This window comes from Algoriphagus sp. 10J20-15 (assembly GCF_055809615.1).
The window spans coordinates 1-57,671 of record NZ_JBVVUG010000026.1; the positions used below are offsets into that span (position 1 = coordinate 1).

General features: G+C 37.5%; 67 protein-coding genes and 1 pseudogene (1 of these 68 running past the window's edge). 59 read left to right on the forward strand and 9 right to left on the reverse strand.

Going from position 1 to position 57,671, the window contains the following annotated elements; genetic code table 11:
- Window positions 1-317 precede the first annotated feature (317 nt).
- The 14 genes and pseudogenes from AC0L6R_RS10350 (at window position 318) to AC0L6R_RS10415 (ending at window position 11,315) form a co-directional block, all read left to right on the forward strand.
- Entirely contained in the window at window positions 318-791 is a 474-nt protein-coding gene (locus AC0L6R_RS10350; RefSeq protein ID WP_473271136.1) for an MraY family glycosyltransferase, read from the forward strand.
- A gap of 50 nt (window positions 792-841) precedes the next feature.
- Complete coding sequence (locus AC0L6R_RS10355) at window positions 842-1,255, forward strand: hypothetical protein (RefSeq protein WP_473271138.1); 414 nt, start codon at window positions 842-844, stop codon at window positions 1,253-1,255.
- 832 nt (window positions 1,256-2,087) lie between these two features.
- Window positions 2,088-2,561: pseudogene (locus AC0L6R_RS10360) on the forward strand (nucleoid-structuring protein H-NS).
- A 26-nt stretch (window positions 2,562-2,587) separates the two neighbouring features.
- Entirely contained in the window at window positions 2,588-3,166 is a 579-nt protein-coding gene (locus AC0L6R_RS10365; RefSeq protein ID WP_091691238.1) for a hypothetical protein, read from the forward strand.
- Window positions 3,163-4,005, forward strand: coding sequence for a hypothetical protein (locus AC0L6R_RS10370; protein WP_473271139.1), 843 nt, complete (start codon window positions 3,163-3,165; stop codon window positions 4,003-4,005). Before AC0L6R_RS10365 ends, AC0L6R_RS10370 begins: the two co-directional genes overlap by 4 nt.
- On the forward strand, window positions 3,992-4,747 hold the full coding sequence (locus AC0L6R_RS10375) for a hypothetical protein (RefSeq protein ID WP_473271140.1): 756 nt from the start codon (window positions 3,992-3,994) through the stop codon (window positions 4,745-4,747). Before AC0L6R_RS10370 ends, AC0L6R_RS10375 begins: the two co-directional genes overlap by 14 nt.
- Window positions 4,748-4,914: 167 nt before the next feature.
- Window positions 4,915-5,394 carry a leucine-rich repeat domain-containing protein gene (locus AC0L6R_RS10380; RefSeq protein ID WP_473271141.1) on the forward strand — a complete coding sequence of 160 codons (480 nt, stop codon included), beginning with the start codon at window positions 4,915-4,917 and terminating at the stop codon, window positions 5,392-5,394.
- Window positions 5,395-5,411: 17 nt separating this feature from the next.
- Window positions 5,412-5,849, forward strand: coding sequence for a hypothetical protein (locus AC0L6R_RS10385; RefSeq protein ID WP_473271142.1), 438 nt, complete (start codon window positions 5,412-5,414; stop codon window positions 5,847-5,849).
- A gap of 65 nt (window positions 5,850-5,914) precedes the next feature.
- A complete protein-coding gene (locus tag AC0L6R_RS10390; RefSeq protein WP_473271143.1) occupies window positions 5,915-6,082 on the forward strand; it encodes a hypothetical protein in 168 nt (55 codons plus the stop codon).
- Window positions 6,083-6,101: 19 nt separating this feature from the next.
- Complete coding sequence (locus AC0L6R_RS10395) at window positions 6,102-6,365, forward strand: leucine-rich repeat domain-containing protein (protein WP_473271144.1); 264 nt, start codon at window positions 6,102-6,104, stop codon at window positions 6,363-6,365.
- Window positions 6,366-7,569: 1,204 nt separating this feature from the next.
- Window positions 7,570-8,673 carry a hypothetical protein gene (locus AC0L6R_RS10400; protein ID WP_473271145.1) on the forward strand — a complete coding sequence of 368 codons (1,104 nt, stop codon included), beginning with the start codon at window positions 7,570-7,572 and terminating at the stop codon, window positions 8,671-8,673.
- Window positions 8,661-9,413: a hypothetical protein gene (locus tag AC0L6R_RS10405; protein ID WP_473271146.1), complete on the forward strand. Its 753-nt coding sequence runs from the start codon at window positions 8,661-8,663 to the stop codon at window positions 9,411-9,413. Before AC0L6R_RS10400 ends, AC0L6R_RS10405 begins: the two co-directional genes overlap by 13 nt.
- Window positions 9,394-10,149 carry a hypothetical protein gene (locus AC0L6R_RS10410; protein ID WP_473271147.1) on the forward strand — a complete coding sequence of 252 codons (756 nt, stop codon included), beginning with the start codon at window positions 9,394-9,396 and terminating at the stop codon, window positions 10,147-10,149. Before AC0L6R_RS10405 ends, AC0L6R_RS10410 begins: the two co-directional genes overlap by 20 nt.
- Window positions 10,146-11,315, forward strand: a complete 1,170-nt coding sequence (locus AC0L6R_RS10415) for a hypothetical protein (protein WP_473271149.1) — start codon at window positions 10,146-10,148, stop codon at window positions 11,313-11,315. The genes AC0L6R_RS10410 and AC0L6R_RS10415 overlap by 4 nt, the downstream gene beginning before the upstream one ends.
- An 84-nt stretch (window positions 11,316-11,399) precedes the next feature.
- On the opposite strand, the gene AC0L6R_RS10420 is transcribed toward AC0L6R_RS10415, so the two are convergent.
- Window positions 11,400-11,924 (reverse strand): hypothetical protein, encoded by a 525-nt coding sequence (locus tag AC0L6R_RS10420; protein WP_473271150.1) that lies wholly within the window; start codon window positions 11,922-11,924, stop codon window positions 11,400-11,402.
- 34 nt (window positions 11,925-11,958) lie between these two features.
- Window positions 11,959-12,456 carry a hypothetical protein gene (locus tag AC0L6R_RS10425; protein WP_473271151.1) on the reverse strand — a complete coding sequence of 166 codons (498 nt, stop codon included), beginning with the start codon at window positions 12,454-12,456 and terminating at the stop codon, window positions 11,959-11,961.
- A 606-nt stretch (window positions 12,457-13,062) separates the two neighbouring features.
- On the opposite strand from AC0L6R_RS10425, the gene AC0L6R_RS10430 reads away from it, so the two are divergent.
- The 12 genes from AC0L6R_RS10430 (at window position 13,063) to rffA (ending at window position 22,129) form a co-directional block, all read left to right on the forward strand.
- Window positions 13,063-13,320 carry a four helix bundle protein gene (locus AC0L6R_RS10430; RefSeq protein WP_473271152.1) on the forward strand — a complete coding sequence of 86 codons (258 nt, stop codon included), beginning with the start codon at window positions 13,063-13,065 and terminating at the stop codon, window positions 13,318-13,320.
- Window positions 13,321-13,555: 235 nt separating this feature from the next.
- Window positions 13,556-14,062 carry an ArsR family transcriptional regulator gene (locus AC0L6R_RS10435; protein ID WP_473271153.1) on the forward strand — a complete coding sequence of 169 codons (507 nt, stop codon included), beginning with the start codon at window positions 13,556-13,558 and terminating at the stop codon, window positions 14,060-14,062.
- A 124-nt stretch (window positions 14,063-14,186) separates the two neighbouring features.
- On the forward strand, window positions 14,187-14,330 hold the full coding sequence (locus AC0L6R_RS10440; protein ID WP_473271155.1) for a hypothetical protein: 144 nt from the start codon (window positions 14,187-14,189) through the stop codon (window positions 14,328-14,330).
- Window positions 14,331-14,412: 82 nt separating this feature from the next.
- On the forward strand, window positions 14,413-14,913 hold the full coding sequence (locus AC0L6R_RS10445) for a class I SAM-dependent methyltransferase (RefSeq protein WP_473271156.1): 501 nt from the start codon (window positions 14,413-14,415) through the stop codon (window positions 14,911-14,913).
- Window positions 14,914-14,973: 60 nt separating this feature from the next.
- Entirely contained in the window at window positions 14,974-15,813 is an 840-nt protein-coding gene (locus AC0L6R_RS10450) for a glycosyltransferase family 2 protein (RefSeq protein ID WP_283412584.1), read from the forward strand.
- A gap of 254 nt (window positions 15,814-16,067) precedes the next feature.
- On the forward strand, window positions 16,068-16,889 hold the full coding sequence (locus AC0L6R_RS10455) for an ABC transporter permease (RefSeq protein ID WP_473271157.1): 822 nt from the start codon (window positions 16,068-16,070) through the stop codon (window positions 16,887-16,889).
- 174 nt (window positions 16,890-17,063) lie between these two features.
- A complete protein-coding gene (locus tag AC0L6R_RS10460; protein ID WP_283412582.1) occupies window positions 17,064-17,453 on the forward strand; it encodes an endonuclease domain-containing protein in 390 nt (129 codons plus the stop codon).
- Window positions 17,454-17,997: 544 nt separating this feature from the next.
- Window positions 17,998-18,594, forward strand: coding sequence for a GNAT family protein (locus tag AC0L6R_RS10465; protein WP_473271158.1), 597 nt, complete (start codon window positions 17,998-18,000; stop codon window positions 18,592-18,594).
- Window positions 18,595-18,801: 207 nt separating this feature from the next.
- Window positions 18,802-19,731 (forward strand): glycosyltransferase family 2 protein, encoded by a 930-nt coding sequence (locus AC0L6R_RS10470; RefSeq protein WP_473271159.1) that lies wholly within the window; start codon window positions 18,802-18,804, stop codon window positions 19,729-19,731.
- Window positions 19,732-20,024: 293 nt separating this feature from the next.
- On the forward strand, window positions 20,025-20,186 hold the full coding sequence (locus AC0L6R_RS10475) for a hypothetical protein (RefSeq protein ID WP_283412579.1): 162 nt from the start codon (window positions 20,025-20,027) through the stop codon (window positions 20,184-20,186).
- Window positions 20,179-20,781 carry a zeta toxin family protein gene (locus AC0L6R_RS10480; RefSeq protein WP_473271160.1) on the forward strand — a complete coding sequence of 201 codons (603 nt, stop codon included), beginning with the start codon at window positions 20,179-20,181 and terminating at the stop codon, window positions 20,779-20,781. Before AC0L6R_RS10475 ends, AC0L6R_RS10480 begins: the two co-directional genes overlap by 8 nt.
- A gap of 196 nt (window positions 20,782-20,977) precedes the next feature.
- Complete coding sequence (rffA, locus tag AC0L6R_RS10485; protein ID WP_473271201.1) at window positions 20,978-22,129, forward strand: dTDP-4-amino-4,6-dideoxygalactose transaminase; 1,152 nt, start codon at window positions 20,978-20,980, stop codon at window positions 22,127-22,129.
- Window positions 22,130-22,190: 61 nt separating this feature from the next.
- Here the strand turns inward: rffA and AC0L6R_RS10490 are convergent, their stop codons facing one another.
- Together AC0L6R_RS10490 and AC0L6R_RS10495 are read right to left on the reverse strand one after the other, a co-directional pair.
- Window positions 22,191-23,690 carry a hypothetical protein gene (locus AC0L6R_RS10490; protein WP_473271161.1) on the reverse strand — a complete coding sequence of 500 codons (1,500 nt, stop codon included), beginning with the start codon at window positions 23,688-23,690 and terminating at the stop codon, window positions 22,191-22,193.
- Window positions 23,691-23,717: 27 nt separating this feature from the next.
- The gene (locus AC0L6R_RS10495) at window positions 23,718-25,568 is read right to left on the reverse strand and encodes a hypothetical protein (protein WP_473271162.1); all 1,851 of its coding nucleotides are present in this window, start codon (window positions 25,566-25,568) and stop codon (window positions 23,718-23,720) included.
- Window positions 25,569-26,030: 462 nt separating this feature from the next.
- Here AC0L6R_RS10495 and AC0L6R_RS10500 point away from each other — a divergent pair, with 462 nt between their 5' ends.
- Window positions 26,031-26,213 carry an IS1/IS1595 family N-terminal zinc-binding domain-containing protein gene (locus AC0L6R_RS10500; RefSeq protein WP_473270116.1) on the forward strand — a complete coding sequence of 61 codons (183 nt, stop codon included), beginning with the start codon at window positions 26,031-26,033 and terminating at the stop codon, window positions 26,211-26,213.
- Window positions 26,147-26,989, forward strand: a complete 843-nt coding sequence (locus AC0L6R_RS10505) for an IS256 family transposase, variant Zn-binding type (RefSeq protein ID WP_473270101.1) — start codon at window positions 26,147-26,149, stop codon at window positions 26,987-26,989. Before AC0L6R_RS10500 ends, AC0L6R_RS10505 begins: the two co-directional genes overlap by 67 nt.
- 260 nt (window positions 26,990-27,249) lie before the next feature.
- Here the strand turns inward: AC0L6R_RS10505 and AC0L6R_RS10510 are convergent, their stop codons facing one another.
- The gene (locus tag AC0L6R_RS10510; RefSeq protein WP_473271163.1) at window positions 27,250-28,857 is read right to left on the reverse strand and encodes a hypothetical protein; all 1,608 of its coding nucleotides are present in this window, start codon (window positions 28,855-28,857) and stop codon (window positions 27,250-27,252) included.
- Window positions 28,858-29,398: 541 nt separating this feature from the next.
- Between AC0L6R_RS10510 and AC0L6R_RS10515 the strand changes: the two genes are divergently transcribed.
- The 29 genes from AC0L6R_RS10515 (at window position 29,399) to AC0L6R_RS10655 (ending at window position 53,252) form a co-directional block, all read left to right on the forward strand.
- On the forward strand, window positions 29,399-30,514 hold the full coding sequence (locus AC0L6R_RS10515; protein ID WP_473271164.1) for an MBOAT family O-acyltransferase: 1,116 nt from the start codon (window positions 29,399-29,401) through the stop codon (window positions 30,512-30,514).
- Window positions 30,515-30,582: 68 nt separating this feature from the next.
- Window positions 30,583-30,900 (forward strand): hypothetical protein, encoded by a 318-nt coding sequence (locus AC0L6R_RS10520; RefSeq protein ID WP_473271165.1) that lies wholly within the window; start codon window positions 30,583-30,585, stop codon window positions 30,898-30,900.
- On the forward strand, window positions 30,900-31,883 hold the full coding sequence (locus AC0L6R_RS10525) for a hypothetical protein (RefSeq protein ID WP_473271166.1): 984 nt from the start codon (window positions 30,900-30,902) through the stop codon (window positions 31,881-31,883). The genes AC0L6R_RS10520 and AC0L6R_RS10525 overlap by 1 nt, the downstream gene beginning before the upstream one ends.
- A gap of 338 nt (window positions 31,884-32,221) precedes the next feature.
- The gene (locus tag AC0L6R_RS10530) at window positions 32,222-33,112 is read left to right on the forward strand and encodes a glycosyltransferase family 2 protein (RefSeq protein ID WP_473271168.1); all 891 of its coding nucleotides are present in this window, start codon (window positions 32,222-32,224) and stop codon (window positions 33,110-33,112) included.
- Window positions 33,109-33,837, forward strand: a complete 729-nt coding sequence (locus AC0L6R_RS10535; protein WP_473271169.1) for a class I SAM-dependent methyltransferase — start codon at window positions 33,109-33,111, stop codon at window positions 33,835-33,837. Before AC0L6R_RS10530 ends, AC0L6R_RS10535 begins: the two co-directional genes overlap by 4 nt.
- A gap of 432 nt (window positions 33,838-34,269) precedes the next feature.
- Entirely contained in the window at window positions 34,270-34,998 is a 729-nt protein-coding gene (locus AC0L6R_RS10540) for an FkbM family methyltransferase (RefSeq protein ID WP_473271170.1), read from the forward strand.
- A gap of 10 nt (window positions 34,999-35,008) precedes the next feature.
- A complete protein-coding gene (locus tag AC0L6R_RS10545) occupies window positions 35,009-36,253 on the forward strand; it encodes an ABC transporter ATP-binding protein (protein WP_473271171.1) in 1,245 nt (414 codons plus the stop codon).
- Window positions 36,254-36,327: 74 nt separating this feature from the next.
- Window positions 36,328-36,930, forward strand: a complete 603-nt coding sequence (locus tag AC0L6R_RS10550) for a class I SAM-dependent methyltransferase (RefSeq protein WP_473271172.1) — start codon at window positions 36,328-36,330, stop codon at window positions 36,928-36,930.
- A gap of 57 nt (window positions 36,931-36,987) precedes the next feature.
- Complete coding sequence (locus AC0L6R_RS10555; RefSeq protein ID WP_473271173.1) at window positions 36,988-37,794, forward strand: FkbM family methyltransferase; 807 nt, start codon at window positions 36,988-36,990, stop codon at window positions 37,792-37,794.
- Between the two features lie 7 nt (window positions 37,795-37,801).
- Complete coding sequence (locus AC0L6R_RS10560; RefSeq protein WP_473271174.1) at window positions 37,802-37,942, forward strand: glycosyltransferase; 141 nt, start codon at window positions 37,802-37,804, stop codon at window positions 37,940-37,942.
- A gap of 170 nt (window positions 37,943-38,112) precedes the next feature.
- Window positions 38,113-38,958: a glycosyltransferase family 2 protein gene (locus AC0L6R_RS10565; RefSeq protein ID WP_473271175.1), complete on the forward strand. Its 846-nt coding sequence runs from the start codon at window positions 38,113-38,115 to the stop codon at window positions 38,956-38,958.
- Window position 38,959: 1 nt separating this feature from the next.
- A complete protein-coding gene (locus tag AC0L6R_RS10570) occupies window positions 38,960-40,093 on the forward strand; it encodes a glycosyltransferase family 4 protein (RefSeq protein WP_473271177.1) in 1,134 nt (377 codons plus the stop codon).
- 39 nt (window positions 40,094-40,132) lie between these two features.
- Complete coding sequence (locus AC0L6R_RS10575) at window positions 40,133-41,119, forward strand: glycosyltransferase family 10 domain-containing protein (protein ID WP_473271178.1); 987 nt, start codon at window positions 40,133-40,135, stop codon at window positions 41,117-41,119.
- 23 nt (window positions 41,120-41,142) lie between these two features.
- On the forward strand, window positions 41,143-41,937 hold the full coding sequence (locus AC0L6R_RS10580; protein ID WP_473271179.1) for a glycosyl transferase: 795 nt from the start codon (window positions 41,143-41,145) through the stop codon (window positions 41,935-41,937).
- Between the two features lie 148 nt (window positions 41,938-42,085).
- Entirely contained in the window at window positions 42,086-43,069 is a 984-nt protein-coding gene (locus AC0L6R_RS10585; protein WP_473271180.1) for a glycosyltransferase family 2 protein, read from the forward strand.
- On the forward strand, window positions 43,062-43,916 hold the full coding sequence (locus tag AC0L6R_RS10590) for a glycosyltransferase family 2 protein (RefSeq protein ID WP_473271181.1): 855 nt from the start codon (window positions 43,062-43,064) through the stop codon (window positions 43,914-43,916). The genes AC0L6R_RS10585 and AC0L6R_RS10590 overlap by 8 nt, the downstream gene beginning before the upstream one ends.
- Window positions 43,913-44,359 (forward strand): glycosyltransferase family 2 protein, encoded by a 447-nt coding sequence (locus AC0L6R_RS10595; RefSeq protein ID WP_473271182.1) that lies wholly within the window; start codon window positions 43,913-43,915, stop codon window positions 44,357-44,359. Before AC0L6R_RS10590 ends, AC0L6R_RS10595 begins: the two co-directional genes overlap by 4 nt.
- Window positions 44,360-44,811: 452 nt before the next feature.
- Entirely contained in the window at window positions 44,812-45,252 is a 441-nt protein-coding gene (locus AC0L6R_RS10600; RefSeq protein WP_473271183.1) for a glycosyltransferase family 2 protein, read from the forward strand.
- Between the two features lie 617 nt (window positions 45,253-45,869).
- Window positions 45,870-46,505 (forward strand): class I SAM-dependent methyltransferase, encoded by a 636-nt coding sequence (locus AC0L6R_RS10605; RefSeq protein ID WP_473271184.1) that lies wholly within the window; start codon window positions 45,870-45,872, stop codon window positions 46,503-46,505.
- Complete coding sequence (locus tag AC0L6R_RS10610) at window positions 46,502-46,762, forward strand: hypothetical protein (protein ID WP_473271185.1); 261 nt, start codon at window positions 46,502-46,504, stop codon at window positions 46,760-46,762. The genes AC0L6R_RS10605 and AC0L6R_RS10610 overlap by 4 nt, the downstream gene beginning before the upstream one ends.
- 37 nt (window positions 46,763-46,799) lie before the next feature.
- On the forward strand, window positions 46,800-47,258 hold the full coding sequence (locus AC0L6R_RS10615) for a glycosyltransferase (RefSeq protein WP_473271186.1): 459 nt from the start codon (window positions 46,800-46,802) through the stop codon (window positions 47,256-47,258).
- Window positions 47,259-47,406: 148 nt separating this feature from the next.
- Window positions 47,407-47,748: a glycosyltransferase gene (locus tag AC0L6R_RS10620; RefSeq protein WP_473271202.1), complete on the forward strand. Its 342-nt coding sequence runs from the start codon at window positions 47,407-47,409 to the stop codon at window positions 47,746-47,748.
- Window positions 47,738-48,850 (forward strand): formyl transferase, encoded by a 1,113-nt coding sequence (locus AC0L6R_RS10625; RefSeq protein WP_473271187.1) that lies wholly within the window; start codon window positions 47,738-47,740, stop codon window positions 48,848-48,850. Before AC0L6R_RS10620 ends, AC0L6R_RS10625 begins: the two co-directional genes overlap by 11 nt.
- Window positions 48,851-48,863: 13 nt before the next feature.
- Entirely contained in the window at window positions 48,864-49,049 is a 186-nt protein-coding gene (locus tag AC0L6R_RS10630; RefSeq protein WP_473271204.1) for a glucosamine inositolphosphorylceramide transferase family protein, read from the forward strand.
- Window positions 49,045-49,374: a glucosamine inositolphosphorylceramide transferase family protein gene (locus tag AC0L6R_RS10635; RefSeq protein ID WP_473271205.1), complete on the forward strand. Its 330-nt coding sequence runs from the start codon at window positions 49,045-49,047 to the stop codon at window positions 49,372-49,374. The genes AC0L6R_RS10630 and AC0L6R_RS10635 overlap by 5 nt, the downstream gene beginning before the upstream one ends.
- 363 nt (window positions 49,375-49,737) lie before the next feature.
- On the forward strand, window positions 49,738-50,460 hold the full coding sequence (locus AC0L6R_RS10640) for a glycosyltransferase family 4 protein (protein WP_473271188.1): 723 nt from the start codon (window positions 49,738-49,740) through the stop codon (window positions 50,458-50,460).
- Window positions 50,461-50,655: 195 nt separating this feature from the next.
- Entirely contained in the window at window positions 50,656-51,006 is a 351-nt protein-coding gene (locus AC0L6R_RS10645; RefSeq protein WP_473271189.1) for a glycosyltransferase, read from the forward strand.
- A gap of 43 nt (window positions 51,007-51,049) precedes the next feature.
- Entirely contained in the window at window positions 51,050-51,844 is a 795-nt protein-coding gene (locus tag AC0L6R_RS10650) for a glycosyltransferase (RefSeq protein WP_473271190.1), read from the forward strand.
- Between the two features lie 748 nt (window positions 51,845-52,592).
- The gene (locus AC0L6R_RS10655) at window positions 52,593-53,252 is read left to right on the forward strand and encodes a hypothetical protein (protein ID WP_473271191.1); all 660 of its coding nucleotides are present in this window, start codon (window positions 52,593-52,595) and stop codon (window positions 53,250-53,252) included.
- A 171-nt stretch (window positions 53,253-53,423) separates the two neighbouring features.
- On the opposite strand, the gene AC0L6R_RS10660 is transcribed toward AC0L6R_RS10655, so the two are convergent.
- Entirely contained in the window at window positions 53,424-53,792 is a 369-nt protein-coding gene (locus tag AC0L6R_RS10660) for a four helix bundle protein (RefSeq protein ID WP_473271192.1), read from the reverse strand.
- 266 nt (window positions 53,793-54,058) lie between these two features.
- Here AC0L6R_RS10660 and AC0L6R_RS10665 point away from each other — a divergent pair, with 266 nt between their 5' ends.
- Complete coding sequence (locus AC0L6R_RS10665; RefSeq protein ID WP_473271193.1) at window positions 54,059-54,910, forward strand: polysaccharide deacetylase family protein; 852 nt, start codon at window positions 54,059-54,061, stop codon at window positions 54,908-54,910.
- Between the two features lie 540 nt (window positions 54,911-55,450).
- Here AC0L6R_RS10665 and AC0L6R_RS10670 read toward each other — a convergent pair.
- The 3 genes from AC0L6R_RS10670 to AC0L6R_RS10680 all read right to left on the reverse strand — a co-directional run bounded on the left by AC0L6R_RS10670 (window position 55,451) and on the right by AC0L6R_RS10680 (window position 56,789).
- Window positions 55,451-55,627, reverse strand: a complete 177-nt coding sequence (locus AC0L6R_RS10670; protein ID WP_283412552.1) for a hypothetical protein — start codon at window positions 55,625-55,627, stop codon at window positions 55,451-55,453.
- 110 nt (window positions 55,628-55,737) lie between these two features.
- Entirely contained in the window at window positions 55,738-56,334 is a 597-nt protein-coding gene (locus tag AC0L6R_RS10675) for a hypothetical protein (RefSeq protein WP_473271194.1), read from the reverse strand.
- 53 nt (window positions 56,335-56,387) lie between these two features.
- Entirely contained in the window at window positions 56,388-56,789 is a 402-nt protein-coding gene (locus AC0L6R_RS10680) for a helix-turn-helix domain-containing protein (RefSeq protein ID WP_283412550.1), read from the reverse strand.
- An 867-nt stretch (window positions 56,790-57,656) separates the two neighbouring features.
- Between AC0L6R_RS10680 and AC0L6R_RS10685 the strand changes: the two genes are divergently transcribed.
- Window positions 57,657-57,671, forward strand: partial view of a hypothetical protein gene (locus AC0L6R_RS10685; protein WP_473271195.1) — the 5' portion only. 417 nt of this gene lie beyond the right edge of the window; the window shows 15 of its 432 coding nt (coding positions 1-15); its start codon is at window positions 57,657-57,659; its stop codon lies off the right edge, out of view.

A 57,671-nucleotide genomic window follows, 5' to 3' on the forward strand; every position in this document is an offset into this window, starting at 1 on the left:
TATTCCCTTTTAGAAAGGGAGAATTGATGATTTTGTAGTAGTATTACTAGTTCATTTAAATCCAGTAAAGCGATTTAAATATTCGAATTTGGTATCGGGACATTTAGGACCAATTGGAGCCCCCGTATTCCTACTTAGCAATTGGTGATTTAAAAAACAAGTTGGTAATCGCGTAAAGTCAAATTGGCTTAATTGATTGCATACTGTTTAAGCATTTTTTAGCTTTAAATTTCTCGTATTTAATTTAGCTTTAGATAAAAAGATTAGCCGTTTTAATGATTCTTTCACACCTCATTGTTTTTTTGATATTGCTTCTTATGGCTCTTGTTTATCATAAGATGGCCTTGAAGTTCAATATTGTAGATAAACCGAACCATCGTAGTTCTCACATTCATACTACTGTAAGAGGAGGAGGTATTTTATTTCCATTTGCCGTGATTTTTTGGTGGATGGCTTTTGATTTTCAACATCCCTGGATGATTATAGGTATTGCGTGGGTGGCCACGATTAGTTTGCTGGATGATATCTATACAATTTCCAGCAAGATTCGCTTCGCTGTGCAATTTTTAGCATTGAGTATGGCATTCTTTGATTTGGGAGTCTTTACGCAAATCAATTGGATTGCCTTACCAATTCTGTATTTTATTTCCTTGGCCGTCATCAATGGGATTAATTTCATGGATGGAATTAATGGAATCACAGGCCTGTATGGCTTGGTCTTTCTGGGAAGTCTTTTGGCCGTCAATACTTACTTAGCTGTTTTCGATCAGTTTTTGATTCGGTACGATTGATCCTTGCGATATGCGTGTTTTTGATTTTTAATCTGCGGAAAAAAGCATTGATGTTCGCTGGAGACATTGGAAGTATTTCCCTTGCTTATTTGATGATTTACCTACTGACTCAATGGTATCTAAACTCAGGATCATGGACTGTAATATTATTCCTTCTTATTTACGGGCTGGATTCAGCAATTACCATTTTTGATAGAATCCGTAAAGGTGAGAAAATTTCCGAGCCTCATAGGTCTCATTTGTATCAGATACTTGCTAATCAGGGAGGCATATCACATGTCAACATTGCATTGATTTACGCGCTGCTTCAACTTGCAATTAACTTTGGGTTTTTCATCTACCCCAAAACAACCCCTGGGCCTTTCGAAGGCTTGGCTATCCTAGTGGTAACTGGTTTAGGCTATATAGCGATCAAGGTATTTCTGCTGAAAAAATATTCAACTTTAGCTAAAGAGAAAGGTTAAGATATAGGGTTTTCTGTATTTCAGCTTTTTACCAATCACTAGTACAGAGCTTAGCCCAAGTGTCAAGTACCCAGTACCCAGTCACCCGACATCGGACACCGGTCACCCAACACCGGCCATCTGACACCGGACATCGGTCATCCAACCCCAGTCATCTCTTCGGTCTCCGTCTTCGGTCATCTAATATTGGGTGCACCCCCCCCCGTCTCCCGTCTTCGGTCTTCCGTCTTTCAAACATCGACCAATCTTCACCCAACTCCCAACACCGGTCATCTGACACCCAACACCGGTCACCCCTCATCCCTCATCCCCAAGTAAAAAGGCCCAGAGAAACTCTGAGCCTTTTCAAATCGGCTTACGCCTAATTAAAACTTAACGCTAATTCAAATTTCCGAGCTAATAGGCAAAAAAAAATACCCAATATTGGGTATTTTTTGGCTGTTTTAACCTGATTTAAGCCTGCTTGGGCTAGCCTATATATTTTTCAAAAATCATTGGATCACTTATTGATATGTAATTCCAAGAAATTTGGGTGATTTAAAAGACTAAGGAGTAACCGCTCTACAGACTCATATACCGCTCAGAGGACATATTAAAATATTAATAAAAAGCATTTTGATTTGGAATAACATTTGCGAGTAAATCGTATGAAATCGAGCACACCTAAAAGCCTCATTCTCTGAAATGATGAAAATGCCAGCAAGATTCCATATGAGCTTTAAAAATCGAATTAAAATCATATGAATTTATTTACTTTGTACCCAAATTAAAAGTAGGGGTAGTCCCTGTTTAACATTAAAAAAAACCTCATCATCTTAATCAAATCCCCAAAATGAAACAAAATTTGTTCTCTATTTCGGTTAACCGCTCACTTATGATTGCCTTGGTCGCTATGCTGGCTATGGGTGCGTGTAAGAGTAAAAAGAAAGCTGCAGAACCTGCACCCCCTGCACCTGTTGAGCAAGTACAACAACCAGCTCCTCCTCCAGCTCCAGTCGCTTCTGCAGAAGAAGTAGCAGCAGGTAAGTTGGAAAATTATTTCAATAGCGGTTAGCTGCAGCGCAGGGAATGCATCTATTGCAAACCAGACCATCCAAGAGGCTCTTGGAATGTTTTCTAATCAGGAAACTCCAGTTTTGATCGTGATTCATGAAGAAAATGGAATCAAAGATTACGATGAGCCTACTACAATCAAGAAGTATTTGAAGAATACTTGAAAGACACCGAGAAGAATCTTAACTACATCAGCGATATCCGTATGGATGCTAATGGTAAGGTCTCTGAATTGGAGCTTAGAAGAAAATAATTGCCCATCTGAAAAATAATTAAAAAATGAAAAATATAATGATCCTTTTCCTGGGCTTATTCCTTGCTTCTTCAGTAAGTGCATTAGCTCAGTCTGAAACAATTAGCCCTGCAAGAAAGCAAGCAATTGACTCTTTAGCGCTTGAAAAAGTAAAAGATTTAAGTAAATATATCAGCATCATCGGAAGCAAAGAGACTCAATTCTCTGAAGCAAATCGAGTGATGGATCGTGCAGAAGAATTATTCTCTCCTGGCGCTGAGATGGGTGTATCCAGCATTAATACCAACGAAATCGCATACTACAAGGTAAGACGTTATTTTGAGCGTTTGATGGCTTTGAACTACGATAGAGTAAACATCACCTGGTACGATATCCAGTACATCTCAGATCTTGAAAGACAGCCTGATGGTAGATATGTAGGTGTTGTTACTGTATTCCAACGTTTCGAAGGCACATCTATCGAGACAGGGATGAACTACAAAGACACTACTAAGAAAGACATCACTATCTACGTTGAGAAAAAGCAAACCCAAATTGCTGGTAGAACTATTGAATTTTGGGACGTCATGCTAGGTGACGTGAGAGTGACTGAAACCTCCGCATGAGAATAGTAACCTTTATCTTTGCGATTTTCATCGCAAGCATCTCAATTGTCTCGGGGCAGGGCATAGGCAGCCCCGGGACAATTAAAGATGATGGCAAATTCGCTGCCTCTACCAAACAACTAAACCAATTCTTCAGAAGATTTAATGCCGAAGAATCCCCAACTGACGGAAATATACGCTATTCTCCTGGTGACTCAGCCTATCACAGCACATCCCTGAGAAAAGGCTTTCTTCAGATACTTTTTGATAATCAAACTTCCTCAGTTACTAATGATTTAAAAACAGAGTTTATTAACGCTGTACTTTCTCCCTCGTACCCTCAATACATAAACTTCCACAGAGAAGGTTGGCTTGCTGAGGTACAGGCTGAATTTATTTACAAAGGCAAAAGAGAAACTGCCACCTTGATATTGAAACTCCAGCCGGAAGGGTTGGGGTACGAATGGGTAATAGATGAGGTGTCATTTCCCCCATTTAGAAACATTTTCAACAAGCCAGTAGGGGATGGAAAAGATTTCCTACACCCTCTCAGTCATGAGCTGGGATTTATGAACCTTAGAAGAGCATTTCAGGATTCAAATTCCCCCGAAGCATTCACTGAGACCAATTTCAAACCTGATTACCTGACTTTGTTTTTATACGAAATGAAGCAAAATAACATCCGTTACGACACCGTAACTGATGTTAAATTTCATTTCTTTCAAATAGAAGGCTGGTATTTTGAAGTACAACAATTCAACCGCCCTGGTTTCAATACAGGTTGGCTGATTTCAAACCTTGTCAAACTTAACCCTGGTGACAAGGAGTCTATACAGAAATACATTTATGATCAGAACTAAGTTTATATATCTAACTTTATTGCTTTTATGCGTGACTTTCTCAGGATTCACGCAGACGATTAAGGGCTATACACAAGATGAGATAGATGATTATTCTTCTAAAGTTGAAGATCAAATTAGGTTCTTGGAATATCTTCTTAACACCATTGGATCTGCTGAAACACAGCCTAGAGACAAGGATGTGGTAATTCGTGAAAGCTACCTTAAGATCTTCCGCGATGGAGAAGTGCAGGTGGAAGATGATTTGTTGCTGGATAGAAAAGTAGTGACCAATAAAAATGTCACAGCCTACTTAAAGGACATTGAGTTTTTCTACAAGAATGTCAACTTCAAGTTCAAGATTAGAGATGTTAAAGCCCATCAAAAAGACAATGGAGATGTGTATTTTTTGGCATCTCTGGATAGAACTATTACAGCCACCGGTATTAATAATGAAAAAATAGCGAATACCAAGCCTCGCTTTGTTGAGGTGAATTTGGATGGTAAGACTCAAGAATTAAAAATAGCAAGCGTCTATACCACAAAGGTAAGTAGAGATGAGGAGCTGGCAGAATGGTGGTCCGTGTTAGACCCCCACTGGCAAGCTTATTTCAGAGATCGCTTTGCCCTAAGTCTATACGATTCTATCAATGTGGACTTATTATATAAGTTTGTGGAAGTAGATTCCTTGGATATTTCCGGAACAGACTCCTTACTGGACCTCAGCCCAATGGAGGCAATGCGTAATCTGGAAGTATGTTAACCTTAGCAATACTCAGACTACGGAGCTGCGGACCTATTTCCAACGTGACTTTCCTGTAATCCCTGGACGTATCCAATACGCCTACCTCTGATATACAATTTATCAAGTATTCTGATCGCCTAAAGCACCTGGATATCTCCCAAACTCAGATTACTGATATTAGTGAATTGGTAAACCTTAAGGCACTTCGATCACTTCGGGTGGAAGAAACACCAATTCTAAGCTTTGCTGTGCTCAATGAATTTGATAGCTTGAAAAGTCTATATATCGCTCGAAGCGGATTTAATAATGCCGAAAATATAAAGGATCTTTCCAAGTTGGAAGATTTGGATTTGTCAGGGACTGCCTCGATTAATTTCAGTCAGTTGTCTGAGCTACTTTCCCTTAAGAATTTAAATTTATCCAATACCAACATTCAGGACCTTACCCCCTTAGTAGGGCTGAAAAATATTGAAGTAGTAGATATCACAGGTACAGAAGTTTCAGATATATCCGCTTTAAATGCCAAGGGAGATCTGAGTAAAGTTTTGGCTGATGATACGAAGCTGTCTGTTATCGCTGCGGATAATTTCATCAGTAACAATCCTAAGGTATTGCTAATTCACCACGTGAAAGATCTAGAGAGCTGGTGGGCAGGACTTTCTTAAATGCATGGAAAACTAGTATGAAGAAGGCTAATCCTAGGATTACTTCTGATAATCCTAGTGTGGAAATACTGACCAGTACTATAGGACTAGAGGAACTTGATTTGAGTGCTGCTGGTATACAGACGCTGAATCCTATTTCTCGATTTGCCAAACTCAAGAAAGTAGATTTCTCTGATAATCCTGTTACTGAGATGATTTCATTAAGTGAGGTCAAAACCTCGACAGAAATTATAGGCAGAAACTCTCAGGTAAAAGATATTTCCCCTCTCAAATCAAATGAGGAATTAGTAAGAATTGATCTGGACGGTAGCCCGGTCACCACCATCATGGATGTGGTAAATCTTCCGAATTTAACTTATTTGAATGTGAACGGATCTGGGATATTTCCTGAAGAAGTACCGGAAATAATAATCCAAAAGCCGAATTCGACCATTATCTATCCAGACGTAGATTGAGTTGAAACACCTGGTGGACTGAGCTGGATGCTACATGGAAGGAAGTATTTCGTAAGCAGTTCTCCATGCCTGAAGATCCAAGTACGGAGCAGCTACATGCTTTGACAGAGAAGTCTTCCTTGACTTTCGAGAGGGTATCAGTAGATGATATACATGCGCTTACCGTGTTTGATGTCTTAAGGTCACTGGTGATTTTTGATGCACCATTGGGTTACATAGCCTCCAATCTCTGAACTTAAGCTTCTAGAGAAATTGAAGATATCCCAAGTCCCTGTAGTTGATTTCTCTCCATTAAGAGGGCTTTCCAACTTAAAGGAACTTGATATGAGCAACTCTGGGATAGAAGATCTGGATCCACTAGCTGGTTTGGTAAATCTGAAAACACTAAATATCTCAGGCACAAACCTGAAATCCCTGAAAGGACTGGAGGGATTAGCTCAATCTGCAGGAATTGGATGTGGCGAGCACCGGTCTTGCCGGAGCCTAAGACCTTATAGAAGGCCTATCAAACCTTAAAAAGCTTTCCTGCTTTAATACTAGAGTCAATAATAGTAGATCAGTAGATAGTTTCAAAGATTCCAACCCAGATTGCGAAGTAAGGTATTACTAGAATTGTTTCCTCTACAAACCCCACATCAATAGGCGAATCAATTACCTCCAGAGTTTCAACCCCATCAATTACCTAGGGTTTTAACCCTCAGGCATGGAATAGTCCAGGGTTTTAACCCTGGAAACGTAGGAACTAATAGGCCAGGGTTTTAACCCTGGAAACGAGGAATCATAGGCATGGGGTTTTAACCCTGGAAACTGGCTTTAACCCTAGGAATTGGAAATGAAAAAAGGGATCAAAAAATAATATAAAAAGTCCCTTTAATATTTTCTTAGGAAAAGTAGTGCTTTAAAAGTTGCTTAATCACCCTGACATAAAGGTAGATAGTCAATCTTAGAAAAAAATACCCTGTACAGGGTATTTTTTTGTTTTATCTAGCCATAGTTTTCCACAAAGTATAACTTTTGTAAGTTATGGTAGGCTTATTCTTATTTTGCTATTAAAGAATAAGTACAAATAAAATTTTAAACCAAACTAAAAACCGAAGAGATTCTACCAGAATCACTTCCAATGACCCTACTTCATCCTGTCCCAGCCTCCAACCTCTAATTTCTAATGGGACAACCACCAACCAACAACCAACAACTAACAACCAACAACCAACAACCAACAACCAAAAATTATAACTCCCCGCACCCTTAAGGCTAATCATATTAAGTAATTTGCACCCGTCTTGAGCAAAACCTTAACAACATTCACCTTATTATCCCTTTTACTGATCCTGTTGGGAATCAATCGGGGCTTTGATTTTTCGCGATGAAGGTCTGTATGCCTTTTTAGCCGATCCAAATCAGCCAAATATTGGAGGGGTATTTAGCTATGATCTTTTTTTTAAGCTCTTTTATCACCTTACAGGTTTGGAGTTTGGCATCATAGGACATCAGAATAATCCGCCTGATTTCCTATTTCATGGGTGCATTTGCGCTGGCTGTTTTTTGGAAAAACCTATATCTATACAACAAGGCCTTTCACTGCGTGTATTTCTAGTATGTTTGGCTTCTTTATTTGGAGGGTATGGTTTTTTGCCCCCAACATTATCGTATAATTCTATCTCTGTGGTGCTTGTATGTTTTTGGTTGGCCATAGTCTCCAAAAAAGAAGTTCAAGCCCATGGATTGGCTTCTGTTTAGGATTGATTTTTACTACTTTGTTCTATCCCAAGGTCACGGTTTGTATACTGACTATGCTTACCTTACCATTCTCTATTTTTTAATGAGAAAATCCCTCGGCGTTGCCTCAATTCTCCTTGTTTTATTGCCAGTTTCCCTATTTGAGGGTCTTTTTTTCTTGTTTTTTGAGGAAAATGGCCTCAGTAGATTATTTGGGGAATTTGGATTTATCAATCAACGTCAAGATTACACGCTAATACTTCTGATCAAGTATACCGCTGTAGGGGGCTTTTGGGTTTTGATTACCGGCTTACCTTTCTTCATAGCGTCGAAGTTCAAAAAATCCAAAACTTTTTTAGCTTACACACTTACACTGATCGCACTAGTGATATTAGCATGTGTCTTCTACTTCACTTTAATTACCTCCGAGTGGAGTCATATTTTTCTTTTGATTACCATTGCAGGTATTTCCTGGGAAATTGGAAATCTGAGAAAGGATGAATTATTACAGAAAGAATTGCTGTTTATCTGTGTTTTAATTTTGCTTCCTTTTGTACTTCATTTTGGAAGTAATGTGTATTGGATGAGGCTGGGTATTCATTATTGGGCCTTTTGGCTATTAGCCTATCTATTAGCAATGAAGAGAAAGAGCCAAGAATACCAGAAAAGAACCTACGCATTTGCCTCACTGATTTCTTTCGTTCTAGTAGCTTTTGGCATTTGGCTTACACCTTTTGAAGGAGTTTATCTTTGGGAGGCTACAGAAAAGTGGGAGTATAAATCTGGAAAACATATTTGGCTCGCTCCAACTCAGGTAGAACTTCTGAGATTGCTCAATTCAGAAATTGAAGAATTATCCCCTAATGAAGTAATTTCACTTTATAGTAACCCAGGTTTACTCTATCTCCTAGGCAAGAATTCCTTGTATTCTCCAGGATATTGGAAGCCTTCACAAGCTAAGTTATTTTTAAAATCAGGCTCTGAAGTAGATTTAATTCTCTTCAATGCTTTATATGATTTTCCTTTTGACCCTTTAGAATGGGAGAAAAAGAATGAGTTTATTCAGCCAAATGGAGAAAAGTTAGTGCTATTATGGAGAAAATAAAGTCCAACTACTTCCTGCTATTTTGGTCTTTATTAGCTTTTGGAGCTATGACAATTATCTGGTTTCTACCATGGCGATTTCAGGTAAATGACGATGAAATCATGATGTGGCTGGTCTCCGGAGCCTATACCGGAACACCTGAATCTTATGCAGTATTTATACATCCCATCCTCAGTTGGACTTTTTCCAAACTCTATACATTAGCACCCGCTATTCCCTGGTATCCTTTGACATGGTTCTTGGTGATCTACCTTGGGTATTTTATTTTCTTGATTCAGGTAACCAAAATCAACACAGGTTTTTGGACAAAGCTTGTTTGGATACTTTTTCTTTTTGGCCTCCTAGTTCATTTCTTGTTTTTTCTTCAATTCACCATAGTGTCAGCATTTGCTATAACTGCTGGATTGGCAAGTAGATTGATTCGTCTGAAAGAAGGTAGAATTGAAAAATGGTATGCGGTTTATCCTTCAGATATATTACTCTTTTTAGGGATGCTTATTCGCCAAGAAGTCCCCTTTCTATTATTAGCAGGAGTATTAGTTCTAAATTTCCTAGTCATTAGTGAAAAGAGAATTTACAAACTCTTACTCATACCCATATCCTTTCTTCTGATGATCTCTTTAGTAAGCTATTTAATGGTTGATGAGGACTTTCAAAAAGTAAATCGATTGAGATCTCAGGTATTTGATCACCCTGTTCTACAATTACATAAAGCGGATTTTGAAGGAAAGCCAAGTTGAGCTTTACCACTTCTCCAATGGTTTGATTGACTTCAAAAATGATCCCGAGTTATCAGGAGAGCTGGAAAAGTGGAAAACCCTTTTAGATGATGAAAGGTCAAGACAATGCAGCTTTTCAGCGGTCAAGACTTCAGTATTCACCTATATTGAGCATGAGGTCTTTTTGATTTCCATCATGTTATTATTCGTCGCTTATACGCTTTCATGGCGAGATAAGTCCCAACTGATTCTGATTTTCTCCCTAGCGTTGGTACTGGTTTTACTTTCCCCATTTTACCTCATTAAAGTACAGATCTATGTGATTGTATTTCTTCTCTATTTATTAATATCTCTTGTTCAATCTAAACCCTATTTGTATAGTGAAGCAATTGCAAAAGGAGTAGCCATAGTACTAATTTCAGGTATTTGCTTTCATCTATATTCTTTTACAAAAAGCTATGAAAACTTTCCTTCCACTGATACTCTTGAAAAGCAAATAAGAATGTTGATTGAAGAAGGAGTAGAGGAGGTGATCTTGGTCGCTTCAGGGGAAGTCTATCATGATTTAACTTTTGAAAATCCCTTGCCATTTAAAGTCCTAGGATGGCCAACTCTTCTCGAAAGTGTGGAGACTGATGATTTGAAGCGGGCCTATCTAGTTGATTCAGCAACATACTCAAGTAATGCCTCTTATTTTAAAGAAATGGAGTTGAAACCAAGTATGTGTGATCAGGTACTATTAATTTCCAAAGAATGAAATCTATCTGGGCCCAACTGAAAAGCTGGAGGTTTGATATACTTATACTGGGACTATATGGTTTCACTATCACCTTCATGATTGTGAATATTCAATTCCTGAATGACATTAAGATTCATAATTTAATACTTACAGATTACTTAGAGTCAGGATATTTTCCGCTCCCTCCGGGTTATTATGGCTTAGTTTATTTGATTGATTGGGTTTTGTCCTTTAAATATCCTTTCGTGGTTAGTTCTATCATTGTTCTCAGCATATTTTTGTGGTGGAAGTATAGGATAGTTCTTAATTTCTTTAAAGGTCAGATTCACCTAAAAAAAACAAACCTTTTCCTATTTTCTCTAAGCTTTCTATTTATAGGACCAATTTACCTGCCAGGTATCGATGAAGGGCTTTGGTATCTAGGCAAGTTCACGCCTACGATTTGGCATAATTCTACTTTGATAGTATCATTCCCTTTTTCTATTATCCTTTGTTTAAAATCCTTAAAATGGATAGATAAAGCAGAAGATTACCACCTTCTTTCACTCTTAGGGCTTGGATTAATCCTCATGCTAATTAAACCAAGTTTTTTATTTTGCTATATCCCAGCTTTGCCTATTTACATCCTTATAAAGGATAGAAAGTTCTCACCATTGCTTTGGAAGTCAGTATTCTTGGTGCTGCTTTTCTCTGCCCTTATTCTACTTGAAAAGCACTTGATTTTTACCTGGGATCCAATGCGGGAACAAATGTATGAGCCAAGTGAAATCTCTAGAGTAATCTTTAGTCCATTTGAAATTTGGCTTCACTATTCGCATCAGCCCATTCTGGATCTGCTTAGCAGTATTCCCCTTCTTATATGTTTTATTATTTTTTGGAAAAAAAAGGCATTCAAGGACCCAATGTTCAACTTCACCTTTATCCTTCTGATTTTCTCTATACTAGTTTACTTCTTGTTTGCTGAAACTGGTTTTCGCCAATACCATGCGAATTTCTACTGGCAAATCCCTATCGCACTGTTTTTGAATTACCTAAGTATTCTTTCAATTATTCTAAGGGATTATATGGCGCAAGGAAATGGTCTCAGCTATAGAACAAGAGTTTTGGTTGGTATTTACCTTATTCAAGTAGTTTTTGGATTTGCCTACTGGGTAAGGATTTTTGCTTTTGAAACTTTGATTTGACCATTATCAGCGCCTAAAAAGTAATTGTGGCTGTTCATTGCAATCTCATAGTAGGGTAAAATATAGGAGATGCTTTCTCCACTGCTATTTACTATTGGAAGTTGGCTGAGGGAGTAGGATTGAAGTACTGCGGAATCCGAGCATGATCACTGGGGAAGAGAGTTCTTCTATTTCTATGACAGTCGCTATAGGTACATCTTTTGCAACTGGGTTTGTTCTAAACTGTATTAGCTTTTGCTGCAGAGGGATTACCAGAAGAATGGATAGGAAATTCAACCCAATGAGACCGTAGCTAATATTTTTGTTGATAGTTATAAGAGATAGGTTTAGAAACAAGACCATAGGACTGTACATTCTCAACTCAGACCAGTCATAATTCTTGTATAGAACAATATTGAAGATCAAAAGGATACTAAGTATGACAACTCCAAAAAGAAGGATTCTGCTTTTACTTACAAAAAACAGCGAGCTTAGTAGTGATAACCCAATCCATAGTTTTTGAAGGGTATAAAATTTTCCCTCAGTGAAATGTAACGCAAAATAGATGTTGCGCTTAATATTGAAGAAAATGCTATCCCAAGCATCTCCGAAATTTCCTGATTCAATCATCGATCCTAAGCCAGAAAATGTATTTGGAACCTGCTCATGCAGATAATATTGCGTCAAAAAAGGAAGCAAAAACCCCAAGAGTACAAATGCCCATTTCCAAATTGAACTGGGTCTCTCCAATAGAAATGGTAATCCAATAAAAGCAAAAAACCAGGTGTCTTCGGATGAAACCGAGCACTAGAATCAAAAGTGCAAGGATGACAAAGCTTTTTTTATCAGGTCTTTTGATATACCGTAGTGCTGATAAGAATAAAAAGATTCCTCCTGCTACATGGATCAGTTCTGGTAAAAAAGTGGTGGAATAGAAAAATACTAATGGAGAGGCTAGGATAACTATAGTTTGAAGGAGCTTTTCTGTCCAACTTACATTTTTTCTGAGGTTCAATAAAACAAGGGAAAACAGTAAAACCCCTGCATTGATTACTACAATATTCAAGTTCCACCATCCAACTACTAAGGACACCCCTCCATAAAGAATAGGATAGCCTACACCGTGGGCATTCGAATCCCCAAAGCCTTGAGCCAAAACCACTATAAGTGAATGTAGCCTTTAGACTTAGGGTTCTTGCAAAACTTTCAGCGTTCTTGAAATAGAAATACCTCATCGCCATAATAGGGAGAATAAGTCGAGTCTATTAAGGAGAAAAAATAGACATACAAAGCTAATACAACTAAGGCAAGACCTATTAGTAGTTGCAATTGTTCTGTCTTTAGTAACAATCATGAATGTCTCTTTCAGCAAGGTATAAATATCTCCAGGCCAGCTCCCGATTCCATTCAATAAAGATTGATATTTATAGCGCAACCTCCAACTTCCCACTTCCCACTTCCCGACTTCCTAACCTCCGGCTACCAACCCAACTTTTTCGCCATTAATTGCAAAATCCATTTACCCGAGTAAATTTGTTACTCAGTGAGTAAGTTTATTACTCAGCCAGCTATTTCCCAAGAACGGGAGTGAAGGAGCGAAGCTGTCCGCCCTCCGCCGTAAGCGGAACTTAAAATTTAAAATGAATAATTACTTAATAGTAACTGCTATTGTTTCTAACTTTAATCGAATAATGGATTAATTACTAATTTTAAATTATCCCATTTTCCATTTTAAATTATCCATTTTTTCATTTTAAATTCTTTCACTATGGCAAATATTATTGTTGACAAAACTTTCAAATTTGCTCAGGAAATAATCACTGTTTACCTGGATTTAAGAGAAAAGGGGCACTATAAACTTGCTGATCAACTAGTAAAATCCGGGACATCGATTGGTGCAAATGTAGAAGAAGCTCAGGCGGCCCACTCCAAACTTGACTTTATCGCAAAACTCACAATTTCAAATAAAGAAGCACGAGAAACTAGGTATTCGATGCGTCTTCTAGACCGAAAGAACTGCTGTTAGAGCATGGTTCCATGCCTTATCTTAAATCAGAAATCGAAGAAATAATCATGCTACTCAATTCTATTATCAAGAAATCCCGCGAAAACCTTAAGTAGCTAATCTATTATCAGAAGCCATCAGAGGCCAATAGAATTCGCCCCATTTTAAATTCTAAATTTTACATTTTACATTTTACATTTTACATTCTCCATTCCTCCATTTTAAATTCTCAATTCCCTTCATTTTAAATTATTAAGTGCTCGAATCCCTCGTCACCTCCAAAACCCGCATCAAACTTCTACTGAAGTTCTTTTCCCATGCCAATTCAGGCTACCTGCGTGCCCTCGCCAAGGAGTTTGAGGAGTCTACGAATTCGGTACGGATAGAATTGAACCGCCTGACCGAAGCCGGATTGCTGGTGTCGGAAGATGAAGGCAAAACAAAAATGTATAAGGCCAATACCAATCACCCCTTCTTCGATGAGATTAAAGGGATGGTTTCCAAATTCCTGGGACTAGATGACCTCATGGAACGTATTGTCAAAAGAATGGGGGAGGTAGACAAAGCTTATATCATAGGAGATTATGCCAAAGGAATTGACTCAGGCACCATTCAGATGATACTTATCGGAAAGGACTTGGATAGGGAATACCTGGAATTTATTAAGGAAAAAACCTTCGAGAAAGTGCTGCGCAAAGTAGAAGTATCCATCTTGGAATCTGACCCAGGAGATATCCAGGGTATTTTAGTATATGGAAAGTAACCTCAACTCTTCAAACTCCAACCCCTGTCCGCCGTGTCGGAAACATCCAACCATCCAATTTTTCTTTTCCCCCATAAAACTTTAAATTCATTTACCGTATAGCCAAAAAAACAACCATAAAAGCTTGCATACAGTTAAGAACTATACCAAGCCTACCTATAAAATCGTAGGAAGATATTTAAGCGAAATAGGGAAATATTTAGGGCAAGGCAAACCTATTACCGAAGCCCTAAGAGGGTTTTCCGGCTTATTACCTCTACTGCCGTAATTATAAATTTCCAAACGAAGCAGAGTTACCTTGGATAAATCATTTTGCCTATAAGAAACTGGAATCCCTCCTCAAACCGGACATGAACGTTCTGGAATTTGGTTCCGGAGGTAGCACCATGTTTTTGAAGAATAAAGTAAAAAGTATTTATTCCATAGAGCACGATGGAGAATGGTTCAAAGAAGTAGTAAAAAATGCTGGCGCTCATCCAGGACTCACACTGAATCTCCACATTCCTGAGAAGGAAAATAACCAGGATTTTCCTGATTTATATAAAAGCGTAAACGGAATGTATTGCGATGGATTGACCTTCCAAAACTATGCGCATGCAGCTGATCATCTCCCAGATGGAAGTATAGATTTACTCATTATCGATGGCAGAGTGAGACCGGCTTGCTTGATTCAGACGATTTCAAAGTTAAAGTCGGGCGGGATCTTATTATTTGATAATACAGAGCGGAATTCCTACCAACCTTTCCTAGAAAAGTATTTGAAAGGCTGGAAATCTGAAAAATATCAAGGCGTTACGGTTTGTCATGCATTTTTTTCGGAAACAAGTATTTACTGGAAACCATCAGAATAAATAAAGGAAATTGAATCGCAAGTATTATTTTTAACTGTTTAAATTTTAATAGCCCAGAATATGGTTTCGGCAATTGTCCCAGTTTTTAATGCTGAAAAGACCTTAGTTAAGTCAGTTGAGTCCGTTTTGCTCCAACCAGAAATTGATGAAATATTTCTAGTGGATGACGGTTCAAAAGACAAGTCTTTAGAGCTTTGCCATCACTTGGCTTCGAAGTACCCAATAATCAATGTGTTACAACATCCGGACGGAAAAAATAAAGGAGCTCCAGCTTCCCGGAATCTTGGCCTTTCCCAATGCAAAAATAAATGGGTTCAGTTCCAGGATGCTGATGATGAATTATTGCCTGATAAGATAAAAAAGCAACTTGAGTGCCTAGATGAGGAGAGCTCTTTTTTGGTAGGCTCGTTTTTTTTTCAAAAAGAAGGGAAAAGGGAGTTTCAAAATTACCTTACTGATCCCTGGTCAGGCTTGCTTGGAATCAAACTAGGTAATTCTATTTCCAATTTATACAATGGTGATCTGATCAAGCAAATCGGAGGATGGAGAGAAAATCTCCCTAATATGCAGGAATATCACTTGATGTTTGATTTGATGAAAGTGAATCCCAAAGTTTCCTTCTGTGCAGAACCCCTGGCAGTGATGATATTCCGAAAAACCTCAATTACACATACCGATAAAAACAGAAAGATCAAGCAGAATAATTACTTCACCTACAGGAGGAAAGTGAGGGAATACTTGGAAAGTATAGGTGAGTTTTCATTAATTCGAAGACATTATTACCACATCAGCACAGGAAATAATTTATCCTACCATAAGCCCCCCTTTGAAGTAGAAATCAATAAACTCTACTATAACTTATACAAGAAAGTAAAAGGCCTGAAATCTGTGTTAGGGTAATTGTTTAATACATTCAACAGTTACCATAGCCATCAAACCCAACCATCAACCAACAACCAACAACTAAAATCCAACAACCCTGTCCGCCGTGGAGGAAACAACCACCTACCATTTTAAATTCATCATTTTTCATTTTAAATTCATCATTCTCAATTCTTCATTTTAAATTCTTCATTTTAAATTCTCAATTTTTTCATTTTAAATTTTAAATTTTCAATTCTCAATTCTCAATTCCTCCATTTTAAATTTTACAGTTGAAAGACAACATAAAAATCATCCAACCCACCTCAGGCTGGCAACTCATAGATTTCAAGGAACTCTGGCGATATAAGGATCTCCTTTATTTCCTCACCTTAAGAGGCATCAAAGCCCGATATGCCCAGTCAGTTTTGGGAGTAGCTTGGGCAATTATCCAACCCCTTTTTACTACTGTAGTATTTACAGTAGTCTTTGGCAACTTAGCTGATGTGGATTCAAACGGCATTCCTTACGCCCTGTTTTCCTACCTGGCACTGTGGCCTTGGAATTACTTTTCAGGTACCCTTACCGAATCTGCTAATTCCCTGATCCAAAACGCCAACATGATTACCAAAGTCTATTTCCCGAGAATGGTGCTACCCCTAAGTTCCATACTGTCCAAACTCCTAGACTTTCTCATTGCCTTTGTAGTAGTGATCGGGATGATGATCTATTATCAGATCACTCCCGGTTGGGGTTTGCTAGTTTTGCCTTTATTGATCATCCAACTCCTCATGTGCAGCCTAGGCGTGGGCATGATGCTTTCTGCCATGGCTGTGAAATACAGAGACGTGAAGCATGCATTGACCTTTGTAGTTCAGCTTTTACTCTATGCAGCCCCGGTAGTTTACAGTACCACTGCAGTGCCTGAGGTTTACCAGAAATTCTATATCCTCAATCCCATGGTTGGAGTCATTGAAGGTTTCAGAGCCGCATTCCTCGACCGTCCCATGCCCTGGGAATGGATCTGGCCAGGTTCTATCGTAGCCTTGGTCTTATTCATCTTCGGCATGATGTATTTTCGGAGGATGGAACGCATATTCGCCGATGTTGCTTAACTGCCCCCCAACCCCCTGAAGGGGGAGCAAGTCTCGAATAAGGATTTGGGTGATTAAAGTGTTATTATTCGCTAGTTAAATTTCCTCCTCCATTATAACAATCAGAAAAAGACTAGACCAATTCTCCCCTATAGGGGCGGGGGTAGACCGAAGGCGAAATAATTTTCCAAAAAAATGCATCACAACGCTTCTCCAGAAATATTTAGAAGAGCTAAAGAACTTCGCATGAGATTAACTCCTGCAGAAAGCGTATTGTGGGAAAGATTAAGAGCAAATAGGCTTAATGGCCTTCTTTTTAGAAGGCAACACCCAGTTTCTAAATATATTCTAGACTTCTATTGTCATCAATATCAAATTGGGATTGAACTCGATGGAGAAATACATGATCAAAGTGATCAAAAAGTAAGAGATATAGCAAGACAAGAAGATTTAAATGCTTTGGGTATCTACATCATAAGATTTAAAAATCATTTTGTAATTCAAGAGGTAGAAGAAGTTCTTCGATTGATTTTAATGGAGATTGAAAAAATTAAGACTTCAATCTCTTCAAACAGAAAATATTAGAATAGAGGTAATAACCCAATTCTCCAGCTTTAAACTTTTGAAGTCTCAGATTTCTACTAAAGTTGCATTTCCCCCCTTTAGGGGTCGGGGGTAAAACGCATATTCGCCGATGTTGCCTAGCTTTCACCATCCGGAGATCCCGATCATATTTTATTTCAAAGGTTATCGGGACGGAGGATGGAACGCATATTCGCCGATGTTGCATAATTGGTTGTTAGTTGTATGTTGTTAGTTAACCCCACCAACGAACAACCAACAACCAACATCTAACAACCAACATCCAACATCCAACATCCAACAACCAACAACGAACAACGAACAACGAACAACCAATAACCAACACTCCACCTTATTGAGAAAGCATTTTCAATTCATCATTTTAAATTCACAATTTTCAATTCTCCATTTTCAATTCATCATTTTAAATTCATCATTTTAAATTCTCCATTTTAAATTCTCCATTAATAATTGATCTCCTCCCTCCCTTTCGACTCCTCCCTCTTCAACTATCCCGTTGGTAAAATCGCCATAGAAGATGATTGGAATGAACAAAGAGTTCTTGAAATCAGCAAAGGATTTTCAGCTAGTCTATCTTTTTTCTGAAGCGCCTTTAGAGATTTACTGCCCTAGTATTAAGTTGGTCGACACTAAAATTACATTTCAAAAAAAGCTATCTCCCTTAGATCAAATTGAAGATATTCGGAAGTTTAATAAACCTACCCTGAATGAAGAGCTAATTGAATTGGCTTATTTAAGTGGCATATATTCCCGATTTAAAACTGACCCCAGACTCCAAAACCAAGAATTTGAAAAACTCTACAAACTTTGGATCAATAAAGCATTTGAAAATCAGGAGATATTAATAGCCCCTGAGCAGGCTGGAATGGTCACATACTCCGTGGATAAGGATATGGGAGCCATTGGTCTGATTGCAGTCTCCGAAAACCATCAAGGAAATGGCTGGGGAACGGAAACTGGTCCAGGCTGCAGAAAACAAATCCCTTCATGCAGGAGCCAAAAAGATGCAAATCCCAACCCAAGAAACCAACATCCCAGCCTGCAAACTCTACCAATCCCTAGCTTATACCCCTGTAGAAATAGCTTATGTATATCACTGGTGGAAAGGATGAGTGTTGAGTAGACAGTATCCAGTCTCAGTAGTCAGTCTCTAGTCTCAGTAGTCAGTATGCAGTGGTCAGCTTGACAACCGCCAACCATTTTAAATTCATCATTTTACATTTTAAATTCATCATCCATCATTCTCAATTCCTCATTTTAAATTCTCAATTCTTCATTTTAAATTTTTCATTCTAAATTCTCAATTTTTCCATTTTAAATTAAAAAAAAAGTGCTCCTCTCCATCATCTCTCCAGTTTACCAAGCCGAATCGCTTCTGCAGGAACTTGTAGAAAGAATTCGTCAGGCAGTTTCAGGAATTACCGATTCCTATGAAATTATTCTAGTTGAAGATGCTAGCAAGGACAATTCCTGGAACAAAATCGAAGAATTAGCATCTAGATTTCCCGAAATCAATGGAATCAAGCTTTCCCGCAACTTCGGGCAACACTATGCCATCACCGCAGGTCTGGATGCAGCAAAAGGGGAGTGGATTGTCGTTATGGACTGCGACTTGCAAGACAGACCAGAGGAAATTCCAAATCTTTACCAGGAAGCCCAAAAAGGATTTGATGTGGTGTTGGCTAAAAGGGCGAATAGGAGAGATGGATTTTTTAAAAGACTTTCTTCCAAGGTCTTTTACAGAACTTTAGCTTGGCTTACAGGGTCCAAACAGGATGAGAGTATCGCCAATTTCGGAGTCTATCATCGTAAGGTGGTCAATGAGATTATTGGGATGCGGGAGTCCATCCGCTATTTTCCTACCATGGTGAAATGGGTAGGATTTCGGCAAACAGCCATTCCGGTGGTCCATGCTGAAAATGGAGATAGAGGAAGTACCTACAACCTGAAAAGGTTGTTTAATCTTGCCTTGGATATCATGCTGGCATATTCTGATAAACCTATTCGATTGACTGTCAAACTTGGAATGCTGGTAGCCCTCACAGGATTTCTTTTTGCCCTATATACCCTGTATAGATATTTGGATGGGGATATCATTGTTGCCGGTTATGCTTCCCTGATTATCTCCATTTGGATGCTTACAGGCTTTCTACTAATTACCCTAGGAATGGTAGGCCTATACATCGGTAAAACCTTCGAAGGAGTGAAAAACCGACCGATTTATATTGTGGAGAAGAGGATCTCAAGATATAAGACATAAGAATCAAGACATAAGACCTAAGACATAAGACTCAAGACATAAGACAGAAGACATCAGACAGAAGAGATAAGACAGAGGAAGAAGACACTAGAGATAAGATACAAGAATCAAGGCCTGTTCTCAGCAACGCATCGCTATCCATTTTAAATTCCTCTCATTTTACATTTTAAATTCCTTTTCTCTCACCACAATCAATTACCCATCTAGAAGTCAAATTTCCAAACCCAAATATCAAGGAACTTCATCTGATGTTAGTTTTGTTAGAAATACTAACGTTCACTAACTTTACAAATATGAACAACAAGGAGAAGAGATTAAATATCAAGAAATTACAAAATAACATTAAGGAGGTAATGCCATCTATCCTTAAGGAAATTGAAGTGTATGAAGATGCACTCAAAAAGTCTAGTTTGAAAAGAAAACCAACTGTAGCTCCTCAGTTTAATCTTGGATAAACCTGGTCTTTGGGTTATTGCGGGGTGTAATGGAGCTGGTAAATCATCTTTTTCCAAAGCACTTGTGAATCCAGGAATTCTGCCTTTTGATTATGATTTCCATTTTTTAAAAATTTACCATACACTTCAATCAAGTGAAATTCAAGACTTAATGGCTCATAACTTGGCCTTTGAAGAACTTCAAGCTCAGATAAATGACTCAATATTAAGGAAAAGGGATTTCTGTTATGAAACAAATTTTAATGACACTCCACTTGAATGGCCTCTAAAGTTTAGAGCTGAGGGCTACAATATTCATCTTATATATTTTGTAATGAATTCAATTGAAGAGGCTAAAAGAAGAGTTCGCATTAGGGTTGAGAATGGCGGACATTTTGTTCCAGACAGTGAAATAGTAGAAAGGTTTTATGCTGGCTACAGTAACTTAAATGATAATTTTAAATTTTTTGATTCCATTGATGTTTTTGACAGTTCTGTGTATAAAAGAGAACCTAGGTATTGTTTTTCCTTTACAAAAGGAAAGCTTGGATACCATGAATTCTTGCCAAAATTTTTGAATGAGCTGGTTCCAAAACTGGCAATTGAGTTTGAGTAATTAAAATTGAACAAATCATTACCACAAAGTAAAAGAGAAAGCATAGGTCAAACTGCCACCTACCACCATCATTTTAAATTCCTTTCATTTTAAATTTTAAATTCCTCTCATTTTACATTTTAAATTCTTTTCATTTTAAATTCCCGGTATCTAGAACCCAAATCATAAATCCGAACTCATAAATCCGAAATCCGAAATCAAACTCCCCTTCAACAAACCCTACCAGACCGGTAAGGAACTTACATACATTCAAGACGCGATAAACCGGGGCAAGATCTCAGGAAACGGCTACTACACCCAGCGTTGCCAATCCTTCTTTGAGCAGAACTATGGAATTGAAAAATGTCTTCTGACAAATTCCTGTACAGATGCACTGGAGATGGCAGCCTTGCTTTGCAATATCCAACCTGGAGACGAAGTTATCCTACCAAGCTTCACCTTTGTGTCCACAGCAAATGCTTTTGTTTTACGAGGTGCCAAAATCGTTTTTGTAGATAGTAGTGCAGATCATCCCAATATGGATGAAAGTCTTATTGAGGAGCTAATTACTGCTAATACCAAGGCTATTATAGTTGTTCATTACGCTGGGGTGCCATGTGAAATGGATAGAATCATGAGCATTGCCACCAAACACAACCTTTGGGTGATTGAAGATGCTGCGCAAGGAATAGATAGTTTTTATAAGGAGAAAGCCCTTGGAAGTATAGGCCATTTATCTTGCTTTAGTTTTCATGAGACAAAAAATATTCAATCCGGCGAAGGGGGACTTTTAGGTATCAATGACCTTGATTTAATTAGAAGGGCAGAGATCCTATGGGAAAAGGGAACTGACCGGGCTGCATTTTTCCGTGGTGAAGTAAATAAATACAGCTGGGTGGATATAGGCAGTTCCTTTCTGCCTTCCGAAGTGACAGCTGCCTTTCTTTGGGCGCAATTAGAAGAGCTAAAATCCATTCAAAGCAGAAGATTATCCATTTGGGATTCATATTTCCAGCTTTTTGATAAAGGCAGTACAACTACTGAAATACTCTCAGAAACCTATCAAAAACTACTATCCCAAGCATCCGGGAAATTTGATATTACTTGGCAGGGTATTGAGAATAAGGGAAATGCCCATATGTTTTATTTACTCTTCCAAAATGAAACTGAAAGGTCTGAATTTTCCACTATTCTAAAGAATGAGGGTGTACTGTCTATTTTCCACTACCAAAGTCTTCACAAATCAGAATATTCCAAAAAGCATTTTCCAGATCAGTACCTGCGTGAATTACCCAATTCCGATCGGTACTCCGATTGCTTATTAAGATTGCCGGTATTTTACGAATTACCTGAGGTCAGTATGCTGTAAACAGTGGTCAGTATTCAGTAAGGCAGTAGGAGGACAGCCACCCACCCGCCAACAGCCCATCCTAATTGTCCTGAGTTCCATTCTTCGCCAAAAGGAGTTTTTTGAATTCACCTACTACAAAAACAAATAAGCCTACTACACCAGTAACCATCGATTGAATCTCACTCAAGAAAGACCTCTCAAAATAACCGATCAGACCTATACCCAACAACAAGAAAGAGATAACAGCCCATTGCACATTGCCAATATTGCTATTTTTTCTCTGAAAACTTCTGATTTTTTGCCGCTGCGTAGTAGATAGATTTGCCATTATAAAATACCTAAAGGATTTACTGAAAAGTTTCAGACTTCCTCTGGTCTCATCTAGAATGATTACCCCTTTTTGGTACAGTTCCATCACCTCATCATAGTTCTGGTAATTGAAAAATCCTTCTTTTGCGTAATTTACGCAGACCACCTTTTCTTTTAAACTCAATTCTGACCAGATATTATAATAATAGGCTTTACCATAACGCTGCGTCAACAGATTGATATTCTCATCTGAATAATTTTTATCTGATTTGTTTTTTAAAAAGTCCTCTACTATGGATTCACAAAATCGAATGTTTTGTGGATCCCAATAACAGGAGTTTTCTGAAATTAGAGGAACGAATTCAAAATAAAAGCCACTCATCAGCTCCGAAAATCTCACTTTTGCCAAATCTGTACTCAATCGGCTTACCAAAGTTCTCCAGCTATTCCCGCTACTCAGGATTAAATGCATGGATCCCGCCAAACTATGAATTTCAGCCATTTTCCGCATCAGTTCATCTATTGAGTCCAACGTATGGATATCTTCTATTAGAATAGCTTTTTTATCTTCCAGATGTTGCCTCTTAGGAATAAAAAGTCCTGCATCTGCACAATCCACTATAAATAGTTCTTCGGCATTTAAGCTAAGGTTGGTGAAAATCCAGTTACGGGTCATATGACTGTCACAACCACACAGAAATAGTCGAAAGTTTTCACTCTCTGGGTGACTTTTGTTGAGAATTTCCCATAAAGAGTTTTGGTTTTGAGGCTTGAATTTGAGCCAAAATGCTTTTTCCAAATTTCGCTTAAAAGCTTTGTATAAACTGATTAATAAAATAACACTCAGGCCGATAATCAAGATATTCCAAATGCTCAAATTAGATAGCTCATTTTCGCTTTTGAAATTCTGGGATAGCAGTGAGGTTTTGAATGCCTTAGGATGTGGATGTACAAAACGAGCCACTTGAGGATCTGAGGGGATAACGGTCTTTGAAAAAGCAGTTGAACGCAGCTGCTGATACCAAGAAACCTTTTCTTGGTTAAAGGAATCTTTTTTAACAGTCAAACTGTAATCCCAGATTTTCTCTTCCATGCTGAAAACTCCAGAGCAAATAAAAAATCCAGGAATAAACCCTATCGTAAAAAACCAGAAAAACATAAATGTAGGATAGGACCAAGGTATCTTGAATTTGATTTCCAAATCCTTTTTGAAAATCATAAATGTGCCTATAACCAAAGCCATAATTAGAATTCCAATAAAAAAAATCATATAGAAAAAACTCAATTTTTTGAACAATCAGATTAATAGTAATAACCCTAAAATTGATAGCATGTATAGTGAGGCTAAGCTAAACTGCTCTTTTCTGTTTTCTCTAAACAGCAACCAAAAAAAGGAAAACTTTTGCCAAGGGTATTTTCTTTTTATGAATAAAGTCAAGGAAATAAATAGTCCGGTAAGTAGCAGTCCATATAAGGAGATGATAAACATACTTTCCAGAGCACTAAGACCAGTTTTGAGGTGATGTACATTGAGATTGACCAAATAGATCAGCCATAGAGTTTGGCCTTTGAAGTTTATGGGTTTGAGCAATGCTTTGTATTCCTGTCCATTGATACGTATTGGCTCTATCCAGTGCCCGTCCAATTCACTTCCCTTATAATTGACGATAGTCTGAAATACTCCCCATTTATCCTCCTCCAGCACACTTTCTAGATTGGTAAATGGGATCTCAAACTTATCACTACTCATCAGAACTTCTCCATCTTTTTTGACCAAAACAAATCGTCTATCCCGCTGCAATTCAAAGTTTTCCAGTTTGAAGGCCACAGCATTTATAGCACCCCTCGACTTTATACTTAGCATGTTTTCTGGGATCCCATCTTTTTGAGAAAAAATCCGCTCTAGAAAAAGGGTGTCACTAGGTTCATTCCTTTCATTGATCAAATACTGAAAGTACTTTCTGTGGTGCACCGAGATAAACCTAAAATCAAGGATAGGATCATTTTCAGGAGTTGATTTCATAAATAATGTCGTGACCCTACCCGTTGCATCCGTTTCTAAATATTCATGGACAAGACTATTTTTTAGTAAGTTTTTTTTATTCTGTAGATGGAAGTAGGCAGAGTCGAGTTTATCCTCCAGTTTATCCCGAATATTATCTGCAAAGTTTTTCTCTTCCCTCGTCGGATTGTGTAGGTGGATCAGATATGCAGTAAGCCAGCCCATAAGTACCATGATCAAAATCCATGAGGTTCCCAATAAGATCACCCGACTTTGTGTCAATGTATCCCCCTTATCCATACTGACAAAAGAAATTATTGGCATGGTGCTGATCAAAAACATAAAAAACAAGATCAAAATTGTCAACAGAGTGAAATCGATCTTATAAGCTACTCGTTCCATTTTTTCCTTGTCGATCAGCCCCATCACATATATTTTAGATGATCCTTTGACAAGTGGAGTCATATAGCCTAAAAAAGTTTTGGAAGATAAGACCAACTCCTGTTTATCAGGACGCTTATCTTTAATCAAGTCAGAAAAATCCATTCCCTTCAACTTATCTGGATAAATTACTTGTCCATTTGGCTTAAACAATACCAACTCATCAAAAAACACATTACTTTGAGCCATCTCTCTTAGCCAAACCCCATAAGATACTTTTGTGTAAAATAATGTATCTTCCCGAGCTGGGTTGATTGTATCATTGGCTTTATTAAAGCGAAATATAGTCGCAAGTTCCTTTTTTTTTATTGCTTCTTTATATGATGAATAGTTTATTCCCTTGTACAACAATTCTTTAAGTGGAATATGTGCGAGGTGCAGTGAATCTTCATAGCTGATGGCCGGTCTATCATCTTGATGTTGATAAAAACGAAACTTATCTTCAATTCGCTTCATTTTTTTTGCCGCATCACTCTTATTTTGGTCTTTTCCATATTTGGCAAACACATACCATCCAAAGCTTCGTATCTCTGCATGGAGATCTTGGGTGGATTTTAAAAGCGCATCCCTCACCATCAGGATATTCCTGGATGCCTGACTATCCATTTCCTGTCTGTTATTTTGTGATTGGATAAATAGAAAAGAGGCCATCAAACCAAGGCAAGCCAGTCCCACAATCCAAATAATTTTTCCAGATCTATTCATAGTTTCTTTAAGTTTCTTATTCACCTTCTTGTAGAAGATCTAACCTGTTATTGTACAGTGGATTGAATATGTTGGTATAGCTATTTCATTTTAATTTTATGAGCAGGACTAGAGAAAACTCGTAATTCTTTGTCGTTTTAAACAGTTCTTAATGGATCCCTGCTCCTTTGATACAGTGTACCGGCAAATTCTGATATCGCCTAGATTTTGAAGTAACCTGCACTTTCAATATAAAATCCAATTCCTCGGCAGCACAGTGATGTATGGTTAAGTATATATATCTGCATCTAATTGAGACTCTTTATTTTGGATATAATGGTCAAAAATAGTTGGTAAAACCCCTGTAATTAACTGGTATATAATTATTTACGAGAACCTTATTCAAATGCGTTTCAATAAGGTTCTTTTGTTTTATGAAAACTTCAAAAAAAGCGTTGTTGGGCATGTGGCTTTTTAGACTCAATTAAATGGGGAAAACAAGGAGGGAAGCAGCGATATAAATGTAAAAACTGCGGCATTCTTTTTACGGCATCTAATACCGGAGTAGCAGACTCCAATCGGTTTATCTGGTTTTACAAATGGGTAGTAGGAAGAAGGACTTTGGATCAGTTAGTGATGAGAGTGGCTACAGTAAACGGACCTTAGAGCGCTATTTCGTCAGTTGTTTATGTCATCCACCCAAGCTGAGCGTCTATCCCTCCGAGAAGGTAAATTTGCTCATAGATGGCACCTATTTCAGTCGTGATTTATGTCTGGTATTGTATCGTGATAATACCGTTAAATTCACACAACTCTACCGCCTGACCAACGGAGAAAAGTATGAGGAACTGAAAGAAGATTTGGAAAACCTGTTTTCCCTTGGAGTGAATATTGAATCTATTACCTGTGATGGGCATCGTGCCTTGCTGAAAGCCATCCGTGTTGTCTGTCCCAACATTACCCTGCAGCGATGCGTAATCCATGTCCAACGAATGTGTCGAATATGGCTCTCCAGTAAACCTAAGAGCCTTGCTGGCCAAGAATTGAGAAGAATTGTATCCAAACTCCATCTAATCAAAACCAAGGAGGAATTGAGCTATTGGTTACTAGGATTGGCTACCTGGGATAAAACATACCATGAGTACACCCATCAAAAAACAGTAAACCCTCTCACTGGAAAATATTGGTATACCCACAAATTATTGAGGAGATCTTTTTCTGTCCTTAGGACTGCTTTACCTCATCTGTTTGAATACCTGGACAATCCACGAATCCCAAAATCAACCAACGGCCTAGAGTCTTTTTTTGTTCATCTAAAGAATAATCTGGCCATCCACAGAGGCCTTTCTACAACAAACAGAAAAAACTTCCTAAAGTGGTATTTGTACTTCAAAAACGAAAAGCGGAAGAAGGTTTTCCTAGCCATAAAACAAGAAGAATGAAGCACTAAAAAAGGTCTCCCAATCTAGGAGACCCTTCATTCCCACTTGGCAGTTTCTATTGCTGTTAAGTTGCTCCTCAGCAGAGCTTAAGTCCTCTTCAAAACGGCAAGGAATTATATGAAATATTTAAACCAAAAACACCAACTATTTTTGGCCACATTACCTTATTTTGTAACCAAGCCAAAAAATCACCATTATACCCTTACTAGTCACACTAGTGTCCCTGCGTTGGAAAATCCTTACCTATTCACTTTTCCCACCTAGTCAGACAGCTGTTCATGACAGGTCAAAGATTTCTTCATTGCATTCATTGCAGCATTACTGATCTTACCTCTTAGGAATACCCATGAGCCTAGCCATAGCTTGATATAATCCTGTCTTCCCAACTTAACAGTATTCAATAGTACATTTTCCACCCGCTTTTTGATCGGTTGCCTGTATCGTTCGAGTTGGGCTTCACTTAATGCCGGCCAAGCCCTTCCTCCTTGGAATGTTGGCATGTCTGCTTTCTCCTTATTTTCTCTAGTTATAAACAAAGGGATTATCTCAACACCTGGCTCGGAATCCGTCTTCGACATGAATTGCTTTCTGGTTTCTTCATTGATACCAGCATAACCCTTTTCAAAAATTGGGTTTTTACTGGAGATTGGAACTGTAAAATGATCCAATAGAAATTTTTCACAGTTTGCCCTGCCCAGAAAGAAATCATGAACCCTGAAATCCTTGGATAGGAATCCCCCAAAGCCTCCCAGTGAACCACAGGCAATAGCCTTTTCTCCCTTGATTTTATCATCTCCTTGATAACGTACAGGTGATATCACGTACTGCCCAGCCATATTTGATGCCAAGGAATTCTTTAAATGCTCAGGTTTTATCCTTGCTTGATTCATAAGCACAGACAGGAAATTTTTGACATATCCAAATAAGTTTTCTCCTTCTTCCACAAAGTTTGGCTTACTTGGAAAAGGATCTATCATAAGGATAGTGCTTCTTGCTTTGGTATAATCCTGATTAATAGACTTCTTATCCTCATTGAGTAACTTATTCAGCGATTCCTCTACCTTTTCAAAGGGCTCATTGTTCATCATACCCCCATCTACCAGCATAGTCTCGTAAAAATCTTCTTCAAAACGCGCCCCATTACCATTACTCACATGACTGAGCCACTCCAATTCCTGCATAAGCCTGCCACTTCGTTTCATATTAACAGGTGATAAGCCTATGGGAAACGCCCCTGTGCCTATAGCTGCTAGTTTGTATAACTCTACAAGTTCAGGATCTTCAAAATCTGCCCTTACCCAACCTTTTACAGGCTTCTTACCCATGGAAAAGCAAGCAAAGTCCCTATGGTCATGTATGCGGTACAGATCCTGATCTAACCCATCACCTCTGAAATTAAGACTAGATTCAAAACCCTTCAAATTGGTCAAGGTGGTAAAAACTCTTAAATCCTCTGATATATAATCCCGCTTTGCTATTTCACCTCTTGGAGCATCTATGATTCTATCTGCTATTTTGCGTACAAACTGAGCATTCAGTAGGGATTGTACATTCCATTTTTTGATGTCATCATTCTTTAGAAGATAATCAAGCATGGTGGGGCAGGAGGAAGATAGCTCATCTTCCAGCTGATCTACCCAAGCATGGTAAAGAGGGTTTTCAGGTATCGTTTTTTCGGGATTATAGTCTGTTAGGTGAACTGACTTAAACTGATGCAGCAAACTCTTTGCTGCGATTAGGCCACTCATACCTCCTGCAGAAGCACCACCTATTACAGAGATCTTTACCTGATGCTGCGGAACACGATCGGCGGGCAAGTTTTTCTTTTTCTCCTCCCAGATTTCCAATGCCTCAATCAAATAATCCAATACTCCAGCTGTATATGCTCCCAGCCGAAATAGCTCCAGCCAAACATAGCCCTATATGAAATACCTCAGGCTTTTTTTTATCACTCATACAATAAAAATTTAAATATTTAAAAAACTTTATTAAGGATATAAAAAACAGATATCCTTATTCAACAATAACAGTGTCTTGGAGAACTTGACATTAAGTTAGTTAAACATTTATTGTAAGTCAATCATTAACAAGTATTTGGGTGTTTTTTTTATCTTTTGAAAAGGGTTGGCCCTTAGTGCAATTCAGGGTAAGTCACTTTTACTCCAAAAGTTGTCTCACTAAAAATTTGCGAATCCAACCCAACCGAGTAAATTTATTACTCAGTCAACCCCTAGCACCTAAAATGGGAGTGAAAGGGCGAAGCTGTGCCCGCCGAAGGCGGAATGAAGAGCTTAAAATGTTTTTAATTTAAAATTAGTCCTCATGTGATATGGTTCTCGAATCTGGGTCATTTTAAATTTTAAATTCTCAATTCTCAATTTTAAATTCCCTCCATTTTAAATTTTAAATTTGCTCTTCAACTCCTTCACCTTCCTTCTTTTCCTACCCATAGTATTTCTACTATACTGGTTTGTATTTCAGAAGAACTTGAAGCTACAGAATGCCTTTCTATTATTTGCTAGCTATGTATTCTACGGCTGGTGGGACTGGAGATTCCTGGGCTTAATCATTGCCAGCTCAGCTGTGGATTATTGGTGTGGCCTTAAAATTGTAAATGGTAAACCGTCAGTGGTGAGTGGTGATCGACCTCATGACACTACTCACCACTTACAACTCACTATTTACAAAAACTGGTTCCAAGGTCCTAAATTCTACCTAACACTCAGCCTCGCCTTCAACCTCGGCCTACTCGCCTTCTTCAAATACTTCAACTTCTTTATTGACTCAGCAGCTGACTTTATCTCCTTACTAGGATTTCAACCTCATATCAGCACGCTTAACTTAATCCTTCCTGTAGGCATTTCTTTCTATACCTTCCAAACACTCAGCTATTCTATAGACGTCTATCGAGGCAACTTAAAACCCACCAAGGATCCAGTAGCCTTCTTTACCTTCGTAGCTTTCTTTCCCCAACTGGTAGCGGGTCCTATCGAAAGAGCTTCCAACTTATTGCCTCAGTTCTTCAAAAAACGGGAGTTTATATATCAGCAAGGTTCCGATGGAATGAAGTTGATCCTCTGGGGTCTATTTAAAAAAATGGTGATTGCTGACAACTGTGCCTTGGTAGTCAATCCCATATTCGAGAATTATCAAACTGCATCTGGATTAGAGCTAATCATGGGAGCCATCCTCTTCGCATTTCAGATCTATGGAGACTTTTCAGGCTATTCTGATATAGCTATTGGTGTAGCCAAACTCTTCGGATTTGATCTGATGACCAACTTCCGTACTCCTTACTTCAGCCGCGACATCGCTGAGTTCTGGCGTAGATGGCATATATCGCTCTCCACCTGGTTTCGGGATTATGTCTATATCCCGCTTGGAGGTAGCAGAGTTCCCAAAGCCAAAGCCATCCGAAATATCTTTATCGTATTTCCTGGTCTCTGGCTTCTGGCATGGTGCCAACTGGACATTTATAGCTTGGGGGGGGGATTCATGCAGCTCTATTTATTCCGATCTTTTTGATTGGGAAGAATAGAACTCATCTGCATGAGGGGGACCATTTAGTGCCTTCTGTACGAGAACTCTTCCAGATGGCATTAACCTTTGCTTTGGTTTGTATCGCTTGGGTCTTTTTTAGAGCGGATACCATAGGGGATGCCTGGGGGTATTTGAGTGGATTATTTGTTAACCCACTATTACCAAAGAATTTTGCTTGGCTAGGCTATGATATAAGGATAGCCCTACTATTATTTCTTGGATTGGAATGGTTAGGTAGATACCAGTTCAACTGGTTCTTTACGATTAATCAATCTGCTATTAGATATTCAGCCTATCTTCTCTTAACTGTCTTGCTGGTTTATTGGGGTGTATTTGGTGAGGCAAAGGAATTTATCTATTTCCAGTTTTAATGAAAAAATTTCTCATTAAAATTCTTGGTTTTTCTTTGATGGGGCTATTGATGGTTTGGGGTTTGGACTATTGGATTACTAAAGGTATCCAAAATTCTGCCTACGAGGATGTGAATACTTGGGCAAAGGTATTGGAAGGAGGGATGTCTAATGACATTATTATTTTAGGTTCTTCAAGAGCCTACCGACATTTTAACCCTGAATTTATAGAAAAGGAGTTGGGTTTATCGGCTTTGATTCTAGGGAACTCAGCTGCAAAAGTTGAGTTTTTATCCTTTGCACTAAATCTATATTTGCAAAGGAATTCAAAACCGAAACTTATCTTTTGGGTCTTAGATTATGATACTTTTGAAAAGTCCAATGAAATCCTGGATTATCAAAAGTTCCTTCCTTTTGTGAGCACTAAGCCTGTGAAAGATTTTCTTACTGAAAACGGCTTAATTTCAAACCTTGAACTCATGCTCCCTTTGGCGCGGTATGCTCATTGGACCAGACTCAAATGGGAAGGCTTAACCTCAGGAATAGGAAAGGAAGAAAGTTGGAGCAAAGGGTTTTATCCTTCAGAAGCCAGCTGGGATCATGAATTCGATACCAATTTTCGGAAGAATTTCAAACCTTCAATGTTTCAAACAAACGATTCACTTATAAAGCAATTTGAAAATCAGTTGCTAAACCTTAAAGCAGAAGGAATTGAATCCATCTTTATTTTACCGCCTTATTTGCTAAAAGAGGATTTCCAGTATCTAAACCATTCTGAAATAGTTGAGTTATATCAGAGATTCGCCGAACTTTCGAGTGGTTATTTCTTGGATTATGGACAAAATACTCTAATCAACGAACAGGACTATTTTTATGATTTTTACCATATGAATAGGAAAGGTTCTATCAAATTCAACAAATTACTTGTAGGAGACTTAAAATCATTTGTTTTTTTAATGCTCTTATCAAATGATAAAAAAGCTGAGATAAACACAATAAACTAGGGTAGAAAACCTCAGGAATTGATGGCGACTGGCGCTTTAAAAAAAATCGGAAAATTTAGTAATCAATTAAGAAATATTTAGATATTTCCATTTGCCAACTAACAAAAATAAAAGTTGAACGAACTGATTTACGGAAGAAAATGAATATGTGTTGTAGGGCCCAAAGGATATTTAACTCCTTATCTTCGCTCCTCTTCCTGCCTATAGTATTTATACTATACTGGTTTATATTTCAGAAAAGTATAAAGGTTTCTAATTTATTTTTGTTTCTAGAGAAACTTGCTTTTCAATTCTACCCAATACTAATTGTGTAGACAGTCTTTGAAGTGATTTAATATATGATCTCTCAGCCTCTTGTTTCAGTACTTCTTCCCGTATATAATTGTGAAAAGAGAATTTTAGAAGCAGTAGAAAGTGTGTTATGCCAGACTTATCAAAACTTTGAACTCATAATAATTGATGACCATAGTACGGATGGCACAAGTGAGATTTTAAAGAATATTTCTGATAACAGAGTAAGGATCTATACCAATCATAAAAATTTAAAATTGGCAGCTACCCTTAATAAAGGTATGAGCATTTGTGAAGGAAAATATGTTGCAAGAATGGATGCAGATGATATTAGTTGTTCAAATCGATTAGAAGTTCAAGTTGCTTTTCTTGAAGAGAATAGAGACTATTTACTAGTAGGATCAGCATACATTATGGAGGTAAAGTCTGAGAATAGAGGGATTAGAAAACAGGTAAGGAGCTATAGAAAATTAAAATCGAAACTTCTTTTTGGCAATAATATTTGCCATCCAAGTGTAATGTTTAATAAGAAATTGTGGCTCAGTAATAATTTGTATTACGATGAAAACTATGTTTATGCTCAAGATTTTGAACTTTGGACAAGAGCTATACCTATATGTAAAATGGCTAATTTATCAGAAGCCTTGATAATTTATAGGAGAGATAGTGATAATTCTAATTCTGAAAAATCAAGAATCACAAACTCAAACTTTGAAAGAGCAAGCATTAATTATATTCAGTCCATATTCAGAGATGTTTCATATGAAGAAGCTAAGCAATTGGCTATTTTTTATAGAAGACCAAACAATATGTCATTTAAGATAGCATTTCGAATGTATTTAAAGTCAATTAGAATATGTTTTCAGCCTTATGAATTTGATTATATTGATTTTATTTTTCGGATTCATAATCAACTTTTAAAAAATATTTTCAAATGAAACAGAATGAATTTCTCTTTGGTAATACCACCTCATCCATAAATTCTGCAGACATTATTTTTGATGTATTGTGGGATTATTTTGGAAGGTTTCAGTCTTTCATAGATTTAGGATGCGGATTGGGAGGATGGTCCGCTTCATTGGAAAGAAAAGGAATATCAAAATTTACTTGTTATGATCATCCCTCTGTTCCAATTGAAAAACTCTTGATTAAAAATAAGGCTAATTTTGTTCCAATTGATTTAGAAGAATCTATTCCAGTCCCACAAAAGGTGGATTTTGGAATTTGTATTGAAGTTTTAGAGCATTTTACTCCTGACAATGGAATAAAGTTGCTTAATCATCTTTCTGAATGTACTGATTTAATTTTGTTTTCAGCAGCAGTTCCATATCAGAAAGGTGTTGGTCACATAAATGAGCAGCGCCATAATTATTGGCATAGAAAATTTGCTGAAAGAGGTTATTTTTTTTATGACGGTTTTAAGCCTAAATTATATCAATTCGAAGATGAGATAAATTTTTATCACATCCAAAATCTGTTTATATATTATAGAGGAAAGCATATTCCGAACTTTGTTAACAAAGGTAATATTACATCTACAAAATTTGAAATTGTTGCTAAGGACATATTAGAAAAGCCAATGAGTTTTTTTGAATTGCTAAATCAAATACCTTCCAGTTTGTTGAGAAGTGCTAAATTCAGAATTAAAAAAATAAAAATATGAAGAGTACGCTATTATAAGAATCCAAAATCTTTCTAATTGCTATTGCCTAGGCATAAAAGGAAGACATGCTGAAACACTATCTGAATAAGAACTGAATTTAATAAATTTTCTCCTAGTAAAATACATAAATTTATTGTTCAAGCCTATTGATAGGATTCAAACTATACTGGATTGTGTTTAAGAAAAATTTGAAACTTCAAAATACCTTTCTACGCTTCGCCCGCTATCTTTTTTATTGTTGGGGGACTGGAGATTTCTAGGTCGAATCATAGCGAATTTAGTAGTGGATTACTGGTCTTAGCTGAAAAGGACAGAGTTCACCCCTTCAAACATCAATTTATTGCATCTGCCAGCTGTAGCAGAGAAAAGCAGAGCCAAAACAATCTCTCCAACGTGGAATCAAGGTATGTTCTGAAATAAACAATTTGCCATTTGACTAAAATTTTCCATTTTCTAAAACAGATTACCCCTCCTTTTCTGACTTCTATTATACAGAGTTTAAGAGGGACAAAAAAGCGTGGTAATACCTTTTACTACAAGCCAAATCTCACTTTGATCAATTCTTATTCTCAATATCAAGAGGATTTGATTTTAGATGCAATTTTTCAAAAAAAGGATGGTTTCTATGTTGATATTGGAGCTAATGACCCTATAGAGTTTAGCAACACCTATCGATTTTATAGGAAAGGTTGGAGAGGAATAAATATTGAGCCTCAGAGGGATAGAGTTGATTTATTTCTTAAAACAAGGGAGCGTGATATTAATTTAAATTTAGGTGTTGGCAAAGAAAAGGGACAGCTTGAATTCTATAATTTAGGTATTCATACCTTATCTACTTTTAATAAAGAAGTCGCAGTCGAACATTCCAAAAAGTTTAAAACTGAAATAATCGAGACGATTGTCATTAAAGTTGAAAGACTTGAAACAGTGCTGTCTGAGTTCCTCCCTCCAGGAAAACACATTGATTTTATGAGTATAGATACTGAGGGATGGGATATGGATGTATTACTAAGTAACGATTGGAATAAATTTCGTCCTTCTATAGTGGTCATAGAAGTAGGGAGGCAGATGGATAGAATTATGAAGTTCTTTAAAGACATTAATTACGAATTGGTTTATAATAACCAGTGCAACTATTTTTTTAAAGATATTACAATTTAGATTACCTAATATGAAGTCAGTAATTAAAGTGCATGATCTTTCTAAACGCTATCGACTTGGACTGAAAGAAAAACAGGCCGAAACTTTAGCTGGTCAGATTGGGAATATCCTCAGATCTCCTTGGAAAAACCTAAAGAGACTTCGTGAAATGAATCGATTTGGTATCGAGGACGAATCTGTTTTCTGGGCTTTGAAGGATATTAATTTTGAAGTAAAAAAAGGGGAGGTGCTTGGTATTATAGGGAAAAATGGTGCTGGTAAGTCAACTTTACTGAAAATTCTCTCCCAAATCACCGAACCCACATCTGGTAAAATAGAAATTCATGGTCGAGTGGCTTCTCTATTAGAAGTGGGAACTGGTTTCCATCCTGAACTCTCAGGTCGAGAAAATATCTATATGAATGGGACCATCCTAGGTATGACTCGCAGGGAAATAGATTCCAAATTGGAAGAAATTATAGATTTTTCTGGGGTAGAGAAATTTATCGATACTGCTGTTAAGTTCTATTCTTCAGGTATGAAAGTCCGTTTGGGATTTTCAGTCGCTGCACATTTGGAGCCTGAGATTCTAATAATAGATGAGGTACTTGCAGTAGGTGATTTTGAATTTCAAAAAAAATGCTTGGGAAAGATGGAGGAGGTTTCAGGTCAGGGAAGAACAGTTCTTTTTGTTAGTCATAATATGCAGGCTATTTCTACGCTTACCCAAAATTGTATTTATTTAGAAAATGGAGAGGTTGTCGTTCATTCCGACACCAAATCTGCTATAGGTAAATACTTGCAGACTGAGAATTCTATTAGAGGTTTGTATAGTAAAGACCCAGACCCCAAAATAAACGAAATCTTAGCAGTTAGTCTTTTTACCTCAAATGTTGGTTATACACATCATAATGGCAAGCAACTTAGGATTGAAATTGAAGTGAATTTGCAGGAAAGTATAAGGAACGGGAATGTATCCATTCAAATATTTAATAATTATGATGTCCCGATTATTCATAGTTGGATTTTCAATGGGGAGAGGCCAATATTAGATCAAGCTGGAATCAATAATCTTAGTTGTGTATTTCCTAATTTGAAATTGTATCAGGGAGAATACTATTGTCGGGTGATTTTAGCTGCTAACAATGGAAATCAGGTAATTCAAGTATTAGACAAAATATGTTCATTCAATGTAGTTATGTATGAACAATCGCGTGCCTATCAGTGGGAAAAGGATTCCTGCGCTTATATAGAAGACTTTTACTGGGAGACTTAAAAAAAATGCATTTAAACAGCGAATTATTATTTAAAAAACATCGAAGCGATTTTTTTAAACCTGGTATTAAGGTTTTGGAAATTGGGCCGGCAGGGATTCCATCTGCTTATTCTCAGATAGTAAATGATCCCTCCATCCAATGGGATACAATTGATTTTGAAAGTACTGTCTATATTGACAGTAACGTCTGCAATTTAACTTTTACCCTTGACGATCCTTATTCCTTTCCTATTCCTGAGAATTCTTATGACGTGGTAGTATCCGGACAAGTAATTGAACATGTTCAGGAAATTTGGAAATGGATGGATGAGTTAAAGCGTATTGTAAAAAGCAAAGGAGTAATTTTCACGATCAACCCTGTAAGTTGGCCCTATCATGAAGCGCCTCTTGATTGTTGGCGTATTTTTCCAAGTGGAATGGAGGCCTTGGCACGTTACTGTGATTTGGAGGTTGTAACTTGTTTGTTTGAATCGGAAGAAATGAATCAGCTCTTGGAAAGCGATAAACATATTGTCACCATACCTGGCAAATCTTATACCTACGCTAATAATCAAGTAAAAATTAACAGAATCCTCAAATGGAATCGTTTCCTAAACCTATTTCCAAAGCGGTTCCATGATCTGAAGATCCCCATCGAAGTCTCCTACGATACTATTTCAATTCTGAGAAAACGTTAAATGGGCTTTTTAGCTAAGATTAGAGCTTTCACAATTGGGGAACTTGCGGTACAACTATTGTCAAAAATTACAAATCAAATTATTTCAATTGCCTACTATAAGGAAAACTTACTGCCTTATGCTAAGGCTGTCCATAATTTTATTTCAAAGGGATATGAAGTAATTCGAATTGATAAAAGGACTATAGCAATTTTGGTCAACCAGGATCAGTATTATTTAAGGCGATATGGATCAGATATTAAAGTATTTGAGCAAGTTGTAATCAATGAAGAATATAAATATATTATAAACTTGGTAGGCAGATGTGGTTTAGGTAATACACCGCTTACTATTTTAGATTGTGGATCTAATATAGGCTTATTCAGTGCCTGGATTTTAAATCATGTGAAAGTGAACAAAATCGTATCCATTGAAGCCGATCTGGATAACTATATTTTTCAAAAATATTTCATTGATAAAATGAAATATGAAAGCAAGGTTGAAATAGTGAATAAAGCAATATGGTCAGATTCGGATTCTACTTTAAAGATTTCCTCTGATTTTAGGGATGGACAGCAATGGGCAAAAAGTGTAGCGCCTGCCTGTGAGACTCATTCTCATAATGTAAAGTCCATCAGTCTAAATCAGGTATTCGATGATTATCTGGATCAGGATATTCACATCCTAAAAATAGATATAGAAGGGGCAGAAAAAGCAGTTTTTGGAAACGAGGAGGGTTTAGATCGGATGTTAAGAAATACTAAAATCATAGCCATTGAAATCCATGAAGAGGTAAAATCCACTACTATGATAATGGCAATACTGCACAGCTATGGCTTTGTACTAGAAAAAGTCGGAGAAACTACATTTGGCTATAAAGAATAAATCAGATTTGGATAATTCAATCACTATTCCCTGCTACAATCAAGGGCACTACCAACAGGAGGCCGTTTATAGTGTGAGAAGGTTAGGCGGAATTCAATTTGAGATTTTAATTGGTAATGATGGGTCTTCGGATACCTTCACGCTTTGAATATGAATTGGAAAATGAACATCATTAAGTCATTCATCAGGCTAATTTGGAGTTACGTGTTGTCCAAAACACTGGTATTTAGCATGCCAAGGGTAAGAGTTTTATTCCATTTGACTCAAATAATAAAATTGAGTAAGGAAAATAGGTGATTTTTAAAATTTTAGAATCGGGTGATTCAGAATAGTTTATTGAGTGTTATTATACGAACACGCAATAGTGGCTCTGTAATAGATCGATGTATCAATAGTATTGTGCATCAGAAACATGTACTCTTGGAGTTCATTATTGTGGATTCTGCTTCTATCGATAACACTCTTTCAATTGCGAAAGAATACCAGTGTAGAATAGTTGCCTTTCCCTTAAATGAAATTTCTTTCAATTACTCAAAAGCATTAAATCTTGGTATTCAGCAGGCAAAAGGCGATAACATATTGATTATTAGTTCACATGTGTGGTTGCCAAACCCAAACTCATTGCAATGGATGCTTGAGTACCTATATGAAAATGATTCCATTAAAGCAGTTTCGCTTTCTAGATCCAAAGAGGATGAAAAACTAAATAAAGAAATCACAAAACCCTCTGCAGTAAAAATCACAAGGAATGAATTTAGGGGACAAGGGATGTATAATTATTGTTCTCTCATTCGTAGGGCTGATTGGAAAAAGCGTCCTTTTAATGAAAATTTACCTACTTGTGAAGATCAAGAATGGATTTGGTATTGGATGAAAAATGAAGAGGCCTCATCATTTATTTTGGAAACGCCACTAGCAGGTTATGACAATCCTAATTATAATATAGCTAAAGATGTTCAAGAGTATTATACTATGGGAAAGTATGTTTATTCCTATTATGGCAGTTTCTATTTTTTAAAAGATCTTTACATTAAAGCTTTTCAAAGTTTAAGAATTAAACGTTTTGTAAAATTTAAGCATTATTTTTTTGTCGCTAATAAACTTTTTAAATATAAAGTTTTGCCACCTAAGTCCATTCAGTCAGACGATTATTTACGGAAATAATTTGAAAGTTCTTTTCATCGGTCACAACGCACACCCAGCTGGAGCACAGTTTTTACTTCTCCATTATCTTCAATGGCTTTCAGTAAACCGGAAGGAAATCGAAATACATATTTTGCTAATGAAGCCAGGTCCCTTAATGGAGGCCTACAAAAAGTCCGGTACTTTATATTTATTTCCTAATAATAAAAGCACATCTAACCCTTTTTTAAAAATTTATATTTCTCTTAAACAAGTGAAACTTATTAGACGGTTATTAAAAGAAGAGTTTGATGTTATATATAGTAACACAATTCTAAATGCATCTATTCTTGAAAAGTTTGGAGCATTTGGTGTCCCAACAATTACCCATGTTCATGAAATGCGGTTATGGTTTGATCAATTAAGTGGGAAGGAAATTGAAATATTAAAAAATTATACTAATTACTTTTTCACAGCATCAAAGGCTGTATCTAATACATTAGAAGAATTAGGGATTGCAAAACTCGAAGAAACATATCCTGTCTATGTTTTTGCAGATGATCAGATCCGATTGGAGGAAAAGAAACAATTCTCGTTGAGAAACTATCTTAACTTGCCTGCTGATGCAATACTTGTTGGAGCCTGTGGTTCAGAAAATTTCCGTAAGGGCAAGGATTGGTTTATTCCCATTTCTATAAGTGTATTAAGTAAGTTGTCTAATCAAAATATACATTTTGTATGGATTGGTGGGAGTAGGAGTCATGAGATTGATTTTGATATACGGAGATCGGGTTATGCAGACAAGATTCATTTTATTGATCATTTATCCCATGCCCATTTATATTTTCACGAGTTAAGTTTGTTTTTAATGATTTCAAGAGAAGATCCATTTCCTATTGTAAATATTGAAGCTGGTATTCATGCTATTCCAATATTAAGTTTTATGAATAATGGTGGGACACCAGAATTGTTGGAAGATGATCTAAGTCTTTTGGTGCCATATGGTAATATAACGATGATGGCAGAGCGTATAGTCTCATTTTTGACAGATCCTCATATGTTACATGAAAAAGGAAAGTTCATCCAGTCAAAAATTAAGAATCACTATACCATGAATCATGTGGCAGAGATTATTACAAATAAAGTGATAGAAATATTCTATGACTATAAAAACTAAAGAATTATATTAATGTGAGAACATATAAATTAAACTAATTTGGAGTATCCAGTAAATGTTAATTTCTTTATCAGAAGACCTGCTTTAAAAAAATGGTACAAGGATTTTTTCCTTTCAGTAGTTGAGAATAGATTTACTTTCAAAGAGAATGAAATTAAACCGGATTTCATCTTTCATGAAGCACATTTTATAGATGTAATTAAGTATTCAGGTATTCGAATCGCCTTTGCTGCTGAGAATGTCCGAATAGACTTCAATATTTCTGATTACGGAATTGGTTTTGATCACCTTGAGTTTCAAGATAGGTACTTGAGATTCCCACTTTACTTGTTATATACCGATGCTACCCGACTAGCACAACATCGGTCAGCCCTCATAAAAGATAGGAAGGCATCAGATTGGTATGATCGAAAGTTCTGTAACTTTTTGGTTAGCAATGGCGCTGCAACTGAATTTAGGGTTCAATTTTTTAAGGAATTATCTAAGTCAAAGCAGGTTGATAGTGGCGGGGGATTTATGAATAATGTGGGTAGAAGGATTAGCGATAAGTATGGTTGGCAAGCCGAGTATAAATTTTCTCTATGTTTTGAAAACTCATCTACAAGTGGATATCTCACTGAAAAGTTAATTGAAGCCTATGCTTCCAATACTGTTCCTATATATTGGGGTGATCCGGACGCATTTGGGAAATTATCAGATGGGAAAAGTGGAATTAATCCGAAAGCGGTTATATGGGTGGATGAAAATAATATTTCCCAAACTATAACTCATATTCTTGAAGTTGACTCAGATGAAGAGCTCTATATGGCTTACATGTATGAACCGTTATTCTTGGAAGAAGATCATGTTGCGATTTTAACCAACAAGCTAGCTGCTTTTCTTTTTTCTATTTTCAGTCAAGAACGAGGCAAAGCATTCAAAAGAGGATTTGGTTTGGCTAGAATGCGAATTGAAAATAGAACTAAGGCTAGATCTAGTTTTTTTACAAGTTTTATTAAGTATTTCAATAAACGATTAAACAATTGATACAATCTTCTATATTTTTCACATTGTGCTCAAACAACTATTTAGCCCAAGCTAAGACGCTTGGATACTCAGTATTAGCAGCTTATCCAGGCTCAACATTTGTAATTGGATTGGTAGATTATCGTAATGATTCTATAGATTATTCTGCTTTCGAGGGAATGCAAATCACCTGTTTCAACGAAATTGGATATCCGGAGTTTGAAGAGATGCTTGCTCGGTATAATGTAATCGAGTTCAACACTTCCGTTAAGCCCTTTTATATTGAATACTTGTGGCGTCACTATGGGAATGATTATAAGATTGTTTATTTAGATCCTGATATAGTTATTTACAGACCCTTGGATCATGTTTTTGATGCTTTGGAAGTGAGTAGTGTCGTATTGACACCGATGTTTAGCATGGTGACTGAAAACACATCCCTCGATGAATTGGTTGCTTTGAGACATGGAATGTTCAATCTAGGATTTATTGCACTGCGAAATACTGAGCAAAGCATTAAGCTTGTGAAGTGGTGGAAAGAACGGTTGAGGACTCATTGTTTGATTGATAAGTCTCGTGGCATTTTTGTAGATCAAAAGTGGATGGATTTGGCTCCTTTGCTATTTGATGAAGTCTTTATTCTAAAACATCCTGGCTATAATATGGCTTGGTGGAATTTTTCTGAGCGAAAGCTCCTGGATCTTGGAAATGATTTTGCAGTAAATGATCCTGGCAATTGTTGTATTTTTTTCATTTTAGTGGATTTAAGCCTGATAGTGATTCCATCACTGGTAGATCAGAAGAGGAAACATTTAGCTATCAAGCCCGTCCTGAGCTAAGATCGCTTGGTATGTTTTACGCAAATCAATTGCATAGCAATGGTTATGACATATTATCCAAGCTAAAACCTTCGCTAAAATTTCATATTCCTGAGATTACTTTTAGATCTAAATTGAAAAGATTCCTTAATAAAGCTCTTACAAGTAAATGAAGCGGTGTGGCGTTTCCATTGTGATTTGTACTTACAATGGTATAGGTAGACTTGGGCAGACCTTTTTGCATATTTTAAAATTGCAAACCTGCTACCCTTGGGAGCTTATTTTGGTTGACAATGCCTCAACCGATGGTACTGCGGAGTGGGCCTCATGTTGGCTTAATTCGCAAGAATCCCAATTAAATTTCCAGATCGTCTCAGAGACTAGGCCTGGTTTAAATCACGCCCGGATGATGGGGGTTGAAATGTCCAGTTATGATTATATTTTATTTTGTGATGATGACAATTGGCTTTCACCAAACTTCTTGTCAATTGGTGCGGCCACTTTAGAGCAACATTCAAAGATAGGAGTTTTGGGTTCCTTAGGAACTCCTAAAATTAATGGAAATGAACCAGCATGGTTTCATGAATTTTCGCACAGTTATGCTGTTGGTTCCCTGGGTAAAAAAACAGGAAAACAAAAATTCGGATCTTATCATTATGGGGCAGCCTGTTTTTTTAAAAAAGAAGCGTTGAACCAATTGTTAAGTCGAGGATTTCAAAGTTTACTTGCTGATCGTATGGGAAAGAGTTTGAGTTCAGGTGGAGACGTAGAATTAGGTTTAGCAGTTCAATTATTGGGATACGAGCTACACTATGAAGAAAGATTGAAATTTGATCATTTTATAGAGGAACATCGAATAAATTGGGATTATTATTTGAGATTAAAAAAGGGTATTTCTCAGTCATTTCCACTTCTGGAGAGCTACAAGATTTATGAATTTGAAAGTATTCGTTCATTTAGAAGTCATTTGTTTTCTTCCTATTTCATTGTCGTCAAGGGAGTGATTAAATCAGGAGTTAAAAAATTTTATTTATCGACTAAATCAAATGAAGTGGAATGGATTACTACACTATCGAAACTCAGTTCATTTTTCAAAAATTACAGAAAGACTTTAGAGGCTTTCCAAACTAATAAGAAAATTTTTAATGCCTAGCATCTCGATCATCATTCCCACATTTAATCGTGGAAAATTACTGTTACGAGCTATCCAATCTGTTTTCGATCAAAATTCAGATGATTGGGAATTAATTATAGTAGATGATGGAAGTTCAGATAATACCTTCGAGCTTGTTTCATCTTGTTTTGAGAAGCCAAATTTTAGATATTTTTTTCAAGAAAATGGTGGAGTAAGTAAAGCTAGAAATTTCGGAGCATCAAAAGCAGCTACAGATTGGTTGATTTTTTTGGATTCGGATGATGAATTGACTCAAAATGCCTTATCGTCTTTTGCAGCGAATATTCAAAGAAATCCTACAATTGACTTATTTGTAGCAGGGAGAGTTCTAAAATCAGACAAAGGAAGTGATTCCCAGATTACAAGAGAAACGAATTATATTCCACTGCTTTCTGGAACTTTCTGTCTCAGAAGTACTATTTTTCAAAAAGTAGGTGGATATGATCCCCAGTTTTCTTTTGCAGAGAATACAGAATTATTTCATAGAATTAGTCAATTAAATATTACCAGATATCTTATCCAAGAAGTATCCCTTATCTACCATGAATCAATTTCTGGTGGGAGCAAAAACACCGAGAATATTATTAATTCAGTCGTTCTTTTTTTGTCCAAGCATCATGGCACAATGACAGCTAATCATAGACATCTCTATCATCAGCTAGTAGCTGTTCATCAACTACGGTTTCAACGATTTGTGGAAGCTAGATTCCACTTGTGGAAAGCTTATCGCTTAAAGCCGCTTAAATTGAAAACAATTGCAAGGCTGGCATTGAGTTATTTGCCCATTGTTTCGAGAAAAGTCTATACCCTAAAAAACGATTTATGATCCGTCTTGGAGGTTTTATTATTACCTATAATCGCCCTGAAGTTTTGTTAGGGACCATCAAGCAAGTTTTTGATCAATCAGTTCCACCTGAGCTAATTTGGATCATTGATAATTCTGATAATTTGGAAACTGATCATGCCATTGCTAGTTTGCTCGACACACGATTGAAATATCACCGAATGGGATACAATGCAGGACCTGCTGGAGGTGCTGCTAAAGGATTGCAGCTTTGCGGACAGGAAGATTTGGACTGGATTTATTGGGGAGATGACAATGATCCTCCTTTCAGACTAGACTATTTTGAACGGTTAATTGAGATTCGCGATGTAAATCCTTTTGTTGGTGTTTTAGGGTCTGTCGGTCAGTTTTTTGACAGGAAAAAAGGTGAGATAAAAAGAATACAAACTAGACTTTTGGAAAAAAAAAGAAACACTAGATGTTGATTATGTTGCAGGTGGCATGTGCATGTTAATAAAAGCGGAAGTAGCGAGGGCTGGTATTTCGCCAGATCCAGGATTGTTTTTTGGATTTGAGGATTTAGATTTTTGTTTGAAAGTTTCTAGAAAAGGATACGCTATTGTTTTGAATTGTAATTTGTTTCTATCACTAAGAACAATTCATAACAGGTTGGAATTTGAAAGACCAATTTATAAGAAGAAACAGAGTTTAACACGTGAATATTATAGCTTAAGAAGTTTACTTTATATTTCTGACAATCTAACTCTTGAATCAATGAAAAAGCGGTTGATTCGAAAGTGGATAGGGAAATCAATTTATGGGTTCCGATATGGATTTGTTTATGGATTCAAAAATTTCAAGATGATTTTTCTTGCATTTTATCATTATAGGATCGGAGTTAAAGGAAAAACAATAGACCTCTAAGCTCCATCGATCCATGAAGATTTTTTTTTCCATAGTAATCCCTGTTTACAATCGCGCAAAGCTTGTCCCTAAGGCTATTGCTAGTGTTTTAGGCCAATCTCTTTCACACTTCGAATTGATACTTGTGGATGATGCATCGACGGACGAGACGGTGCAAATAGTAAAAACGATTGATGATATACGAATCAAATTAATTTCCCTGAAAGAAAACGGAGGCAATGCTAAAGCTCGAAATGAAGGTTGGAGGGCAGCAAGTGGAGAGTGGATCGTGTACTTAGATAGTGATGATTGGTTTGAGCCTGATTATTTGGAAAACCTCATTAAGTCTATCGAATCCTATCCGATAGCTGATTTTTTTTGGTCAGGGGTTCGCTTTGTTTCTGAAAGGGGAGTAATCTTAAAAAGAAGAGACTTGGAGTCCGAGAGAAGAATTGCCCGGAGATACTTTTTTTGATGAATTACGAATTGGAACGAATTGCGGAGTAGCATTTAAAAGGGATTTACTAGTCCAATTCAATGGGTTTAATGAGGATTTCAAAGCATCTGTAGATCGGGAATTTTTTTTACGGATTTCTAGAACATGCTATGGAAAAGGAATTCCAATAGCTTTGGTGAACTGCCTTATGGGTAATCATGATTCAGTACGAAAAAATCATAATGCGCAGGCTAAAGCCTACTCCAACCTAGTCCATCTTTATTCTAAGGAAATTGAAGCTACTCTAAGCCGAAAAAAATGGTGGTATCATAAAGCGATGTGGCTTTCACTCTATAGAGGAGATATCTCAAAAGGTTTTACCTATTTAAAAGCTATGAATTTCCCAATAAAGTCAACGATACTATACCTTATATTTTCTTTATTCCCACTTAGAGTGGCTAAGAATCTACATAAAAAAACGGCCTGAATTCTATGAGTTGGATAAATGAAAATGTTGTTAAGTACCTTAATAAAAACCTTTCTAAGTCGGAGAAGCTGGATTTGACATTTACTAATCCATCACAATTAGATTATACAATTATAAATGCATCTTCCAGGAGGCTGGTCGATAGAATAAAGAAGTTACAAAAGCTTTGATGAGAATAATTCAAGACAAGAATATTTCTAGAGTAGTAGAAATTGGGGCTGGTTTTTCCTCCATAGTCTTTCATTATTCCTTAAAAAAATCTGCATCTGACTTTGAAGTTTTCTCAATTGAAGAAAATGTAGAATGGTTTAAAATTCCTGAGGAATTAAATGAGTTTGTTGATCGCGATTCAATGAGTTTCCAAACGGGTGGAATTTCCTTTGTTTTCGGGATATTTGGAATTCATGCATGTTATAGGATTCCTCAAAAAGAGAATTTGAAATTTGGAGTTGAATTGGTTTTTGTCGATGGTCCTCAATACTATTATGGAAGAGAGGGTGCATTGGAAGGGATTCATGACAAATTAAAAGAGGGTTGTTTAATTGTAATGGATGATGCAGAACGTTATACGGAACAATGTGTGATTTACAAATGGTTAAAGGTGTATAAAGGTCTTGAATTGATTTATTTAAAAGAGAAATTTGGCGATAAAGGATTAGCTATTTTAAAAGTCAAAGAACCATTAAAAAAGCATTTTTCAATTGATGCCTTTACATTAGGATTGATGCAAGGGCTCAAGCGACTTTTAAATTTTAAGACAATTAAAGTGAAGCAAGATTTTTTTAAATCAATCGAAAAGAATTGAAAATCTTTTTTACCCAAGACGCTATAGTTAATGCCGGAGCAGAAAGAAGTCATTTAGAAATCCTTTCTCGATTTTCTAATGAGGTAGATGTTGTTTTTGTGTACTTCTATCCTAAACATGATTTAAAAGAAGAATATGAAAAAGCCGGAATCCGGCTTATTTTTTTGGATATCCCAGAGTCTTATCATTTCATTACAGCGATTTCATGTTTGGTGAAATGCATCCGAATAGAAAAGCCTAATCTCGCTGGTTTCTAGTCTTTGGCGTGCCGACCAGATCACTCGAATTGCTTCTTTGATTACTGCAGTGCCTTTAGTTGGCACTCTGGTTAACGATAGCTATGCTCCACTTGCATGGAAGGATAAGAAAGGGGTAAAATATAAAGGGGTTTATTGGCTGGATCGATTGACAGCTGGAATTCCTAAACATTGGATTGCAAACGCTCAGGCTTTGGCGGATTCGCATGTGAAAACCTTGGGGTTGGACGATAGTAAAATATCTGTTGTGTATAGAGGGAGGGCAGTACCTGAGTTGGTGTGGAATAGAAGTTCTGTAAATCAGTTAAATAGTAAATCAGGGGATCAGGATTTGGAAGATGAGAGAATTAGTACATACAACTTTATTTCCTATGGCAGACTTCTGGAACGAAAGGGTTTTCAAGACGCAATTCAAGCTTTTGCCTCGGTTGTACAAAAGTATCCGAATTGCACCCTCACCATATATGGAGAAGGGCCTTATCCCGCTCCCTCCTAGAAACCTTAATCGCTAAGCTAGGTCTAAAAGGAAAAGTAATACTTCACAGGAAAATTTAATGGACCTACTAATCCCTTATTCCCTAATCCCTCCCCGATAGCTATCGGGGCTCCTAATCCTCCCAATCTCTCCTCTCTTAATCCTCTCAATCTCCTCCTCTCCTCCAACTGCTTTTTGTTCCCCTCACTGGTACGAAGGCTTCTCCGGAGCTCTTGTAGAAGCTATGATGGCTGGAATTCCAATTATAGCATCCGATATCTCTATGAATTTGGAAGCCGTTAACTCAGAAAATGCCTTGATTTTTGAAGTTCAAAATTCTGATCAATTAGCCAATCAAATGCTTTTTGCCATAGAACATCCCAATCTAATGACTGACCTTGGGACTAAGGCTAGGCAGGAAGCAATAGCTAGATTTGATATTGAAAAAATTGCAAATCTGTACGAACAAACTATTCTAAAAGCCTATCAAGCTATATCCGATGAAGCTTAGAGTCATTCTTCTGCTGGATTCATTGCATGTATCCGCCTGGGTATTTGAAGCAATAGTTCAAACGCTCAAAGAAAATAATGCAGAAGTTGTCCTAGCAGTTGTTAACCAAAGGCCTAAATCAAGCGGGAAAAAATCCCCCTTTTTATATAGAGTTTATAGAGCATTGGATAGAAAGTTATTTTTGAAAACACCAGATGCCTTTGCTAAAAAAGATTTAAAGCAAATTGAAAGGTGTAATATCCCTAGCCTAAATATTACACCTATCCAAAAGAAGTATTCAGATTACTTTCAAGAGGAGGATATTAAAAAAATCAGAACATATAAGCCGGATATAATTTTACGATTTGGCTTTAGAATACTCAGAGGAGAGATTCTTAAATCACCTCAGTTAGGAGTTTGGTCTTTCCATCATGGAGATAATGAATACTACAAAGGAGGACCTCCTGGGTTTTGGGAAGTGATGTGGAAGAAGGAAACTACGGGGGTGATTCTTCAAAGATTATCTGAAAAACTGGATGATGGACAAGTATTATATAAATCCTTTTCACAAACAGATCCACTTTCTGTGCAGCGAAATGCAAATAAAGTTTTCTGGCTTTCTAGTTTTATTATTCCTCAAGTAATCCGTCAAATTAATAGTAAAGGGATTGAGGAATGGGAAAAAGATATTCAAAACAATCAGGTTTCCAGTAACCCTGAAGTTCCCTTGTTAACGCCTCCTGACTTTTGGCAAATGGCTGGTTTAGGAATCAATCTATTTTTTAGAAACTTATCAAGGAAATTTTCTGAAGGCTTAAAGAAGCCTTACTGGGAAATACTAGTGGCTGCTAATAAAAGAGATAGTTTATTGAAGCCAAGTGCTATTAATTTTGAATCCATAAAACCTCCACAAAACAAGCTTTCAAAGGGATCTTTTTTGGCAGACCCATTTCCTGTTGAAAAGGATGGCAAAACTTGGGTGTTTTATGAGGATTTTGATGCTCAATCTAACAAAGGAAGAATTACAGTTGCTGAATGGGATGGAGTAAGCTTATCTAAAAGTAAAATCATTTTGGAAGAAGAATTGGCATCTGTCGTATCCATTTATTTGGGAGGAGAATAATGAGATATATTTAATTCCAGAATCGGGAGAAGCAAACAAGACTTTTATTTACAAGGCCTCAGATTTCCCTTTTCAATGGCAAAAACTAGGCGTATTAATGGAAGGGGAAGCATTAGATCCTACTATCATTAAAGTGGATGACTTGTATTGGCTATTTGTAAATCAAAGGCCGCATCCAGGAAACATCTGGATTTATTGAATTATATGCCTATCATTCTCCCAGCTTAGTAAAGCCAATCTGGACTCCGCATGCCTTAAATCCAATTGTTTCTGATGTTCGGGCTTCTAGACCCGCAGGGAGAATTTATAAGAAGGATGGAAAGCTATTTAGGCCTGCACAGGATTCAGGTTTGAGATATGGTCACAGAATTAAGATTCAGGAGATTTTGAAACTCACTTTTGATGAATATCTAGAAGAGACGGTTGATATAATTGAACCAGACGGCTCCAAAAATATGCTAGGAACTCATACTTTCAATTTTACAGATAAGTGGATTTTCTCAGACGCCTATTATAGAAAGTGAAAATTTTACAAATCATACAAAAGCCTCAGGCTAGGGGAGTAGAATTGTTTACTTGCATGCTATCAGAAAAACTACAAGAACTGGGGCACGAGGTAATACTCATTTCCATCTTTGAAGGGGATTTTGATTTGCCCTTCTCAGGAAAGCAAATTCACTTAAAAGAGATCTATCAAAAACAGAGTCTGGGATCTGAAAGCTTGGAAGCATTTTGCTCAAGTAGTTAAAAATGAACAGCCAGACCTGATTCAAGCAAATGCCGCTGATACACTGAAATTCTCTGTCTTTTCTAAAAAGATATTTGGTTGGAAAACACCCATAATTTTTAGAAATGCCTCCCAAATCAGTCAATACATTGATAGTACTTTGATTAAGGGTTTTAATAAGTATCTCTATAAGAATGTCTCTGCAATTTTATCCGTTAGCCAAAAGTCCAAGGAGGATTTTTCATCCTTATTTAAGTTAGATATTCATCATCAAGTAATTCCAATTGGAATTAACCTGCCTAATTCTAAATTAGAAAATGCGCTAGATGATAATCCGGTTTTAGTACATATAGGAGGCTTTACCTTTGAAAAAAATCATTCTGAGCTGATAGATATATTTTCATCTATCCACACACAGTTTCCTGATTTGAAATTATGGTTGATTGGAGATGGTCCATTGAAGGATGAAATAGAAGCAAAAGTCCAAAGCTTAGGACTTCAGGATTCTATAATCTTTAAAGGTACATTAGCGGAGCCCTTTCAATCTATACCAAACAACTCCATTTTTGTACTTCCGAGTATAATTGAAGGATTACCTGCTGTGATATTGGAAGCATTTGGGAGTAATCTACCGGTGGTAGTTTATAATGTAGGAGGAATTTCAGAAGTTCTGAAAAACAATGAAACTGGTTGGTTAGTGGAAGCAGGAGATACCCAAGCTTTCATTAATGCTCTCTCGGAGGTTTTATCCACCTCCTCGAAAGACCTCAACAGAATAACTTCTAATGCTAAAAAGCTAGTGGAGAAAAATTACCAGATTGACCAAATTGCAAAGAAGTTTGAAGCATTTTATATAAATATTCTAAATCCTAAGACTGATTAACCAATTAACTCCTGCTGACTAAAGGGGCAAAACGGATTCATAGTCTCTAATCTCTTATTCCCTTAGTCCCCTAATCTCTATTCTCTAATTCTCTAAATCTCTAATCTCCTATTCCCTTTTCCCTATTCCCTTAGTCTCCTATTCTCTAAATCTCCTAATATTTAATCTCCTATTCCCTAATCCCCAACCCCTCCCTTGCCCACTAAAATAAAAATCCTCCACCTCATCAAATCCCTCGGACGTGGTGGAGCAGAAAAGCTTATTCCTGAAACTGCCTTAGTGCATCATCAGGATAGGTTTGAGTTTCACTGCCTGTATTTCTACCATCAGCAAAATAACATAGTAGATGAACTGGAAGCAGCAGGAATCAAAGTGCATTTAATTCCTTCAGGTAATTTGGGTTTGTTTTTTCAGGTGAATAAAGTAAGGTCCTTTGCAAATGAGCTAGGTATAGATATCATTCATGCTCATCTGCCTTGGGCGGGAATTATGGCTAGGTTCGTAGGTAATAAACTGAATATCCCCATAGTATATACCCGAGCATAATACCTGGGATAGATACAATAAGTACTCCTACTGGGGGAATAGAATGACCTTCAAACAGCAGGATATAGCCATCGCCGTATCCAACGAAGTTGCCCTCTCCATGCAGCTCAACTCCATGATCGACCCCTACCAGCGTGGTGGTAGAATGAAGATCAAGGTGATACAGAATGGTGTGAATACGGATGTGTTTAGGAGAATAGATATCGGGATCTCCAATCCGGAGCCAACTCCCCCTTTAAAAAGGGGGGCAGGGGGGATTTTCACGGATCAGAAAGTCGAACTCCAAATCCCACGAGACGCCCAAATCATCGGCATCGTCGCCGTATTCCGAGATCAAAAGCGCCTCTGGCTTTGGATAGAAACAGCATTGAAAATACTGGGTAAATGTCCAGATACACATTTCCTAATAGTAGGAGATGGGGAGTGGAGATCTAGGCTGGAAAGACAGATAGAGGAATCAGGAAAATCAGCTCATTTCCACTTGGTAGGAGTGCAAAAACAGGTGATCCCCTATCTATCTATAATGGATATTTACCTCAGTACCTCTGAGTTTGAGGGCTTGCCCATAGCCATGCTCGAAGCCATGTCCTGCGAAGTTCCGGTAGTGGGCACCCGTGCTGGAGGAATAGGCGAGGTGATTCAGCATGGCGTACAGGGCTTCTTATCCGAGATTGATGAATACGAAGAACTGGCAGGCTACTGCGTTCAACTTCTAAATGATAACGCACTTCAAAAATCCATGTCCCTCGCTGCCCGTCAGCGTGTCGTTGCTCAATTCAGTATGAAGAGAATGGTGGAGGAGTTGGAGGGTGTTTATGAGTCTGTGATTGCCAAATGACTTATTTTAGAAAAAGTAGCGTAAATGGATTTCTGTTAGATAGAAACAATTTGTGTCAGGTTGAGCGTAGACGAAACCCACACCACTGCCTTTCTGTTTTCCGCCAATTCCAATTTGAATTCCTTACCTTAATTTCAAATTCAATCATTTTAAATTTCTCATTCAATAATTTTAAATTCACGAAGTGCTTGGCGCCGTAGTCCTTATCCTCCTTCTCTTTGGCATCAGCCAACCCATACTGGGCAACCTACAGCGGGAGCATAAGTGGGTAAAGGCAGGTATGCTCAACCAAATCTTCTGGTACCATATGTTCTTTGGACTGGTTTATTGGACTTATGCTCAGTTTAACCGTTCAGATTCAGTTAACTATTTTTATCTTTCCATGAGACATGAAAGTTGGATGGATGCATTTAAACCAGGGTACTGAAGTTTGTCGAATGGATGGCCCTTCCTTTTACGAAATGGATTGGTTTCAATTATGATATGATGATGTTCCTCACTACCTGGCTGGGGTTCTGGGGCTTTGTCTATTTTTACCTTTTTTTTAAAGAAAACCTGCGATTTAATCCCAAGTTTGAAGGCTGGGATGCCATCACTATTTTCATGTTCCTTCCAAACATGCACTTCTGGACCGCCTCGCTTGGCAAGGGGGCTGTGATTTTTGCAGGAATTGGGTTCCTGGCTTATTGGTCTTTCCTGGCCTCAAAAGAGAATTTCTCATATAGCCTTTGGTAGCTTTCTCTGCTACATGGTTCGTCCCCACATTCTCTTTGCTATCCTGATAGGGATGGGAGTGGGGTTTGTGTTGGGGAAGGAAAAAGTGCCTATTTATCAAAAATATTTTGTTGTGTTTTTTGCGATTGGAATGAGTATCTATGTATATGAGGATCTGATTACCTACTTAGGTTATGACCCAAATAACTTGGTTGATAGTTTTGAGGAAGAATCTGCCCTAAATAGAGGAAGGTTAGAGACTTCAGGTTCTGGAGTAGATATGAGCTCCTATAGCATGCCTATGAAGCTCTTTACTTTTTGGTTTAGGCCGCTGTTTATTGATTCTCCAAATGTATTAGGGATAGCGATTTCCTTCGAGAATGCCTTGTACATCTACATGTTTAGCAAGATTGTTCGTAAGGACTTCCTAACCTATATCAAGATCGCTCCCGCTATGGTAAAGATGTCTGCGGTGGTATTTATCTCCATCTCCATCTCCATGACCTTCGTGATGTCTAATCTGGGTATTATCATTCGCCAAAAATCCCAGATCATGTACTTTATGCTCTTTGTCGTAGTCGCCTTTATGGATTGGCAAAAAACCACCCGCATCAAAAAGCGCGGAGAGATATTTAATAGGATAGTGGAGGAAGAGCGAAAACGTATCGCTGAGGCGGAGTTGGTGGAAAAATGAAATGTTGTGACGCGGCTCGTTGTTTGCCTTCGGCGTTGTGACGCTGCGCTGTTCTGACGCTTCGCTGTTGTATTGCCTTTGGCGTTGTAACGCTGCGCTGTTGTGTGCCTTCGGCGTTGTGCTGCTGCACGTTATTCAACAATCACAACATTTCCAACATTTCAAAATTCCCTAACTTTTCCAGTTCTTTTCTACATATTCGATGAAATTATTAATCTTGATAGCCAATATGACATAAGATTCCATTAATTCTGTAAATGTAAAAAGATCAGGATAAAGGATTTTTAGCTTTTTAAGATGGTTGATAGTTTCTAGATTACTAGAATGAGAGATGACCAGGAATCTGATGAATTCATTCTTATAACGTCTCCTTCCATATCCTTCCACAATATTGGAATTAATTGAATCACTCGCTCTCCGAAGCTGGCTGCCCAATTCATAAAGCTCATATTTTGGCAAACACATCGACATTTGATGTGACTTAATAAACAAGTCAAATGAAATTTGATAAATTTCTAAATCAAGATAGGATTTACTCATTACCTTATGGTTTTGTTTTTATAAATATATTCATAACAGGCACCAAGACATTATCATGCTACCCCAGTCTTCCGTGCTAAAACCAGCACAACCATCACAACCTTTTCAACAACGACAACATTTTCAATCCCCCATGTCCCCCGGCTCCTTCACCATCTCCCTAGACTTCGAACTCCTATGGGGAATCTTCGATAAAATAGGGACTGCCTACAAGCCCTCTTACTTCCTAAATACCAGGCAGATTGTGCCAATTATGTTGGAGAAGTTTGCCACAGCTAATATCCAGGCTGACCTGGGCTACTGTAGGGATGCTCTTTGCAGAAAATGAAGAAGAGTGGAGAGCATATTCCCCGGAGTTTTTACCATCCTACAGGGATAGAAAATACTCCGCTTACGAATGGGTTAAAAAGCATGGAATTAGGCCTGAAGTTCATTTTGCACCGGATCTGATTCAGCAAATTATTGATACTCCAGGACAGGAATTAGGATCTCATTCCTATGCGCATTACTATACTCTGATGCGTGGTCAAAGTCCCGAGCAGTTTCGTGAAGACCTGAGGGCGACCCAAAAAATCTCCTTGGATAAGTTTGGGATAAGTCTGGAGTCCTTGGTTTTTCCACGAAACCATATCAATGAATTGTATTTGGGAATCTGCGTGGAGGAGGGATATAATTATGTGCGTGGCAATCCAAAAAATTGGTTTTGGCAGGAGACCCAGCATGAGAATCTAAGTAAGAAAATATTCCGATCTGCTGATTGCTTTTTTCAGGTAGGGGCTAAGACCTCATATCCTTTGGAGGAGGTAAAGATTTTCGAGAATGAACCAGCAATCATCCCGGCATCCAGGATTCTCCGCCCTCAGCAGCAAAGTAATTTTATAATGAACAAGAGCCGCATGTTACGTATTAAGTCAGAAATGGAATATGCCGCCAAGAATAATGAAGTTTATCACCTCTGGTGGCACCCTCATAATTTCGGGGCAAATCCTGAAAGTTCCTTAGCTGAATTGGATGAGTTGATTACACATTTTTCCAAGCTAGAAGCGGAATATGGCTTTCAATCCAAGAATATGCGTAGAGTAGGTCAGCAAATAAAAGAGATGGGTGTAACAGTCTAGTTTATAATTGCCCAATATTTCAAAAACCTCAGACCCTTGGATCTGAGGTTTTTTTGTGTCCAATTTTGTAACCTTTGAGGTGTCATCCCGAACTGCCATCGGCAAGAAAGGAATCTCCTCGAAGGTTTATTATTTGATCATTACTTTTGTCACCAGTCCCCCGCCGCCGTTTCTGTCCGCCGCCGTTCGTGTCTCACGAATGGCCTATAGCTTGCATCTCATATGCATGGGCTGTGTCACACAGACCAGTTTTCCGTACTAAACCGTATATCTCAAATCTGGAATCCGAAAGCGGTTCGGTTTCATCTTGCTGGCATAATACCTTCGTCTCCGAATGACGATTTCGGGCCAGCGCTGTTTAGATATTATATTCCTATACACCGGGTTAAAACCCGGTGCTACCCATAGGGCGTCCCTACAGGACTTTTTCACAACGGTATTTATCACCGATGTAGGGGCGAATCCACATTCGCCCGTTAGAACAGGGCCTCTGTTGTCCTGCTTCTCCAGAAGCTGGACTCAGCTTAGGTTAAAAATTGTTTATTTCCTTTTGGAATGAGCTTTTAATGCAGGATAATGTTTAGTGAATTTCCCATCCTTAGTTAAGATACCTGCGCGGTTCAAGGACGCAATCGCATCTTTCTTAGACATGGTTTTTGCTGCCTCAATACTTTCTTTTGCAATCTCCATCAATTTCGCAAAATCCTTATCACTCATTTTTACCTCCTTTTTAGCGGTAATCAAAATAGGAAAAACTGGTTCAGTTTTTACGTTTTTCGCATAAATTTTAAAGCACCTACTCAGTAATCATATATCTCTGCTCCGGACTACTTTTTCTTTTTAGGAGGTTTGCACTCCATGCAAAAATCACTTAACTCAAGAATCTGTATTCTCACTGATTCGTGCTCGGCTTTTAGAAAATCAGATTCTGATCCAAATTGACTTTCATTTAATATCCTCGAATTCTCCGCCACCATTTCTTGATTTAATTTCTCATAAATGGGCTGGAAAAAGCTGACATCAGAAAAGGCTCCTTTCTGCTCATAAAGCTCTTTTCTCAATTTCCTCGCGTACAATTCATGAAGATCAAAATCATATCTTGAATAAGCTAGCAGGTAGTTTGCGGACAATGAGTCAGGAGCAGAGATGACTGCGAGGTTCTGCTTGAAAATGTTCTTAACCTTGGAATTAAAATTCTTGGTGAACATAAATTCGTAGGATGACATGGAAAAACTAAAATCAATAGTAGCTCCTGATTGTATAAAAACTGAGTTTTTCGTGGGGTCTATTTTTGACTGATTGGATTTGAAATTATTCAATTCTAACACGTAGTCCTCCTTCCATGGAATTTCTTCTTGGCAAAAAGCAGAAAAGGATTCTAGGAATAGAATTACGACAAAGGATGATTTAATGATGGAACTCATTGTAATAAATTAAAGGGATCTTATATCGACTTAATCCTTGGTTATTGGTTTATTCACTTTCCTTCCAAGATCTTCTTGATCGCCTCATTCATCTGCATCATCGTCTCCATCATTTTCATCATTACTTCGGTTTGTTTGGCGTCTGTAGCTTTATATATGCTATTTGTTTGAATTGCAATGTTGTTTGACCCTGTAATTGCCTCAACATAATTTCCTGGCTGTGCGGAAATCAATTGTAGAGGGTCAACTTTAAAAAACTCAGAGACCTTCTGAATTAAATCGACGGTGATCCTGCTCTCACCCCGCTCGTATTTGGTATAGGTTGCTTCTTTAATTCCCAAATATTCCGCAACTTCCAATGCCTTTGTATCTGTCAACTTACGGTACATATAGAAATTTTTCCCAATTTTTTTATTCTCCAAAACGGTGAATTCTGATTCTTCTCCTTCTCTCATAATAATGCTATTTATTCAAAAATACTGGTTTTGGCGCTATTGAATGCTGTTTTTTATAAATAGTAGTTTTAAACTACTATACATAGAGTTTATACTACCGAATTTATTCTTTTTTGATGAAACATCTAGTTAAAATTGTCTAAGAATCATAGCAAATGAGACATTCTGAGACAATTACTGCCTTTTTTTATTTCTCTTCTCTCTATTCGATGAAAGGCGTGTTTTTATGTGTCCATTGTGAAGAGTTGATTCTAGCTATACGGTTTGGAAGTATGCAATCAAACAGTGATCGCCTGTATCCTCTGAAGCCCAAGAATCCAATTTAAGGGTTCACTTTTAAGACCGTGAAAGGGGAGGTGCACAGTCCTGAGCAGATCGGTTACCACACACGCACGTCAGCAAGCTCACAGTAGCCGGTAGCGCTGACACATTACATCTTATTATTCATTATTGCTGGTTGGCCAAGTAGGCTAAGGTGGAAAAACTATGTCTTGTGATGAGTACAAAGTACCAAGTATTAAGTACAAAGTACCAAGTAGGGGATTACTCACTTCAGTATTCGGTATTCATCATTCATTATTAAAACGATGGATTAGCTAAAGATGAGATTTCTCCTCCTTCCCGATGAATCGGGACAGGCTATACTTCGTCGTCGAAATGACCGGAAACGAGACTGCGACTGCTCACTGCGACTGCCTACTTCCAACACCGGACATCGGACACCTTTCTTCCGTCTTCGGCCTGGCCGCCGTGGCGGCTCTCCCGTCTTCCAGCTTAACCTTCAAAAGCTCATGAAAAAACTATTACTCATCTGCTTACTGGGACTGCTATGTCTGCTCGTAAGCACACTAAAAGCACAAAGTGAAGTTGCGGAGTCACCCC

Bases quoted from the DNA above. Each gene is read 5' to 3' on its own strand.
- AC0L6R_RS10350 (WP_473271136.1), top strand. From the start codon at position 318: ATGGCTCTTGTTTATCATAAGATGGCCTTGAAGTTCAATATTGTAGAT.
- AC0L6R_RS10355 (WP_473271138.1), top strand. From the start codon at position 842: ATGTTCGCTGGAGACATTGGAAGTATTTCCCTTGCTTATTTGATGATT.
- AC0L6R_RS10365 (WP_091691238.1), top strand. From the start codon at position 2,588: ATGAAAAATATAATGATCCTTTTCCTGGGCTTATTCCTTGCTTCTTCA.
- AC0L6R_RS10370 (WP_473271139.1), top strand. From the start codon at position 3,163: ATGAGAATAGTAACCTTTATCTTTGCGATTTTCATCGCAAGCATCTCA.
- AC0L6R_RS10375 (WP_473271140.1), top strand. From the start codon at position 3,992: ATGATCAGAACTAAGTTTATATATCTAACTTTATTGCTTTTATGCGTG.
- AC0L6R_RS10385 (WP_473271142.1), top strand. From the start codon at position 5,412: ATGAAGAAGGCTAATCCTAGGATTACTTCTGATAATCCTAGTGTGGAA.
- AC0L6R_RS10390 (WP_473271143.1), top strand. From the start codon at position 5,915: ATGCCTGAAGATCCAAGTACGGAGCAGCTACATGCTTTGACAGAGAAG.
- AC0L6R_RS10400 (WP_473271145.1), top strand. From the start codon at position 7,570: ATGGATTGGCTTCTGTTTAGGATTGATTTTTACTACTTTGTTCTATCC.
- AC0L6R_RS10405 (WP_473271146.1), top strand. From the start codon at position 8,661: ATGGAGAAAATAAAGTCCAACTACTTCCTGCTATTTTGGTCTTTATTA.
- AC0L6R_RS10415 (WP_473271149.1), top strand. From the start codon at position 10,146: ATGAAATCTATCTGGGCCCAACTGAAAAGCTGGAGGTTTGATATACTT.
- AC0L6R_RS10420 (WP_473271150.1), bottom strand. From the start codon at position 11,924: ATGATTGAATCAGGAAATTTCGGAGATGCTTGGGATAGCATTTTCTTC.
- AC0L6R_RS10430 (WP_473271152.1), top strand. From the start codon at position 13,063: ATGGCAAATATTATTGTTGACAAAACTTTCAAATTTGCTCAGGAAATA.
- AC0L6R_RS10445 (WP_473271156.1), top strand. From the start codon at position 14,413: ATGAACGTTCTGGAATTTGGTTCCGGAGGTAGCACCATGTTTTTGAAG.
- AC0L6R_RS10450 (WP_283412584.1), top strand. From the start codon at position 14,974: ATGGTTTCGGCAATTGTCCCAGTTTTTAATGCTGAAAAGACCTTAGTT.
- AC0L6R_RS10460 (WP_283412582.1), top strand. From the start codon at position 17,064: ATGCATCACAACGCTTCTCCAGAAATATTTAGAAGAGCTAAAGAACTT.
- AC0L6R_RS10465 (WP_473271158.1), top strand. From the start codon at position 17,998: ATGAACAAAGAGTTCTTGAAATCAGCAAAGGATTTTCAGCTAGTCTAT.
- AC0L6R_RS10475 (WP_283412579.1), top strand. From the start codon at position 20,025: ATGAACAACAAGGAGAAGAGATTAAATATCAAGAAATTACAAAATAAC.
- AC0L6R_RS10490 (WP_473271161.1), bottom strand. From the start codon at position 23,690: ATGATTTTTTTTATTGGAATTCTAATTATGGCTTTGGTTATAGGCACA.
- AC0L6R_RS10495 (WP_473271162.1), bottom strand. From the start codon at position 25,568: ATGAATAGATCTGGAAAAATTATTTGGATTGTGGGACTGGCTTGCCTT.
- AC0L6R_RS10505 (WP_473270101.1), top strand. From the start codon at position 26,147: ATGGGTAGTAGGAAGAAGGACTTTGGATCAGTTAGTGATGAGAGTGGC.
- AC0L6R_RS10520 (WP_473271165.1), top strand. From the start codon at position 30,583: ATGGCATTAACCTTTGCTTTGGTTTGTATCGCTTGGGTCTTTTTTAGA.
- AC0L6R_RS10525 (WP_473271166.1), top strand. From the start codon at position 30,900: ATGAAAAAATTTCTCATTAAAATTCTTGGTTTTTCTTTGATGGGGCTA.
- AC0L6R_RS10530 (WP_473271168.1), top strand. From the start codon at position 32,222: ATGATCTCTCAGCCTCTTGTTTCAGTACTTCTTCCCGTATATAATTGT.
- AC0L6R_RS10535 (WP_473271169.1), top strand. From the start codon at position 33,109: ATGAAACAGAATGAATTTCTCTTTGGTAATACCACCTCATCCATAAAT.
- AC0L6R_RS10545 (WP_473271171.1), top strand. From the start codon at position 35,009: ATGAAGTCAGTAATTAAAGTGCATGATCTTTCTAAACGCTATCGACTT.
- AC0L6R_RS10585 (WP_473271180.1), top strand. From the start codon at position 42,086: ATGAAGCGGTGTGGCGTTTCCATTGTGATTTGTACTTACAATGGTATA.
- AC0L6R_RS10590 (WP_473271181.1), top strand. From the start codon at position 43,062: ATGCCTAGCATCTCGATCATCATTCCCACATTTAATCGTGGAAAATTA.
- AC0L6R_RS10595 (WP_473271182.1), top strand. From the start codon at position 43,913: ATGATCCGTCTTGGAGGTTTTATTATTACCTATAATCGCCCTGAAGTT.
- AC0L6R_RS10600 (WP_473271183.1), top strand. From the start codon at position 44,812: ATGAAGATTTTTTTTTCCATAGTAATCCCTGTTTACAATCGCGCAAAG.
- AC0L6R_RS10605 (WP_473271184.1), top strand. From the start codon at position 45,870: ATGAGAATAATTCAAGACAAGAATATTTCTAGAGTAGTAGAAATTGGG.
- AC0L6R_RS10625 (WP_473271187.1), top strand. From the start codon at position 47,738: ATGAAGCTTAGAGTCATTCTTCTGCTGGATTCATTGCATGTATCCGCC.
- AC0L6R_RS10650 (WP_473271190.1), top strand. From the start codon at position 51,050: ATGACCTTCAAACAGCAGGATATAGCCATCGCCGTATCCAACGAAGTT.
- AC0L6R_RS10655 (WP_473271191.1), top strand. From the start codon at position 52,593: ATGGTTCGTCCCCACATTCTCTTTGCTATCCTGATAGGGATGGGAGTG.
- AC0L6R_RS10660 (WP_473271192.1), bottom strand. From the start codon at position 53,792: ATGAGTAAATCCTATCTTGATTTAGAAATTTATCAAATTTCATTTGAC.
- AC0L6R_RS10670 (WP_283412552.1), bottom strand. From the start codon at position 55,627: ATGAGTGATAAGGATTTTGCGAAATTGATGGAGATTGCAAAAGAAAGT.
- AC0L6R_RS10675 (WP_473271194.1), bottom strand. From the start codon at position 56,334: ATGAGTTCCATCATTAAATCATCCTTTGTCGTAATTCTATTCCTAGAA.
- AC0L6R_RS10680 (WP_283412550.1), bottom strand. From the start codon at position 56,789: ATGAGAGAAGGAGAAGAATCAGAATTCACCGTTTTGGAGAATAAAAAA.